Source organism: Rhizobium bangladeshense, assembly GCF_017357245.1.
Classification (GTDB): Bacteria; Pseudomonadota; Alphaproteobacteria; order Rhizobiales; family Rhizobiaceae; genus Rhizobium; species Rhizobium bangladeshense.
This window is the reverse complement of the sequence record NZ_CP071612.1, coordinates 179,076-235,213: the sequence shown is the minus strand read 5'-3', so window position 1 is coordinate 235,213 and position 56,138 is coordinate 179,076. Positions and strand designations below refer to the sequence as shown.

Below are 56,138 nucleotides of genomic sequence, written 5' to 3'. Positions count from 1 at the left end.
CATGCAGCCGACTGGCGATCACCAAAATGTGCTGAAGATCAAGCCGCCGCTCTGCCTCAGCATCGAAAGCGCGGATTTCTTCGCCGACATGCTGGAAAAGGTGCTCCAAGAAGGCTGGTGATCCACGCTTTCGGGCTTTAACCAAATCGGTCATTTCGAGGCATTTCGAGTTTTACCGACGTAGCCCATTGCCGGAATCAGACGGACTTCCTATCTCTGCTGCGGCGATCGAGAGATTTTCGATTCTGTCATGCGAATTTTACGAAGAGCTGATATGTTTCTTTCCGTAAGCTCGGGCCATGGTGGAATTGTTTTTTTCGGATCGTCGATATTTTGACACGTTTAGGAATATGTTTCCGACAGGCTGTCCATTAATCTCTACTAAGTTAGTAGATATTGAAGACAACCATCACCGGCCCTGGGCTCTTCCGGGACCCTCGAGCGCAACGCCAACGAAAGGAACGAGACATGATAGACATCGATATTCTCGCCACTCTCCTTGGGCGATCTGTGCTTGGCAATGACCGTCCGGGCGCCCTCTCCCGCCCGAACTGTCGAATGTGACGTTCGTCCTCCTTTCAACGGTACCAGACAAGTCAATTCGCCATGGCTGCGCCTGTTGCGCGGCAGGAGTTCTATCTATGAAGAAGCAAGTTATCGAATATGCAGGCGTTCCCGTCGGCATCGTTATCCCCGACGAAGACCGGCTGAAGTTCATCGCCGTGAAATTCCACGTCCACGACCTCGACGAGCAGCGGTTCGGTTCGCCCGACGAGGTGCGGCTGGCCATTCACGACCTGATGACCCGCCGTCACCCGAAGCCGATTCATGCCTGACGCGGAAAGCCCCAGCGGCTTTTAGTGCACTTCCGATGTCCGACCGGTCCTGCCACACAGGGCCGGTCTTGTTTTTTTGAGGCAATTGCAGTCCTATCGGCGGCCCTTCGTGCATAAGGATCCGCCCTTGCCCGACCTTCTCAACCTGATCACCGATATCGAAGGCGTCTCCGTCGGCCATGCGACCGACCTCGCCTTAGGATCCGGTGTCACAGTCATCGTATTCGACGAGCCAGCCGTCGCATCCGGCACGGTGCTCGGCGGCGCACCGGGCGGACGCGACACCGGCCTGCTCGACCCGTCGATGACCGTCGGCGCCGTGGATGCCTTCGTGCTCTCCGGCGGCTCGGCTTTCGGCCTCGATGCCGCCGGCGGGGTGCAGGCGGGATTGCGCGAGAACGGCCGCGGCTTCGCCGTGGGCACCGCGCGCATACCGATCGTGCCGCAGGCGATCCTGATGGATCTGCTGAATGGTGGCGACAAGGATTGGGGTCTGCATTCGCCCTATCGCGACATGGGTTACGCCGCGATGAAGGCCGCGACGAAGGGCGCCTTCGCGCTCGGTACCGCCGGCGCGGGCACCGGAGCGACGACAGCCACTTTCAAGGGGGGGCTCGGCTCCGCCAGCGCCGTCAGCAGCGCCGGCCATCACGTCGCGGCGCTCGTCGCCGTCAATGCGCTCGGCTCCGCAACGATTGGTGACGGGCCGCATTTCTGGGCGGCACCCTTCGAGAAAGACGGAGAATTCGGCGGGCTCGGCCTGCCTGCGACGGCCGACCACAGGATGCGACTCAAGGGGATGACCACGCCGGCGACGACGATCGGCGCGGTAGTCACCGATGCGCAACTGACGAAGGCGGAGGCGCATCGGCTCTCACTTGCAGGTCATGACGGCCTTGCCCGGGCGCTGCTGCCGGCGCATCTGCCGCTCGACGGAGATACCATCTTTGCCGCTTCGACAGCCAAACATCCGAGAAGCGACATGGCAAGCCTGATGGAGCTTTGCCACCTAGCCGCTATCGTCATGGCGCGGGCGATCGCGCGCGGCGTCTACATGGCAAGCACCCTTCCGTCCGAGGGCGCGCAAGAGGCATGGCGAGACCGCTACCCGAACGCCGATTGATTGGATAGGGTCAAACCCGGACAGGTCGAACAGGCCGAATGGCGGAGAGACGTGAATGCAGATCCGGGCGCTGATGTATTTCGACGAGCTGGTGAGGACCAATTCCATGCGCCAGGCGGCCGAGAACCTCAATGTCGCGCCGACGGCGATCAGCCGGCAGATCGAGAACCTCGAATATCATTTCGGCGCGCCGCTGGTCGAACGCAGCGCCCGCGGCGTCAAGCTGACGGCGGCCGGCGAGCTTCTCGCTGCGCGCGCCGGCCGGACGCTGCGGGAACTCGATCACGTGCAGCAGCTGATCGAAGACCTGAAGGGACTGCAGCGCGGTCGTGTCAGCATCTATGCCAATGGCGCCACCGTCGCCAATCTCTTGGCGCCGGCGCTTGCCGAATTCAGCCTGAAATATCCGCAGCTGCGTTTCACCGTGACGATCACCAGCGCGCGGCAGGCGGTCGATGCCGTCAACAGCGCCGAAGCCGATATTGCGGTGACGCTGTTTGCGCCCGTCATATCAGGCACCAAGGTGCGGCTGCGCTCCGAGATCGCCTATGATTTCATTGTCACGCCGCAGCATCCGGCGGCCGCCCTTGCCGAAATCCCCATCCGGCAACTCGCCGATTACCCATTGGCGCTGCCGGATCAATCCTTCGGTTTCCGCCAGGCCTTCGATGCGCTGTTCGAGAAGGAGGGGCCTAGCCTCGATCCCGTCTTCGTCACCAGTTCGCTCGAAATGCTGAAGGAACTGGTGCTCAGCGGGGCTGCGGCGACGCTGCTGCCGGCGCTGACCGTCCGCCGCGAAATCGAAGCGGGCCAGCTCCTGGCCATTCCGCTTGCCGGCAAGACCGGCATCCGCACCCATGTCGATCTCTGCGTCGCGCCGGACCGGCAGCTGTCCTTCGCGGCGACGAAACTGCTCGACTTCATCGAGAGGTTCATGCGCGAGCGTACGAACGGCCGAGCCGGGACCAAAGACTGACGCTTCAAGCTTGCATTGCCCGCAAATATCAGGTGTAGCTTTTTCGGCTACGCCGAGCACACAAAATCGTCATTGTGTGTGCACTGCTGTGGTGCAATCTATTCGCAAAGGCCTTCGTCATCGACGCACGGCCAGACAAGGGAACCATGATGACCAAGCTTTCGTTTGCGCCTTCGCGTTTCGTCAGGCGGCTTTCCCTCGCTGCCGCGCTTTCGGCCGGTCTGGTGATGACGGTCATGACGCCGGCGGAAGCGGCGAAGACCACCCTCACCCTCGGCATGAGCGTCGAGCCGGCCGGCCTCGATCCGACGATCGCGGCCCCGGTCGCGATCGGCCAGGTCACCTGGCAGAATGTGTTCGAGGGGCTGGTGACGATCGACCAGGCCGGCAAGGTCCAGCCGCAGCTGGCGAAAAGCTGGGAGATCTCTCCCGATGGCCTGACATATACGTTCAAGCTGCAGACCGGCGTCAAATTCCACGACGGCGAGGCCTTCGATGCCGCGAGCGCCAAGTTTTCGCTCGACCGCGCCCGCGGGGCGGATTCGGTCAATCCGCAGAAGCGCTTCTTCGCCTCGATCGCCTCGATCGAGACGCCGGATGCCGAAACGCTGGTGCTGCATCTATCGGCGCCGACCGGCAGCCTGATCTACTGGCTCGGGTGGCCGGCCTCAGTGATGGTCGCGCCGAAGACGGCCGCCGAGGACAAGGTGACTCCGATCGGTACCGGTCCTTTCAAGTTCGCCAGTTGGACGAAGGGCGACAGGGTCGAACTTATCAGGAATAGCGACTACTGGAACAAGGATGCGGCTGCCAAGCTCGACAAGGTGACCTTCCGCTTCATCGCCGATCCGCAAGCGCAGGCGGCCGCGCTGAAATCCGGCGATCTCGATGCCTTTCCCGAATTTGCAGCCCCCGAGCTGATGACTTCCTTCGTCGGCGATGGGCGGCTCATCACCGAGATCGGCAATACCGAACTCAAGGTCGTTGCCGGCATGAACAATGCCAGGAAGCCCTTCGACGACAAGCGCGTGCGCCAGGCGCTTATGATGGCGATCGACCGCCAGACCGTGATCGACGGGGCGTGGTCCGGCCTCGGCACGCCAATCGGCAGCCACTACACTCCGAACGATCCGGGCTATAAGGACATGACAGGCGTCCTGCGCTACGATGTCGAAAAGGCGAAGGCGCTGCTTTCCGCAGCCGGCTACCCAAACGGCTTCACCTTCACAATCAAATCGCCGCAGATGGCATATGCGCCGCGCAGCGCCCAGGTGATGCAGGCGATGTTTGCGGAAATCGGCGTGACGATGAACATCGAACCGACGGAGTTTCCGGCGAAATGGGTGCAGGACGTCATGAAGGATCGAAACTTCGACATGACGATCGTTGCCCATGCCGAACCGCTCGACATCGACATCTACGCACGCGATCCCTATTATTTCAACTACAGAAATCCGGCCTTCGACGCGCTGATGAAGAAGGTCCAGGAGACGACCGATCCCGACGCGCAAAATGCGGTCTACGGCGAAGCGCAACAGATCCTCGCCGAGGACGTACCGGCGCTCTACCTCTTCGTCATGCCGAAACTCGGCGTCTGGGACAAAAAGCTGAAGGGGCTGTGGGAGAACGAGCCGATTCCGTCGAATGTGCTGTCGGGGGTTTATTGGGAGGAGTGAGCAAGCGGTGGGCTTAGTGGGCGCGGCGTGGGCTGGGAAAGAGCGAGATGAATTTCGTCTATGTAGTACACAGCCCTCTCCATCCTTCACCAAGTCAGCTCTGCTTGGACCGTAGTTGTTTGGTTCCCCTGGAAGATGCCATTTCTGACGCGGGCGCCGACTCTTTAAACGGATTTCTCCATCCGCCTCCGTCATGCTCGGCCTTGAGCCGAGCATCCACACCGCCCTCATCAACAGTAGTGGCATTGATCCTCGGCTCAACGCCGAGGATGACGGAGCGTGGGGTTGGTTTTCCAACCAAACTCACCGACGCATGGCGGAGCCGCCGCGCCACACCGAAAGCGTGGCACGCATGATCGCGCTTGTCCTTCGCCGCTTCCTCGGCCTCCTATTCACGCTTCTCATCGTCTCGCTGTTGATCTTTGCCGTTATGGATCTCCTACCAGGCGACCCCGCCTCGATCATGCTCGGCACCTCGACAAGCCCGGAAACCCTGTCGGCATTGCGTCACGAGCTTGGCCTCGACCAGCCGCTCATCCTGCGTTACGGACGATGGCTGGCCGGCGTCATGTCGGGCAATCTCGGCCAATCCTACACCTATGGCGTTCCCGTTGCGGGGCTGATCGCTGAGCGGCTGTCAGTGACCCTGCCGCTGGCGCTGATGGCGATCATGCTGTCGGTGGCGATTGCCCTGCCGGTCGGCGTGCTGGCCGCTTCGCGGCGCGGCAGTATCTTCGCCGTCATCGCAACGCTCTTCTCGCAGATCAGCATCGCCTTGCCCGCCTTCTGGGTGGCGCTGCTCTTGATCATTCTGTTTTCGACGATGCTCGGACTGATGCCGGCGGGCGGCTTTCCCGGATGGAACGAGGGATTTCTGCCGGCATTGCAGGCGCTTGTCATGCCGGCCGTGGCGCTGGCGATGCCGCAGGCGGGGGTGCTGACGCGCGTCGCACGTTCGGCCGTGCTTGAGACGATGCATGAGGATTTTGCCCGCACCGCGATGGCCAAGGGCCTGTCAAGCAGTGCGGTGCTGTGGCGGCATATCGTGCCGAACGCGCTGATCCCGATCCTTACAATGATCGGGCTGCAGTTCACCTTTCTCGTCGCCGGCGCGGTGCTGGTGGAGAACGTCTTCAACCTGCCCGGTCTCGGGCGCCTCGCCCTTCAGGCGCTCTCCCAGCGCGACATCATCGTGATGCAGGATGTCGTGCTGTTCTTCGCGGCTCTCGTTATTGTCATGAACTTCATCGTCGATCTCTCCTATCTGGCGATCGACCCCAGGATGAGAAAGGCTGTCTGAAGCGTGTCCCAGATCGCGCCCTTCGCCATCGCCGGCCGCCGAAGAGCTGCTGTATTTAGCCGGCGAATGAATCTCATCGCGGGCGCCGTCATCATCGGCCTGCTGGTGACGGTGGCGCTGCTGTCGCTCGTCTGGACGCCTTTACCACCGGCGAAGATGCAGATCGTCCATAAACTACAGCCGCCGCTTGCCTTCGGTCTGCTTGGAACGGATCAGTTCGGGCGCGACGTGCTGTCGATGCTGATGGTGGGATGCTGGAACTCACTCTCGGTCGCCATCACCGCGGTTGCGATCGGCGGGACGCTCGGCTCGATCGCCGGCATCTCCGCCGCAGCGATCCGCGGTCCATCCGAAGCGCTGCTGATGCGCATCTGCGACGTCATCTTCGCCCTGCCGCCGATCCTGTCGGCCATGATGCTCGGCGCCTTTCTCGGGCCGGGGCGGTTCACTGCGATCACAGCGATCGCCGTGTTCATGATTCCGGTCTTTGCCCGAGTGACGCTGGCAACCTCGCTGCAGGCTTGGAGCCGCGATTATGTGACGGCGGCGCGCGCGATCGGCAATACGCGCCTGACCATCTCGCTGCGCCATGTGCTGCCGAATATCATCAGCCAGATCATCGTGCATGGGACGATCCAGCTTGGGCTGGCGATCCTGACGGAAGCGGGTCTGAGTTTTCTGGGGCTAGGCATGGCGCCTCCGGCACCGACATGGGGCCGAATGCTTGCCGATGCGCAAACCTATCTGGCGCTAGCCCCCTGGCTTGCCGTCCTGCCCGGCCTTGCCATCGCGCTTGCCGTCCTCGGCTTCAACATGCTCGGTGACGGCTTGCGAGACCTTCTTGATCCACGCGAGGCGAGCCGCTGATGCCCTTCCGAAACGAAATGCCAATGGCCCAAATCGACCTTCCCATCCGCGAACTCAGACGACGCTTCGCCGATAAGAGCCTCTCGCCGCTCGAATACTGGCTCGCCCTCGAAGATCATATCGCCGCCTGGGAGCCGCAGATCTCCGCCCTCTATCTCTACGACCCGGAGGCGGCGCGCGCGCAGGCGAAAGCTTCCACGGAGCGCTGGGCGACGGAACAAACGCTCGGCGCGCTCGACGGCATCCCGGTCACGCTGAAAGAACTGATCGCGACGAAAGGCCAGCCGGTGCCGTTCGGCACCAGGGCGGTGGAACTGAAGCCAGCGGAGGCCGACGCGCCGGCTGCCGCGCGGCTGCGCGAGGACGGCGCGGTGATCTTCGCCAAGACCACCTGCCCCGATTACGGCATGCTCTCCTCCGGCCTGTCGAGCTTTCATCCCCTCAGTCGCAATCCCTGGGACGTGACTCAGAACCCCGGCGGATCGAGCGCGGGCGCCGCGGCGGCGGCAGCGGCCGGTTACGGGCCTTTGCATATCGGCACGGATATCGGCGGCTCGGTGCGGCTCCCCGCCGGCTGGACCGGTATCTTCGGCTTCAAGCCGAGCCACGGACGCATTCCAGCCGATCCCTATTATGTCGGGCGATGTCTCGGACCGATGACCCGCACCGTCGAAGACGCAGCTTTTTCGATGGCGACGCTGTCACGGCCCGACTGGCGCGACGGCACGAGCCTGCCGCCGAACGATTTCGACTGGATGGACCTCGATATCGACGTGTCGGGCATGAAAATCGGCCTGATGCTCGACGCCGGCTGCGGACTTGCGGTAGACGACGAGATCCGAGGCGCCATCGAAGCGGCGGCAAAATGTTTCGAGCGCGCCGGCGCGACCATCATCTCCGTTCAACCGGTGCTGACACGCGAGATGCTTGACGGGCTCGACACGTTCTGGCGCGCCCGCCTCTGGAGCGATATTGCAGGCATGGATGAAGAGCGGCGCGGAAGCATCCTGCCTTATATCAGCGACTGGGCGAGGACAGGCGCCGAGATAAGTGGGGTCGCTGCAGTCCGCGGCTTCAACCAGACGATCGAAATGCGCAGGAGCTGCGGACAGTTGTTCACCACGGTCGACGCCCTGCTTTCGCCGACCAACCCGATCATCTCCTATCCGGCCGAATGGGCATCGCCGACCAACGATCCGACAAGGCCGTTCGAACACATCGCTTTCACCGTGCCGTGGAACATGTCGGAGCAGCCGGCTGCCTCAATCAATTGCGGCTTCTCCCGGTCGGGCATGCCGATCGGGCTGCAGATCGTCGGGCCGCGCTTCGACGACATGCGGGTGCTCAGACTGTCGAAAGCCTTCGAGGATTGGACCGGCGGCGTGAGCGCCTGGCCACAGCGGCAGATCACTTAGAGCCTTTCCGCGTTAGATTGAAGCAATCTGCCGAAGCAGGTTTTCGTCAGGGCAAAGGCGATTGGCGAAGGGCATACCCCAGGTACGTTCGAGCCGATCGCCTTTGATCCTGACGGAAACAAGCCCCGCCCACCGGCCGCACCGCTTCGCCGAGGCGAAGCGACAAGTGCGTCCGGTGATTCTGGGGTCTTGCAGATTTGCCAGGCAAATCTGCGGGAGGTTGGCTGAAACGGGCCGGCTGATCGACCGGCCGACTCCGGTTCAGCCCACAGAATGATCAAGCTAACCCGGAAAGGTTCTAAACGGGCGGCGATAGCCGGTCGGTCGTTCGTACAGCACGCCGATGCGCTCGACGGCCGCCTCGAAATTTTCACGCGCCACCGTCATGCTGTGGCCGTTGGCGTGGAGAATGGTTTGGGGATCTTCAAAGATAGCGACATGGCCCTTCCAGAATACGAGGTCGCCGCGGCGGATTTCGGAGCGGTCGATCGGTTCGCCGAGGCCGGAGGCCTGCATATCGGTATCGCGCGGCGCCTGTCTGCCTGTCATCAGCATCGCCAACTGAATAAGGCCGGAGCAATCGATGCCGAGGCCGGAGCGGCCGCCCCAGAGATAGGGCGTCTCCAGGAAACGGGCGGCGATGCCGACATAATCGTCACCGTCGAGAGCGCCGATCGGCTGGACGTGTCTGGCGAAGATCGCCGTGCCGTCCGCCAGCACGACGTAGTGATTGCCGCGCGCTTCCGCATCGCCAGCGACATGAATGCGGCTTCCCATCGACAGGATAGCCCGGTGCGGTTTGCGCAGTTCCGGCTCCGGATAGAGGAAGGTGCGCTGTACGGTGACGATGTGGGTCGGCTCTGGCCCTCCTTGCGTGAGCGCCTCTGCCTCGAGATAGCCGACATAGCCGTCCGAGACGGCTTTCACCCAACACCAATCGTCGGCGCGATCATAAACGGTCACCTCCTCACCGAGGAGCAGTTCGGTATCGATGCCGCGTGCAAGCTCCGGTTCAGGCCGCAGAGCGACGACGGGAAGGGCAACGCGCGCCGGAGCGCCTTCCACGAAGCGAGACGCCTGCACCTTGCCCTCGAGCCCCGCTTCGGCGAGATCCGGCCTATAGGCATGCAGGCGGCGGTCGAGCATCGTCATTGTGTTCCTTTCAGATCGGCAGCCGGCGGCCCTGATCCCGGACAAGATCGCCGAGCTTCTCCAGGTAAAGCGCGCCACCGACTGTGCGTTTGATGATCACATTGCGCCGGTCTGCATCATCGCGCACGCGATCCACCAAGCCCATCTCACCCATCGTATCCAAGGCGCGGGTGATAACCGGCTTTGTGACGTTGAGCGTGGCGGCAAGCCCGCGCACCGTGTGGGGCGGCGGAACCAAGTAAATATGCAGCAGGATTGCCATCTGGCGCAATGTCAAATCGCGGTCGTCATGGCGAACCTGATCGAGCGCCACGCCATGCCAGAGCCCCAGCGCCTGCGAGGCGGTCAGTTCGATCGGCACGGCCCCTCCGGAAAATCGTTACGCTAGCGTTTCATTTTCCGGCAGTTGTGATGGACATGCAAGGGGTGGCAGGAACTGCCGCCCGGCAGGGTGAATAAAATTTTAACGATCGGCATGAGGCGCCCTTGGTGAAGCGGGCCCGCCCCGTTTGCATCCGTCAGCGCAGGCTCCCACGGATATGGTGAAAAAGCGCGCGGATCGCCTGTGCTTCGCCGCCACCCGGTGAATGCGGTCGTTCTGACGGAGCCCAGCCGTAAATGTCGAAATGCACCCAGCTTTTGGCCTTGCTGACGAAACGCTTGAGAAAAAGTGCGGCGGTGATCGACCCCGCCATGCCGCCGGCCGGCGCGTTGGTGAGGTCGGCAAATTTGGTGCGGATATCCTTTTCATAGCCGGCATAGAGCGGCAGGCGCCAGATTGGATCGTCGGTTTCCAGGCTCGCTTCGGTCAGCTCATGCGCCAGATTGGCGTCATCGGTAAAGAAGGGCGGAAGATCCGGACCGAGGGCAACGCGGGCAGCGCCTGTCAGCGTCGCCATGTCGATCAAGAGTTCAGGCTCCTCCTCGTCGGCATAGGCAAGCGCATCGGCCAGGATCAGGCGGCCTTCGGCGTCGGTATTGTCGATCTGGACGGTCAGGCCTTTGCGGCTGCGGTAGATGTCGCCGGGGCGGAAGGCATTAGAGGAGATCGCGTTTTCGACGACCGGGACGATGACGCGCAGATCGACCTTCAGCTTGGCGTCCATGATCATCAGGGCCAGCCCCATGACATTCGCCGCACCACCCATGTCCTTCTTCATCAGCAGCATCGATGCGGCAGGCTTGATATCGAGACCCCCGGTGTCGAAGCATACGCCCTTGCCGACGAGGGTCACCTTGCGATGGCCCTTTTTGCCCCAGCGCAGTTCGAGGAGACGCGGCGCGTCGGCGCTGGCGCGACCGACGGTATGGACGAGCGGGAAATTCTGCTTGAGCAGTTCGTCGCCCGTGATCACCGATATCTCCGCCTTGTAATGTCCGGCTAAGGCGCGGAAAGCGGCCTCAAGCTGGTCCGGCCCCATATCGTTCGTCGGCGTATTGATGAGGTCGCGGGCAAGAAAAACACCGGCCAGCTGACGCTTGATATCGGCGCCGTCGGCATCGCGGGGGATCATCAAGGTCGCTCTCGGCGATTTTTCCGATTTGTAGCGATCGAACCGGTAGCTGCCGAGTCCGAAACCGAGGGCCAGGCGATTTGCCGTCAGCGGCGCGGTCTCGATGTGCCATTCGCCGGCGGGCAGCGCGCGGGCCAGCCTGCCGGTGATGTAAGGCTGTTCGGACGGATTGGTGCCGAGGCCGTAAAGCGCGCCGCCGAGATGACCTTCGGCCGTCGGAATCAGCAACAGCGAGCCGCTTTCGGCCTTGTAGCCAGCCTTGCGAGCCCAATCGAGGGCGATCGGGTCGATCGTGCCGGTCTCGATATGGGCAGGCGTGACAGCAAAGATCGGCAGCGTGGAACCACCCTTCGTGTTGAAGGGAGTCGGTCTTTCGATGAACTGATAGGGGGCCATGATTGTCCTTCGGCAGTCGCCAGGAATCGTTCCTTAACGGTCTGTTAGGGTTAACAGACTATTGCTGGAGCGAAGATTGCGTCAAACCTTTCCCTGTTCCGCTTCGAGGTCAGGCGCCGATTTCGGAATCAGGAACGCATCATGCCTGCCTCGCTCACCGCCATATCGATAAATCGTATCCTGCAGGGCGCTGCGGCATCGCTGCTCGTCCTTGCGCTTGCCGGCTGCTCGACGACGCCCAAGGACCGGATGACGACAGGTTCGGTGCCAAAACTTGCCAAGCCGGTGGAACAGATGGATGCGACCGAGCTGCGCTCGGCGACGGACCGGGTCGGCGAAGCCTACGAAAAGAACCCGCGCGATCCCGTCAACGGCGTCAACTATGCCAACCTGCTGCGCATGAGCGGCCGCGACGCCCAGGCGCTCGCCGTCATGCAGCAGGTGGCGATCGCCAATCCGGGCGACCGCAATGTATTGGCAGCCTATGGCAAGGCGCAGGCGGCGGCCGGACAGTTCCAGCAGGCGCTCGACACGATCGGCCGAGCCCAGACACCGGATCGTCCCGACTGGAGGCTGATCTCGGCCGAAGGCGCGATCCTCGACCAGATGGGCCGGGCCAGCGAGGCCCGGCAGCGCTACCGCAGCGCGCTCGACATCCAGCCGAACGAACCTTCCATCCTTTCCAACCTCGGCATGTCCTACGTGCTGACCGGCGATCTGCGCACGGCCGAAACCTATCTGCGCTCTGCGGCAGGCCAACCGGCCGCCGACAGTCGCGTTCGGCAGAACCTTGCCCTCGTTGTCGGGCTGCAAGGGCGTTTTGCGGAAGCGGAACAGATCGCGCGGCGGGAACTTTCGCCACAGCAGGCGGATGCCAACGTCGCCTACCTCAGGGGCATGCTCTCACAGCAGAATTCCTGGCAGAAGCTCGCTGCCAAGGACAAGACGCCGGGCGCAGCGGACGGCAGCAACACCAACTGACCCGGTCGTTTGCCGGATGATCACGCCTTCTCCGGCTGATCTACCTGACGCTCAGGCCCGAAAGAATGAGCCGCAGACCAAGGCCGCCCATCACCGCACTTGCGGTCCGGTCGATCCAGCCCTTGGCATGGAGATAGAGCCGCCGCGGGTGGCGGGCCGAAAAGGCGAGCGCCACGATCGCATACCACCCCGCCTCCACTGCGAAAACACCGACCGGCAACGCGACGAGGAGATCGAGCGGCACCGTCCTCGGCAGAAGCGCCGCAAAAAGGCTCGCATAGACGATGATGGTTTTCGGGTTGCTGAGCTGCGTCAGCAATGCGGTCATGAAGCTGCGCATGGGCGCACGATGGCCATTGACGGCATCGGAAAGCTCGATCGGCTTTGCGGCGCCTCTCCAGATATTGACAGCGATGTAGAGGAGATAAGCCCCGCCCGCCACCTTGAGCAGCACATAGAGCCATTCGAACTGCGACAGCAACGCCGTCAGACCGGCGAGCGCCAGCCCGGCGAAAACGACGCCGCCGGCGCCCATGCCGAATGCGGCCGCAAGTCCATCCAGCCGTGAACGCGAGATGGCGATCCTGGAGACGACGACGAAGCTCGGACCGGGGCTCATCGCGCCGACGGCCAAGGCTGCCATGATGCTGATGAAAATGCCTGCAGAAGACATCGGAAACCTCTCTTTCGGGATCGGACTGCTCGGGAAAGCGGCGGTCACTTCCGCGCTGCCTGACCGCTCCATCCCGTTTAGCAGCTATGCCAGCGCCGGTCACGCGGGTCGAAGTAGGATTGAGCGGCATGCGCCTCCCTGCGGCTCAGAACCTATCAGCCACCTGGATGCCGGCCGGGCCGAGGATGACGGCGATCAGCACCGGCAGGAAGAACAGGATCATCGGCACCGTCAGCTTCGGCGGCAGGGCGGCCGCCTTCTTTTCCGCTTCGTTCATGCGTTCGTCGCGCCCTTCCTGGGCGAGGACGCGCAGCGCCTGTGCTACCGGCGTGCCGTAGCGATCCGCCTGGATCAGCGCCTGGGTCACCGAGCGCACGAGCTCGAGTTGCGTGCGCGCGGCGAGATTTTCGAGCGCCACGCGACGATCGGGCAGAAATGACAGTTCGGCCGTCGTCAGCACCATCTCCTCGGCAAGCGGCGGCGACTGCTCGCCGAGTTCTTCGGAGACGCGACGCATCGCCGCCTCCATCGAGATGCCGGACTCGACGCAGATCAGCATCAGGTCCAGCGCATCCGGCCAGGCGCGCTTGATCGAGTGCTGACGTTTGCTCATGCGGTTGGAGATATAGATATTCGGCGCATAGAAGCCGAGATAGGCGATACCGATGACTGCAAGCATGCGCATGGGCATGCCGCGATCAGCAAGGCCTCCGAGAGCGAAAACCCAGAAGGCGGCGAGCGCGAGGAAGAGAAAAGGCAGCAGGAAGCGCGCGACGAGAAAGGTATTCAGCGCGTTCTCCGAGCGAAAACCCGCAGCGCGCAGCTTATTGACCGTATTTGCGTCGACGAGCGCCTGGCGCAGGTTGAAGCGTTCGACGATCTGGCGGACCGAGCGGTTGTTCTGGTTCCTGAGCGAAGCCTTGCCGGCGCCGGGTTCCGCGTTCATGCGGGCGCGTTCGCGGGCGCGGATCTGCTCGCGCTCGGTCGAAACGGCCTTCATGCGCTTGTTGAGATCGCCGCGCTCGAAGAAGGGGACCGCGATCGTGTAAAAAGTCGCGAAGACCGCGATCGCGACAAAAACGGCGATCAGCATGCCTGGGTTGGTCAGCGTTGCGGCAAGATCCTGCGACATAGTGCTTCTCTCCCGCTAGATTTCGAAATTGACCATGTTGCGCATGACGAAGATGCCGATCGACATCCAGATCGCCGAGACGCCCATGATGAAATGGCCGCGCGGATCGGTGAAAAGGACCATCATGTAGTTCGGCGACGTGAGGTAGACGAGGGTCGCGACGATGAAGGGCAGAGCACCGATGATGACGGCAGACGCCTTGGCTTCCATCGAGAGCGCCGAGACCTTGGCCTTCATCTTCCTGCGCTCGCGCAGCACCTTGGAAAGGTTGCCGATCGCTTCGGAAAGATTGCCGCCAGCCTGAGACTGGATGGCGATGACAATCGCGAAGAAATTGACCTCCTGGAGCGGCATGTGCAGCGTCATGCGGGCGCAGGCATCGGGAATACTGAGGCCGACCTGCTGGGCCTCAATCACCCGCCGGAACTCGCTCTTGACCGGTTCCGTGCCCTCGGTCGCGATCAGCCGGATCGCGTCGTTGAGGGGCAAGCCCGATTTGATCGAGCGGGTGATGACATCGAGCGCATTTGGGAACTCGTTGAGGAACTTGTTCTGGCGGCGCTTGATGAGGAAACCAAGGATCCAACGCGGCAGACCGACTCCTGCGACAACCGCGATGCCGATCATGACCATCCAAGACGCGCCGATGATGAAAGCCATCAGCAGCAGCACCGAAGCGAAAATGGCGCTGAAGAGATAGAATTGCGTCAGCGTGACCGTCAGGCCGGCTTGCACCAGTCGCGATTTCATCGAAAGGGTCTTCTTGGCCTTTTCGTTCTGGCGCTTTTCGAGATCCTTCAGATTGTCCTGCACGGACTTGCGTCGCTTCGACATCTCCTGCACCCGATCGCGGGCGGCCTTGACCTTGACGCCGTCGACCTCGGCCGATTTGACACGGTTGATGCGGCTTGCCGATTTCTTGTCGGCCTCGATGCGGGAAAACAGCAGGGCATAGGCGACCGCCGCAGCGGAGACAGCGGCGAGGACGACGATTGCCAGGACTACCGGATCGAACCCGAACATCACCGCTATTCCTTGGTTTTCGATTCCATCGCGTCGAGGGCGGCGGCCAGGCGCTTTTCCTCGTTGAAGTAACGAGCCCGATCCCAGAAATGCGGCTTGCCCACGCCGGTCGACATGTGCCGGCCGATCAGCCGGCCGCCTGCATCCTCGCCTTCGATCTCATAGCGCATCAGGTCCTGGGTGATGATGACGTCGCCTTCCATGCCGATTACCTCGGTGATCTGGGTGATGCGGCGCGAGCCGTCGCGCAGGCGCGCCGCCTGGATGATGACGTCGACTGAGGTGGAGATGATCTCGCGCACCGTCTTTGCCGGCAGCGAAAAACCGCCCATGGCGATCATCGATTCGATACGGCTCAGGCATTCACGCGGGGTGTTGGCGTGGATCGTGCCCATCGAGCCGTCGTGGCCGGTGTTCATAGCCTGCAGCAGATCGAAAACTTCAGGTCCGCGCACTTCGCCGACGATGATGCGTTCGGGACGCATTCGCAGGCAGTTCTTGACGAGATCGCGCATGGTGATCTCGCCCTCGCCTTCGATATTCGGCGGACGCGTTTCGAGACGCACGACATGCGGCTGCTGCAGCTGCAGTTCGGCCGTGTCCTCACAGGTGATGACGCGCTCGTCCCGGTCGATATAGTTGGTCAGGCAGTTCAGGAGGGTCGTTTTGCCAGAGCCCGTGCCGCCCGAGATGATGACGTTGCAGCGCACGCGCCCGATGATCTGCAGCACGGTTGCGCCTTCCGGCGTGATCGCGCCGAAACGCACGAGCTGATCGAGCGTCAGCTTGTCCTTCTTGAACTTGCGGATGGTGAGCGCCGGCCCGTCGATCGACAGCGGCGGCGCGATGACGTTGACGCGTGAACCATCCGGCAGGCGCGCGTCACAGATCGGGCTCGATTCATCGACGCGGCGGCCGACCTGGCTGACGATGCGCTGGCAGATGGAGAGAAGCTGCGCATTGTCGCGAAAACGGATTTCCGATTCGATCGTCTTGCCGCCGACTTCGATGAAGGTCTGGCCGGCACCGTTGACCATGATGTCGGCGATGTCGTCGCGCGCCAGCAAGGGCTCCAGCGGACCGTAGCCCAGAACGTCATTGCAGATATCCTCGAGCAGTTCTTCCTGCTCGGAGATCGACATCGCAAAATTCTTGATGGTGATGATGTCATTGACGATGTCGCGGATTTCCTCGCGCGCGCTTTCACTGTCAAGCTTGGAAAGCTGCGAGAGATCGATCGTGTCGATCAGCGCGGAAAAGACCTGCTGCTTGGTATCGTAATATTCGTCGGTGCGAACCGGCCGCTTGCGCTGTGGCGTCTGCATCGGCGGCGGCGTCACCTGTTGACGCTGGGGCTCGCGCGAAGGTTCGACCAAAATGGAGGGAGAGGAAGCCACAGGCGAGGCGGCGGCCGGGGCCGGCGGCGGAGGAGCGATCGCGCCTCCCGCCTTTCCGAAACCTTCGTTTCCGCGTTTTCCAAACATGCCGCTTAATCCAATCTCTACGTTCTAACGGTCTACTTACGCTTCAGGAGGCCGAGCAGGCCGCCCTTCTTCGCCTTCTTGATGGCGACCCGGCCGGTGACGATGTGCGATATCTGCGAAAAGGTTTCGGCGGTCGGCGACTTCGGATCGACTTCCGAGATCATCCGACCGCTATTGGCGGCATTGCCGAAGAGGTTGATGTCAAAGGGAATGATCGCGATCGGATCGGTCTCCAACGGCTCACAGAAATCCGACGGTGATATCTCCGGCCGTTTCGGCATGCCGACCTGATTGAGGATGAGATGCGGCGGCTTGTCATTCGGTCGCATCTTGCGCAGCGCGTCCAGCATGTTTTTGGTGTTGCGCAGGTTGGCAAGGTCGGGAACCGCCGTGATGACGACTTCGTCGACGCTCGCCAGCACCGAGCGCGTCCATTCCGACCATGCATGCGGAACGTCAAGCACGGTGACAGGCGCGCTGCGCTGCAGGACGTCGAGCACCGGCTGGAAGGCCTGGCCGTCGAAATCATAGGCGCGATCGAGCAGCGAGGGTGCTGCAAGCAGGGAAAGGTGCTCGGAGCATTTCGTCAGCAGGCGGTCGAGGAAGACCTCGTCGAGCCGATCGGGCGCAAAGACCGCTTCGGCGATGCCTTGGGCCGGATCCTGATCGAAGTCGATGTTCGCCGTGCCATAGGGCAGGTCGAGATCGGCGAGGATCGTCTCGGTGGAGAAGAGGTTGGAAATGCCGAAAGCGCAATTATGCGCGATGGTCGAGGCGCCGGTGCCGCCTTTCGACCCGATGAAGGCGATGCTGCGCCCAAGCGGCTCGGCTTCCGGATCAACGAAGATCGAGGCCATCGCGGTCAGAATGTCGGGCATGGCGACCGGCTGAACCATATATTCGGAAATGCCGTTGCGGATAAGCTCGCGATAGAGCCCGATATCGTTGTAGTAGCCGACGATCACGACCTTCGTCGTCGGATCGCAGACAGCGGCGAGCGGCGCGAGTTCACCGAGCAGGCTCCCGGAATTGGCTTTGGTCTCGAGAATGATCAGGTTCGGCGTCGGTGCACCGGCAAACATGTTGGCAGCGGCCGCTATGCCGCCGCTGGTGATGCGCATGCTGACCTTCGCCAAACGCCGGTCATTGGCGCAGCGTTCCATGACATGCTGCAGCGCTTCGCTCTCACAAAAAGCGTGAACGGAAATGCGCGGCAGTGGCCGCATGTTTTCCAGATCCGCCATGCGCACCGCCTCCTCGGCGTGGCGAAGCTCGCTCGGATTTCTGATGTCGTATTCGATCGCGCTCATCGTCCCGTTCCGTCTCAGAATCCGCTGCTGCCGCTGTCTTCGATCGTCGTCGTCGTCGTCCGGTATTCCTGGATGGCGTTGTTGCGCCGCTGCGCGTCGATTGGGGTCATGCCGCGGGGCGCCACCAGATCTTCCGGATTGGCGATCTGGGCGGCAAGGTTGTTTTGCGAGGCGCAGCCGAAATTATAATAGTTCTGGTTGGCAAAATCGTTCGAGATATCCTTCGGCCACTGGCCGCATTGCGTGGTAACCGCGGTCGTACCGGTAAAGCTCAGCCGGATCGGCGCGGCATCGCCGGCACCGGCGGCGGCATAGGACGTATTTATGATCTTCGAGCTTGCGATCCCTCTTGTCGCCAGCTCGGCTCGCACCTGATTGCGCAGCTGATAGGCGGCCGCGGAATTGGGCGACCCTTCCGGCGACAGGACGTAAACCGGGCCCGAGGCGCGTGAAATATAGTTTGCGGCAAAGCCGCGGATGAGATCGCGCTGGGCGATGGTCAGGCGGCGATCGGTCGAGGCGACGGGTATATCCACCGTCTGCTCGGCCTCCGTTACGATGATTGGATGGCGGGCGCGGTAGTCGTCGGGTATCCCGCCTGTCGTCAGCTGGTCATGCGGACCGGCGCATCCGTAAAGGGTCGCTAGCGACATGATGGCGGTGGTAAAAAGGGCCCTGGAGTAACCGAGGCGGGGTTTCGTCGCATCCATATGGGCCATCGCCTGATCTCTGTTCTGTGCCATTGCTGCCGATCGTGCCCCGCTCATTTGTAGATGAACCCGATCGAGCCGTGGAACTGCGCGTCGGCGACGGGCGCCTCGCGGCGGCCGTAGACCTTGTTCACACGGTTGAGGAAAAAGGTTGCGCCGTCATTCTCAGGACTGAAATTGTCGTCCGGCCGGTTGAGCTGGTTACGCGCCACCGGGCGCACCAGATAGGGTGTAGCGATGATGACCAGTTCGGTTTCCTGACGTTCGAAACCCTTCTGGCGGAAGAGCGTGCCGAGCAGCGGGATCTTGGAGACTCCGGGTGTGCCGCCCATTGTTTGGGAGACATTGTCGCGGATGAGGCCGGCCAGAGCGATCGAGCCGCCCGAAGGCAGTTCAACCGAGGTCTCCGCCGAACGGCGTTGATAGGTGGCGTTGCCGCTGCCGGCCACCGGCTCCGAGACGTTCGTCTTGATTTCAAGAGCAATGCGTCCAGACGACAGCACGACCGGCTTGAAAGCAAGGTTGATACCGTAGTTGAAAGGAACAACGGTGACGTTGCCGTCATTGTCGGTCGTCGAATAAAGCTGCTGGCCGCCGGAATTGAAGGTCGCCGCCTGGCCCGATATCGCCGTCAACGTCGGCTCGGCGAGGGTCCTGACAACCTTGGCCTGTTCCAGCGCGTTCAAATAGGTGGAAATGTCGTATTTGCCGATAGAGCTCTTGAAGAGAGCCGCGAGGCCGCCACCGACGGTTGCCGTTGCGCCGTCGGCGTTAGGACTGCCGAGCTGGGCGACCGTCATGCCGGAGGAGTTGGAAACGAGATTGTCGAAACCAAGCTGCTTCAGGACCTCGCGGCGAACCTCGGCGATCGTCACCTTGAGGGTGACCTGGTCCTCACCCTGGATCTGCAGGAGGTTGACGACCTGCGAGGTCTGGCGTCCTTCGGCAAAGAGCGCAACCGAGCTGTCGCCGCCGGTGCCGGATGCCGTCTCAGTTCTCGTCGTTGCCTCGCCGCCCTTCAGAAAGACCTGCGCCAGATCAGCCGCCTGCGTGGCATCCTGCGGCGTGCGTACGGTGCCGGTCAGCACGATATTATCGGAGACGATTTCGACTTTGATGTCGGAGTCGGGAATGAAACGGCGGAGATTGGTTTCGAGGCCGGAGACGTCGCGTTCGATTTCGATGTCGAGATTGACGATCTCCTGCCCACCGGCGCCGAAGACAAAGATATTCGTCTGGCCGACCTTTTTGCCGAACAGGTAGATGCGCCGCGAAGTGCGGGTAACGGCATCGGCCATTGTCGGGTCGGAGACGAGGATATCATGGGCATCCTCCGGCAGATCAACGACGACCGCTTTGTTGAGCCCGAGCTTCAGCCGGCGATGGGCGTCGGGACCGGTTTGCGAGATGCGGATAAGGTTTTCAGCGGCACGCGCCTCATTTACAGTGAAAAGCGAACCGAAAGAGGCTGGCACCATGCCGGTCGCTCCGATCGCCAGCGAAAGACAGCCTGTCAGGAGAAGCTTGGCGCGCCGCATTGAATTGCCCATTTGCACGTCCCCTTACTCCGCCTTCGGCGCTGCGCCGGCATCCGTCACGATGGAGCCTGACTTAATGACCTGAATGATCGCGCTGCCGTTGTCGCCGCTCAGCAGATAGTCTGCCGCACTGGTATCCTGCTCCTGCGCATCGGCGACCGAGCGTAGCGCGAGCGACAGCCGGTCCGCCATCTGCTGGGCAACGGCGAGAACTTTCGTCTGGTCCGGGGTCAGCTCGAGTGTCGCGGTCGTGCCGACTACCGCTTTAGAGCCATCCTCATTTTCCTGAATCTGCTGGTCGATGGCGAGAACCCGGACATTGCTCAGCACGGTTTCGGTGATGAGCTTGTTCGCTTCGGCGCCCTTGCGCACCATGATGACATCGACGCGGTCGTTCGGCAGGATGAAACCGCCGGCGCCTGTTGCCACAGATATTTCCGTCGCCACCGCGCGCTTGCCGGCCGGCAAAAGCGACGAGAGAATGCGGCTGTTGGAATCGGCAACTTTTTCAGAGCGGATCGGCTCGCCTTCGAAGATCGGCAGACGCACGACGGCGCCCTGCAGCTCCTTGATAGCGTCCGGCTTGTCGGCTTCTGTGATGAAGCCTTGCACGACGCCGTCCTTCGGCCAGGCCATCCAACGCACCGACTCGTCGCCCAGTCTTGCGCCGACCGGCAGATTGCTGCTCGATACGAGGATATTGACGGTCGGTTCTTTCTCGATAACCGACTGGACCTCGGTGACGACGCGACCGCTGCCGGCCATACGCATTGCCAGGAGCCCGGCGAGGCCGGCTGCCACCACGGCGACAGCTAGAACTATAAGGCGGGCCGGTTTCATAAATCATTCCTCAGGGCACGATATGTTCGCCCTGCAGAATGCTCAGCAATTGGTATAATTATAGTTAATGGATTGCTTACATTTTAAGTTAACGGCCGTTTAAAATGTGGTTACTTCAGGCTTTCCAGCGCAGCGATGAAGAGCGGCGAGGACGGGAAGGCCATGAAGCCTCCGATAGCAATCGCAATCCCATACGGGATCTTCTTGGCAATGAGGACGGAGTTCGGCACCGGCAGACCGATCGCAAGAATGGAATCCGATTGCGCTCTCACCGCGAGGATGAGCAGGGTAAGGAAACCGCCGATGATGGCGACATCGGTCATCAGGAAAACCAGAGATTCATTCAGACCGAACCAAAGCGCTGTAGCGCTGAGCAGCTTGGCGTCTCCGCCGCCCATCACATTGAAGGCAAAAAGGGCGAAGCAAGCGCTGAAGACGATAGCGCCGGCGGCAAGATGCATGCTGATCGCCTGCAGGCCAAGACCAGACAGCGGCGCGACAACGAAGAAGGAGGCGGTGAGGATCAGTGAAATGCGGTTCGGGATCGTCATAGTGAACAAATCCGAGAACGCCGCCATGGCGAGGCAGAGTGGCAGTACTACGAAGACTGCGGCTGCGATCATGGGTACACCTGATCATAACAAGATGCGAAAGGCTCACGGCCGTTCAGCCTGTGAGCCCGCTCGATAGCTCTGCCGGAATTATCCGACGTTGCGCGTTAGCGCCTTGTCTTACTGGGACGCGGTGACCCCAGAGTTCATCTTGGTGCCCAGGTTGTTGAACGTAGTGCCGATCCTGTTGCCAAGGGTCGTGGCACCGGCGATAAGCGCTACGGAAATGAGGGCTGCGATCAGGCCGTATTCGATTGCGGTCGCGCCGGATTCATCTTTCAGAAAACGGCTAAAAAGCTTGGTCATGGGTACTCCTAACTCCAGTTGATGTTCAGCACGTCCGCCAACTGTTGCCGTTGATCGGATGAAGCGTAATCTAATGAATGGGCGTTTCCATCGGCTTAAGAAAAAGAGTTAACAGCCTGTGAAACCGGCCAGAGGCTCCCACAGGGTAAGCTTTAGCTTATTCATTTCGCTCAATATTTAATGATATTCAGAGGTTAACAGTGGGTTTTATCTGGAAATAGAACAGGCACCGCATCAAGCCGCAACATACATCGACCGGAGCCAGTGCCAAATCGGATCATCCCGCCTCACTGCGAAACAGCACACCGTGCTTAAGGCTTCATTCACCATTTTTTTCCATTCTATGCGCCTATTGCGCTGTGATCGTGAAAGAGGACCAAATGTCATCGAGCGGCAAAATCATCTTCTTTGCCGGCATGATCGCCGTTTCCGGTGTCTCGGGAGTTTCCTCGGCCGCAGACGATGACATGTTGCGCGTCTATATGGATCATGCGCGTGTCTTGAAGCTCGACCGCCCCGTCAGCAAGGTCATCGTCGGCAATGCCCGGGTCGCCGACGCGACCGTCGCCGATTCCAAGACGATCGTGTTGACAGGCCGCAGCTTCGGCACCACCAATCTCGTCCTTCTGGACGCCGACGGCAACGCAATTCTCGACGAGCGCATCCTTGTATCGATCGACGAGGGCAACACGGTGCGCGTCTACCGGCAGACCCAGCGCTCCGTGCTGTCGTGCACGCCGAACTGCGAGCAGCATGCACAGCAAGCGGCAGGCGGCACCACCTCACCCTGATCGCGCGGCCTTCATCTTCAGCTCTTCGTTAAAATCATCGTATCGGGCTGAAACGGAAAATCAACGAACGGACCCTAGTGTGGCAGCAGAGATGTCGCTCGGGTCCAGGCAATGACGGTAGTTGATCAGAAGACGGATAGGAAGCGCGGCTTCGCGCCGTTCCGCTTCTCCCAATTTCGCGCTGTAGCCCGCTCGCGCGACGGCGCAGCGGCGATCGAATTTGCCTTGCTCGCCATCCCGTACTTCCTCGTGATCTTCGCGATCCTCGAAACCTTCATCGCCTTCGCCGCCGAAGAACTCGTCTCCAATGCCGTCGATACGATGAGCCGCCGGATGCGCACCGGGCAGATCACCTATAATCTCGGCCGCACGACAGATATGAGCCAGACGGAATTCCGCCAGGCGTTTTGCAGCGAGATATCGATCCTGATCAAGTGCTCGACAAGCGAAGCCGCCACGCCGAGCAAGCTTTACATGGATGTGCAGACGTTCAGCTCCTTTTCGGCCATTCCGACGACGATCCCCAGAGTTTCGAGCGACCGATATGCCGACATCAACACTGCAGCCTTCAAATATACACCTGGCGGCGCCGGCACGATCAACATGCTGCGCGCCTACTATCGATGGGAAATCATCACGGATCTGGTGCGGCCCTATATTACGACGATCCGTCCGTCCGATGGTTCGATGCCGACGCAATATCTGATTATCGCAACCTCGGCCTTCCAGAACGAGCAGTATCCATAATGGCGTTGCGCAACCCGTTCACCAGACTGGTACTGACGGCTCGTCGGCTGGCGCGAGAGCGCAAGGGCGCTGGAGCGATCGAATTCGCGATCCTTTTTCCCGTGCTCGTCATGCTCTATATCGGCGCTTTCGAGATCACGATCGGCCTCAGCGTCAGCAAGCGCGCGACACGCGCCGCTGGTTCGATCGCCGACCTCGTCACCCAGCAGCAATCCGTCACGAAGAGCGCGCTCGCGCAGATGTCGTCGGTCGCGACATCGATCTTCGTGCCTTACAAAACGACATCGCTCACCCTGAAAATCACCGGGATTACCATTGACGCCGGCGCCAATGCGAAAGTGCTCTGGTCCTGGGCGCAGGACGGTACGGTGCCTTATGCCAAGAGCGCGACGGTGAGCAATGTGCCAACGGATATGAAGACGGCCAACAGCTTCCTCGTCCGGACCGAACTCAGCATCCCCTATACGATGTTCCTGTTCGCGCCGGACTTCATGCCGGACGGGATGCGCACGATTACCATCAGCCGCAGCTACTTCTACCGCCAACGGCAAGGCGACTCGATCCCCTGCGGCGACTGCTGACACCCTTCCCATCTCGAATTTGCCAAGCCAGGCGCGGCATTATATGCGTGGGCTTCAGCCTCCGGGTTCCGGAGGTCCGCGATCGGTCCTTTCGGGGGTAAAATGGCGCGCGCCTTTCTTTTCGTTCTCGATTCTTTCGGCGTCGGCGGGGCGCCGGATGCGGCGGCCTATGGCGATGAGGGCGCCAATACGCTCGGCCATATCGCCGAATTCTGCGCGGCCGGAGCCGGAGATCGTGCCGGGCTGCGCAGTGGGCCGCTTTCCTTGCCCAACATGTCGGAACTCGGGCTTCTGCACATCGCCCGTGCCGCCTGCGGCCAGTTTCCCGCCGGCGTGCCCCTGCCCGAAAAAGTCTACGGTATTTATGGTGCTGCCAGCGAAATCTCCCGCGGCAAGGATACGCCGTCCGGTCATTGGGAGATCGCGGGGACCCCCGTCAGTTTCGATTGGGGATATTTTCCGACGGAAGGCGACGCCTTTCCCCCGGGGCTTATCGAGGCATTATGCCGTGAGGGTGACATCCCCGGCATTCTCGGAAATTGCCACGCCTCAGGAACCGACATCATCGCCAGGTTCGGCGAGGAACATATCCGCACCGGCAAGCCGATCTGCTACACCTCTTCGGACTCGGTCTTCCAGGTCGCGGCGCACGAGGTGCATTTCGGCCTAGATCGGCTGCTCGCCTTCTGCCGCACAGCCCGAGCCCTTCTCGATTCCTACAATATCGGCCGCGTTATCGCCCGACCCTTCATCGGCCACTCGGCCTCCACCTTCCAGCGCACCGGTAATCGGCGCGACTTTTCCGTGCTGCCGCCGGAGCCGACGCTGCTCGACCGCCTCGTTGAGCACCGCCGGAATGTGCATGCTGTGGGGAAAATCGGCGACATCTTCGCCCACCAAGGCATTTCCAGGCTGATCAAGGCCAACGGCAACGAGGCGCTGATGGATGCGTCGCTGTCGGCAATCGACGAGGCCGAGGACGGCGATCTCGTCTTCACCAATTTCGTCGATTTCGACATGATCTACGGCCATCGCCGCGACGTGCCCGGTTATGCGGCAGCACTCGAAGCCTTCGATGCGCGTCTGGCCGAGGTTCACAAGAAGCTGAAACCTGGCGATCTCGTCGTGCTCACCGCCGACCATGGCTGCGACCCCACCTGGCGCGGCACGGATCATACGCGTGAGCGCGTGCCGATCATCGCCTACGGCCCCGGCATCCGGTCGCGTTCCATCGGCGTTCGCCGCACCTATGCCGACATCGGCGAAAGCATTGCGCGCCATCTCGGCATCCCGGCTGGAGCGCATGGAAGGAGTTTTCTGTGACATCGCATTTAAATAAGGTCGAGCTGCACTGCCATCTGGAGGGTGCGGCACCGCCTGCTTTGACCGCGGCGCAGGCGCGGAAATACGGCGTCGACATCAGCGGCGCGCTTCGCGAGGGCGCCTATGTCTGGCACGATTTCGCAAGTTTTCTGGAATGCTACGACAAGGTTTCCGAGGTCTACAGGACGGAGGAGGATTATGCGCTTCTGACCGAAACCTATCTCGAAGAACTTGCCGGCATCAATACGATCTACAGTGAGCTCATCGTGTCGCCCGATCACGGCAAGCGCATCGGGCTCGGTGCCGATGCCTATATATCAGGCGTCTGTGAGGGCATCCGGCGGGCCAAGGCCAAGAGCGGCATCGAGGCCCGGCTGATCGTCACCGGTGAACGGCATTTCGGTCCGGAGAGCGTGATCGGAGCGGCCGAATATGCGGCAAAGGCCGGCAACCCTTTGATAACAGGCTTCAATCTCGCCGGCGAGGAGCGCATGGGCCGCGTCGCCGATTATATCAGAGCCTTCGACATCGCCCGCGATGCCGGCCTGGGCTTGACCATCCATGCCGGCGAGGTCTGCGGCGCCTTCAGCGTTGCCGACGCGCTCGATGCCGTGCGTCCCGCACGCATCGGCCATGGCGTGCGCGCCATCGAGGATCTCGATCTGGTGAAGCGGCTTGCCGATCTCGGCACCGTGCTTGAAGTCTGTCCGGGCTCTAATATCGCACTCAGGGTCTTTCCCGATTTCGCCTCCCATCCACTGCGGCGGCTGAAGGAAGCCGGCGTGCGGGTGACGATCAACTCGGACGACCCACCGTTTTTCCATACGTCACTGAAGCGGGAATATGAACTTGCCGCCGATGCCTTCGGCTTCAGCGACACGGAGATCGACGCCATGAGTCGCACGGCGATCGAGGCAGCCTTCGTCGATGAAGAGACTCGCAAGGCACTGTTCGCCCGGCTTTGAAGATGAGTGTCTTTTTATGCATGCCGTTATCCCGGAACCGCTGCACACTTCCGGGCGACATGCATTGGGGAAGATCGGAGCAAATTTGCCACCGCTCTTGCGGTCGGGCCGATTTCCGTGAAAGAAACATTCGATAGAAAGAATGAAAGGCTTCCCCATGGACGGCGTCACGGTCATCGATCACCCGCTTGTGCAGCACAAGCTCACCATCATGCGACGCAAGGAGACATCGACGGGGAGTTTCCGGCGCCTGCTGCGCGAAATCTCCACGCTGCTCTGTTACGAGGTAACCCGCGATCTCGAATTGACGATGGCAACGATCGAGACGCCGCTGCAGACGATGGACTCGCCGATCCTCGAAGGCAAGAAGCTGGTCTTCGCCTCGATCCTGCGCGCCGGCAACGGGCTGCTCGAGGGCATGCTCGATCTCGTGCCGTCCGCCCGCGTCTCGCATATCGGCGTCTACCGCGATCACGAGACGCTGCAGCCGGTCGAGTATTACTTCAAGGCGCCGGAGGACGTAGCCGAGCGCCTGATTATCGTCGTCGACCCGATGCTGGCGACCGGCAATTCCTCGATCGCGGCAATCGACAAGCTCAAGGAGCGCGGCGCCCACAATATCCGCTTCCTCTGCCTGCTCGCCGCTCCGGAGGGCATCCGCAACTTCCGCGCGGCGCATCCCGATGTTCCGGTCTTCACCGCGGCGATCGACAGCCATCTCAACGAGAAGGGCTACATTATGCCGGGCCTCGGCGATGCCGGCGACCGCATGTACGGGACCAAATGATTTCAGCCTTCCTTTACCAATCGAAAGACTTTATGGCCGGACGGTTTGTTCCGGGCCTTTTTGCTCCCGATTTTAGCAAGTTATCAGGATTTTAGGCTTAGCAAGCTGGGAGCATGAGGCCCTGCATGAAGCAGGGTTTATACAGGAAGGATTTCTGTTTCATGCTCGCTCGTACTGTCATATTCGCCAGCATCGCCGCGGTGCTGGCCACACAGGTGCCTTCCTTCTTCGGAAGCGCAAGCCAGCAGCCTTCCGACGCTCCCTCCGCCAATTACGTCTCAACCGACACAAGCCGGCCCGTTGCACAGACGCCCGCCAATGGCGGCAATACGATCCGCCTGCAGGCGGATGCTCAAGGACACTATACCGGTAGCTTCAAGATCAACGGTAAGCCGGTGCCGGGGCTGATCGATACCGGCGCCACCTATGTCGCCCTCAACGAAGCACTCGCCCGCCGGCTCGGCTTCACGGCAAACCAGCTCGACTTCCGCTATAGTGTCAACACGGCGAACGGCCAGACGAAGGCCGCGCATGTGACCCTCGACCGTGTCGAAATCGGCAGCATCCGCGTCCGGAATGTCGAGGCCTTCGTCCTGAAGGATGACGCGCTGACGACCACGCTGATCGGCATGAGCTTCCTGCAGAAGCTTGCCTCCTATTCCGTCGCCGACCGCTCGCTCAGCCTCAAACAATAAAGCGCATCAGATCAGGCCTGCAATGACAGGGGCCAATTCGGGCTTGTCGTCAGCGATGCGGTAATGAGCGGCCAGGGCCGCAGCTGCTTCTTCCGCCGCGGCTTCGTCGGCAGCGTGAACGACGGCGATCGGGTTGCCCGCATTCACCCGGGTGCCAAGAGGCAGTAGGCCGGAGAAACCGACGCGATGATCGATGCGATCTGCCGGATGCCGGCGACCACCGCCGAGATCTATGACGCAGATGCCGATACCGCGAGCGTCGCAGTCGGCAAGCCAGCCCGACCTGGCGGCCCGGACTTCTTTTTCGACAGGCGCCCTGGCCAGGTATTTCTGCGGATTTTCGACGAGATCGGCCGGTCCGCCGAGCATGGAAACCATACGTCCGAAGACTTCGGCCGCCTGTCCCGACGACAGGGCTCGGCGCGCCATCCCATCGGCTTCATCAGAGGACGCGGCAATGCCCGATTTCACCAGCATCTCGGCGGCAAGGGCAAAAACCACGGTCTCGAGCCGAGTGCCAGTCTTCCTGCCCGCCAGGAAATCCAGGCAGTTGCGTATCTCGACGGCATTGCCGGCGCTATCGGCAAGCGGCTCATTCATAGCGGTGATCAAGGCGGAGGTCTTCACGCCGGCACCATTGGCAACCTGGACCAGGGATTGCGCCAGCATCTCCGCCTGACCTCGTTCAGCCATGAAGGCGCCGTTGCCGACCTTGACGTCGAGCACCAGCGTCTGGAGTCCGGCCGCGAGCTTCTTAGACAGGATCGAAGCGGTGATGAGCGGAATGGAATCGACGGTGGCGGTTACATCGCGCACGGCATAAAGCCTGCCGTCGGCGGGCGCCAAGGTCCCTGTCTGGCCGATAATGGCGCATCCCGCCTGCTTGACGGCCCTGTGGAAAAGGTCCGCATCGGGGGTGATCGTATAGCCGGGAATGGATTCGAGCTTGTCGAGCGTGCCGCCGGTATGGCCGAGGCCGCGCCCTGAGATCATCGGAACGGCGAGGCCGCAGGCCGCCGCGATCGGCGCCAACATCAGCGAGACATTGTCGCCGACGCCCCCGGTCGAATGTTTGTCGGCTATCGGGCGGTCGATATCGGCCCACTCCAGCCTATCTCCCGAGTCGGCCATCGCCAGCGTCAGGGCCACGATTTCCTCGCGGGACATGCCCTTGAACCAGACGGCCATGGCGAAGGCGCCGATCTGGCCTTCGGACAGCCGACCGGCGGCGAGCGCGGCGATGAAGGATCTGATATCGGCGGCGTCGAGTTCCTCGCCGTCGCGTTTACGTCGGATGATCTCCTGCGGAATCATCTCAGTAGCTCGACGCCGCAGCCTGCGCCGGCTGCGCTCCATTCAGGACCGCCAGTATGTCGTCGAGCAGGCCGGAAGCGCCGAAGCGAAAGGTCGAGGGCATCGCCCAGTCCGGCGCCATGATAGTTTCGGCAAGGCTCAGATAGAGCGCCGCATCGGCCACCGAGCCGATGCCGCCAGCCGGTTTGAAGCCGACCTTGCGCCCACTTTCACGAATGGCCCGGATCATGATGTCGGCGGCCTCGAGAGTCGCGTTGACGGCGACCTTGCCTGTGGACGTCTTGATGAAATCCGCGCAGGCTTCAATGGCGAGTTCGGAGGCACGGCGGATCAATGCCGCATCCTTCAACTCGCCGGTCTCGATGATCACCTTCAGCAGGACGGGACCGGCACATTCGGCGCGCACAGCCTTGACCATGTCGGTCACTGCCTCCTCATTGCCTGATATGAGCTTGCGGTAGGGAATGACCAGATCGATCTCATCGGCGCCATCGGCGATCGCCTCGCGGGTTTCAGCGGCGACGTCGGCCACTTCCATATCGCCTGCCGGGAAATTGACGACGGTTGCGATCCGCACGGCATGGCCGGCACCGAGAATATTACGGGCATGGGCGACGAAACGCGGCCAGATGCAGATCGCGGCGCTGTTGCCGTAAGGGGTCTGAGCGCGGGCGCAGAGCACGTCTATTTGCGCCTCAGTGCAATCATCCTTCAAATTGGTGAGGTCGAGAAGGGAAAGGGCGACCGCCGCCGTTTCCCGGATGGAATGGCTATTCATTTTCGCTTCCTCCAGCCGCAATCATTTCTTTCAATATGGCGGCAAGACGGGCGCCGCCGATGGGCGCCATGTCCTTGGTTTCCTCATGGCTGAGTTCATTGCCGGTCATGCCTGCCCCATAGTTGGTGATAACGGAGGCGGCGGCAACCCTGAGACCCAGCATTCTTGCAATGATAACCTCCGGCACAGTCGACATGCCGACGGCATCGGCGCCCAGGATGCGCGCCATGCGGATTTCGGCCGGCGTTTCGAAGCTTGGGCCGGAGAACCACATGTAGACGCCTTGTGCCAGCGCGATCTCGAGCTTAGCGGCCGCACTTTGCATCGCCGCGGCGAGGTCAGCGTCATAGGCATTGGTCATGCCGACGAAGCGATGGTCGCTCTCCTCGCCGATCAGCGGGTTCATGCCGGAATAGTTGATGTGATCAGTGATCTGCATCACCGAGCCCGGCGGCATGTCGTCGCGCAGCGATCCTGCCGAATTGGTCAAGATCAGCGCGTTGACGCCGAGCGCCTTCAGCACCTCGATCGGGAGGCGCATGGCATTGGCGTCACCCTTTTCATAATAATGCACGCGGCCGGAGAGCATGATGACGGGCTTTCCGCCGAGGCGGCCGGCAACGACCTCACCCGCGTGCCCGGAGACGGCGCTGACGGGAAAGCCCGGCAGATCGTGATAGGGAATACGGACGGCGCTCTCCAGCTGACCAACGAGGGAACCAAGGCCGGAGCCGAGTACGATTCCGTGGCGCGGCTTGATCGCACCCAGCAATGCGGCAAGCAGTTCGACCGTCGCCTTCATCCGAGTTCCGTCTCAAAACTGAAGGGAAGAAGCTCTTCCATCGTCATGGTCTTCTTCACGCCCGCCTCGTCGCAGAGGTAGATCTTCGTGTCCTTGGAGGCGAATTCGGAGATCTTCTGGCGGCAGCCGCCGCAGGGCGGGCAGAGCGGCAGCTTCTCGGCGATGACGGCCATTTCGACGATCTTCCGGGCGCCGCCCATGATCATGGCGCTGATCGCCGTCGGCTCGGCGCACCATCCTTGCGGGAAGGAGAGGTTTTCGATGTTGGCGCCCGTATAGATCTTGCCGTCGTCGGCGCGGATTGCCGCACCGACTGGGAACTTCGAATAGGGGGCGTGCGCAAAGGCCATGGCGCCGCGAGCGGCTTCGAACAGGTCGTGGGACATGATCAACGTTCCTTGGTATAGGGCACACCGCCGGCCTTCGGCGGAATTGCGACACCGATGAAGCCGGCAAGCAGGATGCAGGTCAGGATATAGGGCAGCGCCTGGAAGACCTGGACCGGCACTTCACCGACCAGCGGCACCTGCTTGCCCTGCATGAAGTTCGCCAAAGCATCGAGGAAGCCGAAGAGCAGGCAGGCGAACATGACCGGTACCGGCTTCCACTTGGCAAAGACCAGCGCCGCCAGCGCTATATAGCCCTTGCCGGCAGACATGTCCTTGATGAAGGCGGCGGACTGGGCGATCGCGAGATAGGTGCCGGCAAAGCCGCAGAGAATACCGGCGCACATCACCGCGCGATAGCGCAGCCAGGCGACCGAAATGCCTGCCGTATCGACCGCGCCCGGATTTTCGCCGACGGCGCGCAGCCTGAGGCCGAAGCGCGTGCGGTAAAGCACCCACCAAGAGAAGGGCACGGCGAGGAAAGCGAGATAGGTGAGTATGTTGTTGCCCGATATGACGTTGGCATAGAGCGGACCGACGATCGGTATGTCACGGACGGCATCGGCACCCGGCAGGATGATCGGCGCGAAGCGCGCCTCCGGCGGCAACTGCGGCGTGCGCCCGCCCTGGCCGAACCAGGCCTGGCCGAGCACGATGGTAATACCCGCGATAAAGAAGTTGATCGCGACACCCGATACGATCTGGTTGCCGCGATTGGTGATCGAGGCAAAGCCGTGCACAAGGCTCAGCGCCACCGAACAGACGATGCCGGCACCGAGCCCGAGCCAGGCCGAACCGGTGAGATAGGCCACGCAGGCGGCGGCGAAGGCCGATCCCAGCATCTTGCCTTCGAGGCCGATATCGAAAACACCCGCGCGCTCGGAAAACAGCCCGGCGAGCGCGGTAAAGATCAGCGGGATGGAGAGCCGAACCGTCGAGCTGAGGACATTGATGAAGATGTCGTAGTAATCCATCGTCCGCTCCTCAAGCCCGCACGAACTGTTGGTAGAGGTGCACCATCGCCGGCCGGAACATATATTCCAGTGCGCCGGCGAACAGGATGACCAGGCCCTGGATGACGAGGATCATTTCCCGGGTAATGTTCGGCATTTCGAAAGAGATCCAGTCCCCACCCTGATAGAGAGTGCCGAAGAGGATCGCTGCGAAAATGATCCCGAGCGGATGGTTCCGGCCCATCAGCGATACGGCGATGCCGACGAAGCCCGCGCCGCCGACGAACTCCACCTGCAGACGAGCGGATGAGCCCATGACGGGATTGAGTGCCATCATTCCGGCGAGCGCGCCGGACAGCAGCATGGCGATGATGACGGTGCGTGCGTAAGGAATACCGGCATACTCAGCCGCCGTCGAGCTCACGCCGAGTGTGCGCATCTCGAAGCCGAGCTTGGTGCGCCAGATGAGGATCCAGACAAACCAGGCGGCAAGAAGGGCGATGATGAAGGAGACGTTGAAGGGTGCGGCACCCAGCTTACTGCCGAAGATGCTCATCACCCAGCCAAGCTTCGGAAGCTGTCCCCCTCAAGGAATGTGCGGGTTTCCGGCGCCATCTTGCCCGGCACGATCAGCACGTGCACCAGCAGGTAGACCATGAGAGCGGCGGCAATGTAGTTGAACATGATTGTCGTAATGACGATGTGGCTACCGCGCTTGGCCTGCAGGAAAGCGGGAATGAAGGCCCAGGCTGCGCCAAAGATTCCGGCGCCGACGATGGCGATCGGCATCGTCACATACCAGGGCACATAATTGTCGAGCGCCAGGGCTACCAGTGCACAGCCGAGACCGCCGATATAGGCCTGGCCTTCGGAGCCGATGTTGAAGAGACCGGCATGAATGGCGACAGCCACGGAAAGGCCGGTGAAGATGAAGCTCGTCGCATAGTAGAGCGTGAAACCGACACCTTCGCCACTGCCAAAGGCGCCCTCGATCAGCAATGAAAGTGCGGCAAGCGGGCTCTCGCCGATCAGCCAGACGACGAAGCCGGAAATCAGGAAGGCAACGAGAAGATTCAGAAGCGGGATCAGGCCATAACTGATCCAATTTGGCAGCGGAACGGAAGCAGTGCTCATAAAGGCCTCACGCGGCAATGCCGGCCATCATCAGGCCGAGGGTCTGTTCACCGGCATCGGGCGTCTTCTCGCCGACGACGTGGCCGGCAAACATGACAAGGATACGGTCTGAAAGGGCGCGGATCTCGTCAAGTTCGACGGAGACGAGCAGGATCGCCTTGCCCGCATCGCGCATCTCGATGATCCGGCGGTGAATGAATTCGATGGCGCCGATATCGACACCGCGCGTCGGCTGGCCGATGATCAGCATCTTCGGATCGCGTTCGATCTCGCGGGCGACGACGATCTTCTGCTGATTGCCGCCAGAGAAATTCGCCGTCTTCAGCCGCGGATTCGGCGGGCGGATGTCGTATTTTTCAATCTTCTCCATCGCGTCCTTGCGGATCGCTTCGAGATCGAGCAGCGGGCCTTTGCTGTAGCCAGCACGACGGTGGTAGCCGAGCACCGAGTTTTCATACTCCTCGAATTTCAGCACCAGCCCCATGTGGTGGCGGTCTTCGGGAATATGGGCAAGGCCGAGATCGCGCAGGCGGGCGGGATCGGCCTTGTCGATCGTTTGGCCGTCGAGAAGAATCTCACCGGAGGTGGGCTTGCGGATGCCGGCAATAGCCTCCAGCAATTCGGACTGGCCGTTGCCGGCAACACCGGCAATGCCGACGATCTCGCCGGCGCGCACGTCGAAGGAGACGTTGTCGACCATGGTAACGCCGCGATTGTCCTTAACCGTAAGATTGCGCACGGCGAGCACGGCTGTCCCCGGATTGCCCTCCCCCTTCTGCACGCGCAGCAGCACGCGGCGGCCGACCATCAGCTCGGCAAGCTCCTCCACCGTCGTTTCCGCCGTCTTGCGGGTCGCGACCATCTCGCCGCGGCGCATGACGGAAACCGTATCGGTGATCGCCATGATCTCCCGCAGCTTATGGGTGATCAGAATGATCGTCTTGCCCTGGTCGCGCAGCACCTTGAGGATGCGGAAGAGGTGATCGGCTTCTGCCGGCGTCAGCACGCCCGTGGGTTCGTCGAGGATCAGGATTTCAGCGCCGCGGTACATGGCTTTGAGGATTTCGACGCGCTGCTGCAGGCCAACCGGAAGCTCTTCGATCAGCGCATCCGGATCGACCTCGAGGCCGTACTCCGTTTCCAGCCGCTTGAGCTCGGCGCGCGCCGATGCAACGCCTCGTGCCAGCAGCGAACCGCCTTCTGCGCCGAGCATGACATTCTCGAGCACGGTAAAATTATCAACCAGCATGAAATGTTGGTGCACCATGCCGATGCCGGCGGCGATCGCCGCCTGGCTGTCACGGATGGTGACGGGATTGCCGTTGACGCGGATCTCGCCGCTGTCGGCGTGATAAAAACCATAGATGATCGACATCAGCGTCGATTTGCCGGCGCCGTTTTCACCGATGATGCCGTGGATCGTCCCCTTGGCAACGGTGAGGTTGATGTCCTTGTTGGCATGGACGGCACCGAATTTCTTATCGATGCCGACAAGCTCGATAGCGGGCTTATCTGTCACTACAGGCTCCAAATAAGAAAAGGGCGCATGGCGAAAATCCCCTCCGCCATACGCCCGATCTCAATCGTCGATTACATCAGGGCGCGGGTCACTTCGGGCAAGCGTTGTCCGTGGTATAATCGTGAACCTTGACGGTTCCGGCAATGATATCGGCCTTGGCCTTATCGACGGCGGCCTGCATTTCCGGCGTAATCAACGACTTGTTGTTGTCGTCGATCGCGGCGCCGACACCGTCTTCCTTGACGCCGAGCGCCTGGACGCCTCCGGTGAACTTATCGTTCTTGGTGTCGGTGTAGGCGTTGTAGACGGCGAGGTCGACGCGCTTGACCATCGAGGTCAGGACCGAGCCCGGATGCAGATGGTTCTGGTTGGAGTCGACGCCGATCGACAGCTTCTTATTGTCGGCGGCAGTCTGCAGCACGCCGAGGCCTGTGGCGCCGGCTGCCGCGTAGATGACATCGGCGCCCTGGTCGATCTGGTTCTTGGTGAGCTCGCCGCCGCGAACCGGGTCATTCCAGGCCGCACCGGTGGTGCCGGTCATGTTCTGGAAAACCTGGATATCGGCCTTGGCGGCGCGCGCGCCCTGCTCATAGCCACATTCGAACTTGCGGATCAGCGGAATGTCCATGCCGCCGACGAAGCCGACCTTGCCGGTCTTGGATGCCATGCCAGCGAGAATACCGACGAGATAGGAGCCTTCTTCTTCCTTGTAGACGACTGAGCGGACGTTCGGCTTCTCGACCACGGAGTCGACGATGACGAACTTGGTGTCGGGGAATTCGGCTGCGACCTTCTCGATGGCCGAAGTCCAGGCGAAGGAAACGGCAACCACCGGATTGAAACCGCGGCTTGCGAAGTTGCGGATGGCCTGTTCGCCCTGCGTATCGCCAGTCGGCTCGAAGTCGCGATAGGCGATGCCGGTTTCGGCCTTGAACTTCTCGGCACCGTTATAGGCCGCTTCGTTGAAAGACTTATCGAACTTCCCGCCAGTGCCGTAAACCAGCGCCGGCTTGACATCGGCGGCGAGCGCCGTCGTCGACATGGCAGCCATGGCAAGAAGGGTGAGAAGGGATTTTTTCATGAGTTGCAGCCCTGTTGTTGCTATTTGTTTGGGGTCCTCCCGCAAGCCCTTTTCGGACATGTCTGCGGAACCACCGACCTCCCCCGGAGGCCTGGCTGCGCGCATCCTTGCATGGCTCACGGAAAAATTCACCAGAAATTTTTCGGCTGGTAAAGATTTGCAGCGATTGCCGAAAATCAGTTCTTCCCGGCTGATTTTTTGAACAGTTGCCCATCGCGGGTGCTGATTTTCCAGCCAATCCGCCGGCAGGTGCCAAGGACACGGGAGACCCCATGCGCAGCAGCTTTCGCCGCGCCGCGCCGGCTCAAGCAGAGTTCGCTATGCGATGAAGCGGCCCGATACCTGTGGCTTCTTATAACCGATCATCCAGAGAAGCAGCGCGACCGCCAGAAATACCGCGAAGGCTGGCTGGAGCATCAGCCAATGAAAGATGAAGGCGTAGAACCGCGGGTGGATATAGTAGGAAAGCGCGGATTGCAGCGACGTCAGCGTCTCGGGGCTCACATCCTGCCAGGCATCCGACATCGGCGTCATCACCACGGCGGAGGCGGCAACCGATTGGATCGAATCGATGGTCCCGGCAATAACGGCCGCCGCAAGCGCGACAAGACTCGCCAGACGCAACAGGAAACGCATCAATTCCTCCGACGCTTCGATATGCCGGGTAATTCCGGCGAACCCGCGCCATTCTCCACCTTGAGAAATACATAGTCATCGATGAGGTGAAGCACAATGGGATGGGCCGAGGGGAGTTTTATCGGAAGAAGTCAAAAAACTGTTAGATTTGGGTTGATCGGCAAAAATTCATCGGTATATATCGCGCCGTTCCGACGATTTGCTCCTATCCGGGCGCGAACGCCAAAGGACAGGTGGCCGAGTGGTTTAAGGCGCACGCCTGGAACGCGTGTGTACGTGAAAGCGTACCGAGGGTTCGAATCCCTCCCTGTCCGCCATTCACTTCTTGTCCAGCCCGGAGACATAGGTAACAAAACGTACCTAACACATGGATGACAACCTCGTGCCGAACGGGTTGTCGATGGTTTGCAAAGTCCTCTGCTCCAGGTCGATATATCCCAGATCATAATGCATGAAGCTGACGAGCCAAATACCGTCGTCGACTTCCTTGAGTCCCAGTTTCTGGCCGGCCAGCACCGTCGATATGTTGATCTTCTTGCGATAGATGCAGATGCGGCCGCAATTGGTGACCAGCGCCTCCCGATCATGGAAGGGGTAGTCGATCTCCGGCAGGCCCTGATAGAGGCGTGACGACGCGGCGTAGAGATCTGCCGGCACCTTCATGTTGAGCGCCTCGTGCGGCCGTTCCTGATTGAATTCGCTGACGAAAGCATCGAAGCGGGCCTGCTGCTGGAGGATGTTTTTGCCGGATGGTCTGGTCGCCTCTTTCTTCAGCGTCAGGTGCATGCGCTCATGCCGGCCGTTTTGTTGGGGACGGCCCGGCCTGATGCGCTCCAGCGTGATCCCGAGCCTCAGCCACCACACCGACAGTTTAGACAGATTGTAGAGCCCGTTTGGGCTGGCGAAAGGCAAGCCGTTGTCGCTTCTGATGGCGGCTGGCAAGCCGCGCTCGACAAACAGCCGACGGAAGGCGTAGGAGACAGCCGGTTCTCGCGTCGACTCAAAGGCTTCGCAGGCGAGAAGATAACGTGACGCCTGGTCGGTGACCGTCAATGGGTAACAGTATTGACCATTGCCAAGTTTGAACTCGCCCTTGAAGTCGGCACACCAAAGATCGTTCGGCAGTAATGCCAGTGACAAGGCTGTCCCTTCGGCTCGATGTCGCTGCCGCTTGCGGGCATGGGCGACCAGCCCGTGCCGGTCAAGAACGGCATGCACCGTACTCTTCGACGGCACGCGCACATCGCCGGCTAGGCGCTTCACCAAAAGCTCCCTGATCTTCCTGGCACCCCAATGCGGCTTGCTCTTCTTGCACGAGACAATCATCGCCTCGACCGGCTCAGGTAGCTGGTTGGCATAACGCACCGGCCGTCGAGACCGATCCGTCAGCGCCTCCAGGCCGTCGTCCTTATAGCGATTGAAGATTTTGTAGCCGGTCTTGCGCGAGATGCCGAATGCACGGCACACATCGCTCATCCCTTCGCCCTCTAGTAGACGGGCGACAAATCGTAGACGTTCCTCCATCACCGAAGTCTCTTTCCACGGCATCAACACCTCCCGCCAAAAAGCGAAAAGTGTTACCCATGTCTCCGGTACGAAACGTCACCTATCTCTCAAGTCGGGCATCTCTCCCGCATCTCCTACCCCAGTGCCAACCGAAGCTCGGGGCGCCCTAAGATTCCGGATTTTTTACCACGCTGCTTCACTGCGTCTTTGCACGTTTGGGTTTAGGTTCTGCCAAACCAAAAACAGAGGTAAAACAGGTGGAAGAACTTTCGGTTAAGTCGAAGATCATCAAATCCGTATATTTCAGCCAGGAAGACGGGCGGCTCAGGATTTGCTTCAAGAACGGCGAGGAGCGTCTGTTCGAGGGCGTGCCGTCTTCGGAAGCCCATGCGATGACGGCAGCGCCGTCTCCCGGGCATTATTATCTTGACCGGATCCGGACGCGGTTTCGCAGACTGGCCGCCTAAATTCGAGGGATCGCTTCGAATTGAGACGAGGCCAGTGGATATTTACCTCTGGTTAACTCTCGCCTTCATCACAATTGGATCGGCCCAAGCGGAAAGCGTCAATTTATCATTGCTGCCGCTTTCAGAGATTCGGTCAGCCGGGAGGCTCGGTGGCGGACCCCAGCCAGGAGCCGGGCCTCCCCGTCACGCTCCCAGTTTGGCAATGGCCCGGGCCTTGCCGCAATGGCCATGAAATAGCGAATTGGGGCTAATCCTGTGAAAAACCGGAATGATCACATCCGGACTCGACAATGCTTCATTAGCATGATTGCATAAACCCATGGAACGGGAGGGCCGGGGTGATGATGTTCGAGAATCTGCTTGAGATGCAGGAGCGCGGCGTGCGCGACCGTGCTCTTGGCCGCAGCCTGGCGGACAACCCGATGTCGAAGCCGGATGTTCTGCCGATCACCGATCTGCAGGAATGGTATTCGATGTACGACGCCTGGCGTTTCGGCTGGTCGATCGAGGATGCGATGGCCGGGCATATCGATCTACCCCGGGATGGCCGCGCTTCACCTCGTGCCTATACCAGGACCGTCTGATCGACCCGGTCCTCGGCGCCGAAGAATTTCAGGTAGCGTTCGACCTCCGCCGGATCGCCGGTCGCCTTCTGCGGGTTGTCTGAGAGTTTCACCGCGGGGCGACCATTAGCGTCGCTGACTTTGCAGACGACGGAAATCGGATTGAGGCCGGAGATTTCTGTCGGCGCGCAGCCGGCGAAATCGTTCGTCAGATTGGTGCCCCAGCCGAAGCTCATGCGCACGCGGCCTTCGAAATGCCGGTAGGTGTCGATAATGGCGTCGACATCGAGGCCGTCGGAGAAGATCAAGAGCTTCTGGCGCGGATCGCGGCCCATCTTCTTCCACCAGTCGATGATCTTTTCACCACCTTCGATCGGCGGCGCGCTGTCGGGACGAAAACCGGTCCAGTCGGCGACCCAGTCCGGGGCGTCGCGCAGAAAGGCTGCGGTGCCGAAGGCATCCGGAAGAACGATCAGCAGGTTGCCGCCATAGAGCTTGTTCCAGTCCCGCAGGATCTTGTAGGGGGCATTGCGGAGCTGCTCGTCGGTTTGGGCCAGGGCGGCGGCCACCATCGGCAGCTCGTGTGCATTGGTGCCGACGGCCTCAAGATCGGAATCCATCGCCAGCAATACGTTGCTGGTGCCGGTAAAGGCCGGACCGATGCCTTCCTTCAATGCCTCGACGCACCAGCGCTGCCAGAGGAAGCTGTGGCGCCGGCGGGTGCCGAAATCGGAGATGCGCAAGCCCGGCAGCTCTCTCAGCCGCTCGACCTTGGACCACATCTTCGCCTTGGCGCGGGCATAGAGCACATCAAGGGTGAAGGGACCGAGCGCCTTCATCGCCGAGCGCGAACGCAGCTCATTGACGATGGCGAGCGCCGGGATTTCCCACATCGTGGTCTCCTTCCACGGTCCATGGAAATCCAGGACATATTGCCCGTCCTTCTTCGACAGCTCGTATTCGGGAAGCTGGAAGTTGGAGAGCCAGGCAAGAAATTCCGGCTCAAAGATCTGTGCGCGGCCGTAGAAACTGTTACCCGCCAGCCAGATCATCTCCTTCTTGGAGAGCCTCAGCGTGCGCGCATGATCGAGCTGTTCGCGCAACGCGCCTTCGTCGATCTCCTCGGCCAGGCGCACACGCTTGGTGCGGTTGATCAGGGTGAAAGAGGCATTGACGTCAGGATAGAGCTTCCAGATCATCTGCAGCATCAGCAGCTTGTAGAAGTCGGTATCGATCAGGCTGCGGATGATCGGGTCGAGTTTCCAGGCGTGATTATAGACACGTCTCGCGATATCAGTCTTGGCCATGAGATTCCTGCCCCTGTCCACTCCGGTCAGGCGCTGCCAAGTTCCGGGCCGGCGCACGAAACCGGTTCGTGCGCCTTCTTATCGAAAAATCGGCGGGCAAAGTCCAGACAAAACATAAACATCCCGCCGCAGGTGGCGGCGGGATGCGGGAGATCATCTGTCGAACACTTACTGCGCCGGCGCCGCAGGTTGGGCCGGTGCAGCAGGCGCGGTATTGGGGGCGGGCGCCGTCTGCGGCGTCTCGGTTGGAACCGCATTTCCATTCTGCAGCGTCGGCGCGGGTGCTGCGTCCGATTGTTGCTGCTGGAGCTGCTGGCCGGGCTGCTGCGGCGCCACCTCGTCCGCCTCGCGATTGCCCCAGATCTCCACCGGGATCCAGACCACGAAAGCAAGGATCAGCGCCACGAGCAGCACGGTCAGAATACGATAACCCATGCGTCCCTGCTTTGCCTTCACCGGCGGGATCTGCTGCTCCTCATGAAGCTTGCCGTCGGATTTTTCCCAGCGCGTTTCAGTCTGATGAGCCATCATCGTCTCCTTCCGCTGCCTTGGCGGCCGACCGGGCCGCGAAGAACTTCGGAAAGAAAACGGGTGGCCGTCTGGAAGGTTCCGGGCTTAAACATGCCACGGCCTTTCAGAATAGCCAAACTGCTGCACGTTTTCGTCCGAATGCCGCTAATAGCCGACGGCGCGATCGATCACAAACTGCAGCGTCTCGCCGCGCTCAAAACGGGCGATCTGCGTCTCGACATGGCGGAACAGCGCGTTTTCTTCGGAGACTGCCGCGTCATGCGGGGTGATAAAGACGTTCTCCAACTCCCATAACGGGCTGTCGGCGGCGAGCGGCTCCACTTCAAAAACGTCGAGAGAAGCGCCGCCGAGCGTCCCCTCCCTGATGGCCGAGACGATGTCGCTCTCGATCTGGCTTTTGCCGCGACCGGCATTGATGAAGACCGGCCGTCCGAGCGCACCACCGCGAAGCTTCTTAAATAGCCCTCTATCATAAAAGCCGGTCGTCTCAGGCGTCAGCGGCAAGAGGCCGACAAGAATGTCGGTCCTGCCTAGAAATCTGTCCAATCCGCCCGCGTCGAATGTCTCGACGCCGTCGATTGACTTGCGGGTGCGCGACCAGCCGACGACGTCGAAACCCAACACTTTCAGCTTGGCCACCGCATCCTGGCCGAGAATTCCGAGACCCATGACGCCGACGGTCACCTCCGCCGCTTCCGGCGCGATCAATTTGGCCCATTCGCGCCGCCTCTGCTTGATGTCATGAGCATATTGCGCGCGCAGATGCATCAGGCACTGCATGACAACCCATTCGCTCATGCGGGTCGTCAGGCTGTGGTCGACGAAGCGAACTATCGGAACATCAGGCAGGCCATCCATGCCGATGATGTGATCGACGCCGGCACCGCCCGAGAAGATGACCTTGAGGTTTGGCGCCCGGCTGAAAAGGTCGCCATCAGGCTTCCAGAGAAGAGCATATTCGACAGCACGGAGATCACGCGCGGCATCGGCCGGATCGGCGAGATTGATGCTTCCGCGATCGGGAAAAGCCGTCTTCAGCGCATGGGCAATACCTTCGGGGTTGAATTTGAGATCGACGAGAACGGGAGAAGGTGCGGACATGATTTTCTTTACTGCTGCACGGCGGGCGTCGGCACCGCCTCGATGTTGAAAGCCGCCGCCATGAGTGCTTTGGTGTAATCGTCCTTCGGCGCACGGAAGATTTCCGATGACGGTCCCTGCTCTACCACCTTCCCAAAACGCATGACGATGACGTCATTGGCAAGCGCCTTCACCACCTTCAAATCGTGGCTGATAAAGAGATAGGCGAGATCGTGCTTCTTCTGCAGATCGCGCAGGAGATCGACCACCTGGGCCTGCACGCTCATATCGAGCGCGGATGTCGGCTCGTCGAGCATGACGAAACGCGGCTTCAGCACCATGGCGCGGGCAATCGCGATGCGCTGGCGCTGGCCGCCGGAGAATTCATGCGGATAACGCCAGCGGGTCAGCGGATCGAGGCCCACCTCCTCCAGCGCCCAGCAGACACGCTGGTCGCGCTCCTCGGCGCTCAAGGCGCGCTCATGCACCTTCAGCCCCTCGGCGATGATATCGCCAACCGACATGCGGGGGCTGAGCGAACCGTACGGATCCTGGAAGACGATCTGCAGCTGGTTGCGCAATGGCCGCATCTCGTTGAAAGAGTAACCGGCTATATCCCTGCCGACAAAGGCGATCCGTCCTTGCGAAGAGATGAGACGGGTGAGCGCCAGGCCGAGCGTTGTCTTGCCGGAACCGGATTCGCCGACGACGCCTAGCGTCTGCCCGGCCCGCAGCGAAAGATCGATGCCATCGACCGCCTTGACGTGATCGACGACGCGGCGCATCAGCCCCGCCTTGATCGGGAACCAGACGCGGATATCGGAGCCTTCCATCACCACCGGTTTCGACGGATCGCCAACCGGCGGCTCGCCGCGCGGTTCGGAGGCAAGGAGGTGACGGGTATATTCGTGCCTCGGATTGGCGAAAACCTCGGCGACCGTCCCGGTTTCGACGATCCGGCCTTTGGTCATGACGCAGACGCGATCGGCGAATTTGCGCACGATGCCGAGATCATGGGTGATGAACAGCAGCGACATGCCGTGCGCCGCCTTCAATTGCCGGAGAAGCTCAAGGATCTGCGCCTGCACGGTGACGTCGAGCGCGGTAGTCGGCTCGTCTGCGATCAGCAGTTCCGGCCGGTTGGCAAGCGCCATGGCGATCATGACGCGCTGGCGCTGACCGCCGGAGAGTTCGTGCGGATAGGCCTTCAACCGCTTCTCAGGCTCGCGGATGCCGACCTGGTTCAACAGTTCCAGCACGCGCTCGCGCGCCGCCTGGCCGGTGAGCCCCTGGTGCAAGGCGAGGATCTCGGCGATCTGCTTCTCGATCGTATGAAGCGGATTGAGCGAGGTCATCGGCTCCTGAAAGATCATGGTGATGTCGTTGCCGCGCACCTCGCGCAACGCCCTCTCCGGCGCCTTCAACAAGTCCTGCCCCTTGAACAGGATTTCGCCGGAGGGATGGCTTGCCGACGGATAAGGCAGAAGCCGCAGGATCGAATTGGCCGAGACCGACTTGCCGGAGCCGGATTCGCCGACGAGCGCCACGACCTCGCCCTTGGCGATATCGAAGGAGATGCGATCGACGGCGAGCGAGGTCTCGCCACCCTGATGGAAGGCAACCGAGAGATCGCGGACGGAGAGGAGCGGTTCTGTCATGTCACTCATTGAAACGTCTTCCTCGGATCGAAGGCGTCGCGCACGGCTTCGCCGATGAAGATCAAAAGGGAAAGCATGATCGACATGGTGAAGAAAGCCGTCAGGCCCAGCCAGGGCGCCTGGAGATTGGTCTTGCCCTGGGCGATCATCTCGCCGAGCGAAGGTGAGCCGGGCGGCATGCCGAAGCCGAGGAAATCGAGCGAGGTCAACGTCGTAATCGAGCCGGAGAGAATGAAGGGCAGGAAGGTGAGCGTCGCCACCATGGCGTTCGGCAGCAGATGGCGCCACATGATGGTGCGGTTGTTGACGCCGAGCGCGCGGGCAGCGCGGACATATTCGAAATTGCGGGCGCGCAGGAATTCGGCGCGCACGACGCCGACGAAGCCCACCCAGGAAAAGAGCAGCATGATGCCGAGCAGCACGAAAAAGCCGGGCGGCAGGATCGCAGCGATGATCAGCAAGATGTAAAGCACCGGCATCGACGACCAGATTTCGATCAAGCGCTGCAGCAAGAGGTCGGTCCAGCCGCCGAAATAGCCCTGCACGGCGCCTGCGGTGACGCCGATGACGGCCGAGCAGATGGTGAGCGCCAGGCCGAAGAGCACCGATATGCGGAAGCCGTAGATGACGCGCGCCAGCACGTCGCGGGCCTGGTCGTCGGTGCCGAGCCAGTTGAGATTGCCCAGCGTGCAGGCGGGATCATTCGCCCCTTGGGGATAACCGGAGCAACGCTCCTCCTTCGTCATCAGCCAGAAGGGGGCGGTCGGCGCCGAATGCGGGATGTTCGAATTAACCGAGCGGTAGGAATAACGGATCGGCGGCCAGATCATCCAGCCATTGGCATTGATCTCGTCCGATATCACCGAGGAACGGTAGTCGGTTTCGGCTAGAAAGCCGCCGAACTTCTCCTCGGGATAATCGATCAGTACGGGAAACAGGATCTCGCCCTTGTAGGAGGCGACGATCGGCCGGTCGTTGGCGAGGAATTCGGCAAACAGGCTTAGCACGAACAGCAGCAGGAAAAGCCACAGCGACCAGTAGCCGCGGCCGTTCGCCCGGAAATTCTTCCAGCGACGGATGTTGGTCGGCGACAGCAGCCCCTTGCGCGGCGGCTTGACGGGAGTTGCAGTGACGGGATTTGCGGCGGTGTCCATCAGACATCCCTCCGCTCGAAATCGATGCGCGGATCGATCCAGGTATAGATCAGGTCGGAAATCAAGCTGACGAACAGACCGAGCAGCGAGAAGATATAGAGTGTCGCGAAAACGATCGGATAATCCCGGTTGACGACTGAGAGATAGCCCAGGCGGCCGAGGCCATCGAGCGAGAAGATATTTTCGATCAGCAGCGACCCGGTGAAGAAGGCCGAGATGAAGGCGCCGGGAAAACCGGCAATGATGATCAGCATGGCATTGCGGAAAACGTGGCCGTAAAGCACCTGCCGCTCATTCAGGCCCTTGGCGCGGGCGGTCACGACATATTGCTTCTTGATCTCCTCGATGAAGGAATTCTTAGTCAAGAGCGTCGTCGTCGCGAAAGCGGCAAGCGAAAGCGAGATCAGTGGCAGGGTGAGGTGCCAGAAATAATCGAGCGGCTTCTGCCACCAGGCGAGCTGGTCGAAATTGTCCGAAACCAGGCCCCGCAGCGGAAACCAGTCGTAGAAGGAGCCACCGGCGAAAAGCACGATCAGCAGAATGCCGAAAAGAAAGCTCGGCACGGCATAACCGACGACGATGACGCCCGAGGTCCAGACATCGAAGGTCGACCCATCTTTCACCGCTTTGCGGATGCCGAGCGGGATGGAGATCGCATAGGAGAAAATCAGGATCCAGACGCCGAGCGAGATCGACACCGGCAGCTTCTCCTTGATGAGATCGAGCACGGAGGTGTTACGGAAGAAGCTCTCGCCGAAATCGAAGCGGATGTAATTCCACATCATCTCGCCAAAACGCGTCAGCGGCGGCTTGTCGAAGCCGAACTGTTTCTCGAGCTTGGCGATCAGTTCCGGATCGAGCCCCTGGGCACCACGATATCTCGAGCCTTCGTCCCCTCCTCCGTCGCCCATCAGGTCGCCGCCCCCGGAGAGGCGCTGATCGGCGCCATCGGCCTGGCCGGTCAATTGAGCGATCACCTGCTCGACCGGACCGCCGGGGGCGAATTGAACAACGATGAAGGAGATCGCCATGATGCCGATAATGGTCGGGATCATCAAAAGCAGGCGGCGAATGACATAGGCTCCCATCAGCCTTCAGCCTCCGGAAATCTTCTTCTTGTCTGCCTGCCGTCCAGTCTAATGCCGCTCAATCCGCCAGCCTTCCCTTGCCGGCCCTGCCGGCTTGTCGTGATTCGCTCGTGCCATTTGGAGCCCAGAGCCCCAGCATTGCAAGCCCGCTCATTTTGCCGAAGCCGACCACCAGACATCGGGGAAGCCGAGGCTATAGGCCGGGTATTCGGCGGGATGAGTGATCGTGTTCCAATAGACGATGTTCTGGGTACCGCGGTAGAACAGCGGGATGACGTAGTGGTTTGCAAGCAGGACCCTGTCCATCGCCTTGATCGCCGCGACCTGTTCATCGCGGTTCGGCGCGAAGATGATCATGCGGATGAGTTCGTCGATTGCCGGATTGGCGATGCCGGCATAATTCTGGGAGCCTTGCTGGTTCACCGAGCCGGATCCCCAATAGTCGGCCTGCTCGTTGCCGGGGTTCATCGACTGCGCCCAGACATTCCAGATCATATCGTAGTCGAAGCTGCGTTCGCGGTTGACAGCTTGCGATGCATCAACTGTCCGCACGCGCGCATCTATGCCGATTTTCTTGAGATTGTTGGCATAAGGCACCGCCCAGCGCTCCAACATGGGGCTCGACAACAGTATCTCAAAGCTCATCGGCTGGCCGGTCTTGGTACTGACCATGCGATTGCTCTTGATCTCCCAGCCAGCCTCTTTCAGCAGTGCAATCGCCTTGCGAAGGTTGTCGCGGCTTTTCTGCGGGTCACCGCCGACGGGATTGGTGTACGGTGTCATGAAGACCTCGGGCGGAACCCTGTCCTTCATGCCCTCCAGTATTTCCAGTTCACGCCCCTGTGGCAGCCCCGAAGAGGCAAGCTCGGTGTTCCAAAAATAGCTGTCGATGCGCTTGTAGCTGTTGAACGCAACCGTGCGGTTCAGCTCCTCGAAATCGAAACCGTAGTTCAGCGCTTCGCGGACTCGCTCGTCCTTAAACAGATCACGCCGCATATTGGGCACGAGAGCCTGCATGATTCCGGTGGAGCGCAGCGGGTTTGCAACCTCTTCCTTCTTGACGCGTCCTTCTTTCACTGCAGGGAAATCATATCCCGTCGCCCAGCGGGCAGCTGTGGTTTCCTGCCAAAAGTCGCTGTTGCCGGCGCGAAAGGCTTCAAACTCGACGTCCCGATCACCGAAATAGGTGTAGATGACGTTGCGGAAATTGTTCTGGCCGACATTCACATTGAGATCCTTGCCCCAATAGTCGTCACGCAGTTCATAACGGATTGTCGCTCCGGGCGAGAAGGACGCAATCTTATAAGGTCCGGACCCCATTACGGGCTCGAGCGTCGTCTTTGAAATATCGCGGGGCTTGCCGTCCGGTCCCTGGCCCTCCCACCAATGTTTCGGCACGACAACCAACTGGCCGAGAATATTCGGAAGCTCGCGGTTGTTCTTCTCGTCGAAAGTGAAGGTGATGTCACGATCGCCGGTTTTTTCGGCCTTTACCACGTGCCGATAATAGTTCGCGGTGACGGGATTGAGCTCCTTGGTCTTATCCAGGCTGAAGATGACATCCTCGGGCGTGACCGGTTGCCCGTCGGCCCACTTTGCCTCCGCGCGCAGGCGAAAGGTCGCACTCGAGACATCGGCGGGGAAAGACAGTCCTTCGGCAAGCAGTCCGTATGAGACAAGCAGCTCGTCATCGGCCGGTTTCATCAGCGTGTCGTAAACGAGCGCCAAGCCAACTGCCGTCTGGCCCTTGGCAAGCACCGGATTGAAGGTGTCGAAGGCCCCACTAGCGGAAAGGCGCAAATCTCCGCCCTTGGGGGCGTTGGGATTGACGTAATCGAAATGAGCAAAGCCAGGCTTATATTTCATCTCGCTGATGACCGAGCTCCCGATCTGAAACGGCTGCTCTTCACCTATTGCCGCGAAAGGCGTCAAAGCACCCGCAAGTGACAGAAACAGACCGATTTTCGACCAAAAAGCCGCCATTCCCACTTCCCCTGAATATTGATGGATTCGACAATACGAGAAATAGGGGCGAAAAACAGGAAAGAGTTTGGTTTTTGCCGGGCTCGCGAATTTTTGAACCGGCCCGTACCTGACAAAGGGCAGCTTCGGCGGCGCTGCGGCGATCCGCCACCGGCTCCTCCCGCGCCCGTCCGTCAAATCATCGATTCACCAAAATCGCTTTTCACGATAGATTCGAACGCAAATCACTTCGGCATCGACTTAAGGGAACAGCATGGCTCTCGGCTTCGCCCAGGCTTTCAGAACATTCGGCAGACTAACGCTTGCCGGCGCGATCGGCGCAGGCCTCGCCGCCGGCGACGTCGGCGCACAGCAGAAGACGCCAAGCCCAGGCAGCGCCAAGGCTCTATTTGCAGGCGCCAGCCTGCCGACGCAGGGGCCGGCGCTGCCGATCGGCTTCTATGCAAAGGGCTGCATGACCGGCGCGGTGGCGCTGCCGACCGACGGGCCGACCTGGCAGGCGATGCGGCTTTCACGCAACCGCCGCTGGGGCAACCCGGCGATGATCGCGCTCTTGGAACGGTTTTCGCAGGACGCGGTCAAATATGCCGGCTGGCCTGGCATTCTCGTCGGCGATATCGCGCAGCCGCGCGGCGGGCCGATGCTCAACGGCCATTCCTCGCACCAGATCGGCCTCGATGCCGATATCTGGTTCACCCCGATGCCGGCGCGCCGCATGACGCCCCAGGAGCGCGAGGACCTGCCATTCACCAGCATGCTGCAGAAGGACAAATTCCTCACCGTCAACCCCAAGGTATGGAGCCAATCGCGCGCGCGGCTTTTGATGCTGGCGGCAAGCTATCCCGAAGTGGAGCGCATCTTCGTCAATCCGGCGATCAAGAAGAAGATGTGTGACACCTGGACGGGCGACCGCACCAACCTTGGCAAGCTCCGGCCGATATACGGCCATGACTCGCATTTCCACATCCGCATCAAATGCCCGCCCGGCGCTGCCGGATGCACGCCGCAAGCCCCGGTCCCCGCCGGAGACGGCTGCGACAAGTCGCTCGCCTATTGGTTCACGCCGGCGCCCTGGGCGCCGCCGAAACCACCCAAGCCCGGCGCCAAGCCGCCGAAGCCGCCGCGTGAGATGATGGTCTCCGATCTGCCGAAGGCCTGCGCCGCGGTTCTCGATGCCGCTTCCGTCGCTTCGATGCAAGCCGCCACCTATGGCGGGCCCTCCGCCGCAAGCGCGTTCGCCGCCGCTCCGGCGGCCGCGTCGGCTGACGATAGCGATGACGCATTGCCGGATGTCGGCCCGGTCCCGAACGACAAGCCGGCGCTCCAATGAAGTGGCCGACGCTCTGTCTTTCAAATCGCAAATTCTTGGTATAAAGCGATCAAATCGATTGAATTGTTGGGGCGGAGATTCACTTCATGGCCGGCAGCAAATGCCTTGCGCTGATCGCGCATGACCAGAAGAAGGACGACATGGCGGCATTCGCCCGCGCCAATCAGGACCTTCTCTCGCGCTGGAAGATCGTCGCGACGGGCACGACCGGCGGCCGGGTGCTTGACGCCGCTCCCGATCTCGACGTCACCAGGCTCAAAAGCGGTCCGCTCGGTGGCGATCAGCAGATCGGCGCGCTGATTTCGACCGGTGAGGTCGACGCCCTGATCTTCTTCGTCGACCCGCTGACCCCGATGCCGCATGATGTCGACGTGAAGGCACTGATGCGGTTGGCGATCGTCTACGACATTCCGATGGCGCTCAACCACGCGACCGCTATAAAGCTCCTTCCCACACTCGAAGCCTGATCAGCACGGAACCGGCCATGCCAAAACCGAACCACAGCACCGCTCCGCTGCCTTTCCCGATCCTGATCGGCGATATCGGCGGCACTAATGCCCGCTTCTCCATCCTGACCGACGCCTATGCCGAGCCGAAGCAGTTTCCAAATGTGCGCACGGCGGATTTTTCCACGATCGACGAAGCGATCCAGAGGGGCGTGCTCGACAAGACGGCGGTGCAGCCGCGTTCGGCCATCCTCGCCGTCGCCGGTCCGATCAACGACGACGAGATTCCTCTGACAAATTGCGATTGGGTAGTCCGGCCTAAGACGATGATCGGCGGCCTCGGCATAGAGGATGTGCTCGTCGTCAACGATTTCGAGGCGCAGGCGCTGGCAATCGCCGCCCTATCCGATGAGAACCGTGAGCGCATCGGCAATGCCACCGGCGACATGATCGCCTCGCGCGTCGTTCTCGGACCCGGCACCGGCCTCGGCGTCGGCGGGCTCGTGCATGCCCAGCAGAGCTGGATCCCGGTTCCCGGCGAAGGCGGTCATGTCGATCTCGGGCCGCGCAGCAAACGCGATTATGAAATCTTTCCGCATATCGAGACGATCGAAGGCCGCGTTTCGGCCGAACAGATCCTCTGCGGGCGCGGCCTCGTCAATCTCTATAACGCCATCTGCGTCGTCGACGGCATCCAGCCGACGATGAAGGATCCCGCCGACATCACCTCGCATGCGCTTGCCGACAGCGACAAGGCGGCCGTTGAGACCGTCTCGCTGTTTGCCACCTATCTCGGCCGCGTGGCGGGCGACATGGCGATGGTGTTCATGGCGCGCGGCGGCGTCTATCTCTCCGGCGGCATCTCACAAAAGATCCTCCCGGCGCTGAAGAAGCCGGAATTCCGCATCGCCTTCGAAGACAAGGCGCCGCATACAGCGCTGCTTCGCACCATTCCCACCTATGTGGTGACGCATCCGCTGGCAGCCCTTGCCGGGCTTTCCGCCTATGCCCGAATGCCGGCGAATTTCGGCGTATCGACGGAAGGCCGCCGCTGGCGGCGTTGACCCCGCGCCCAAGGCAGGCAGAGCGTGCTGGCCCGCCCAGTCGGACGCGCGGCGCTCTAGCCAAACCAATCCTAACTCTTTATAGAGCCGGCAAAAGCGCGTGCCGCATCCATGGCGCGCCGGCACAGGACAGGAAAGCTCATTTTTGGAAGCCGCGGAAAGCAGAAAGCAGAGCGTCAACAGCGATACCGTGACCGGCATCCTGAAGCGCATCATCGCTGAAAACGGCCGCGACCATCTCTGGGGTTATGTCTTTGCGATCGCCTGCCTCGTGGTCGTGGCGCTTTCGACGGCGTTCACTGCATGGATCATGCGGGCGATCATCGACGAGGCCTTCGCCAACCGCCGCGCCGACGTCGTCTGGATCATCTGTCTTTCGATCTTCGTTGCCTTCGTGTTGCGCGGTTTTGCCAGCTACGGCCAGGCCGTGGCGCTTTCCAAGGTCGGCAACAATATCGTCGCCCGATATCAGCGCCGCCTCTATGCGCATCTGATGACGCTTTCTGTCGGCTTTTTCAGTGAGGCACGGTCGGCCCATATCGCCGCGCAGGTGAGCCAGAACGTCAGCGGCATCCGCGACGTGCTCAATCTGACGATCACCTCGACGGTGCGCGACCTCCTGACCTTCGTTTCGCTGATCGGCGTGATGGTCCTTCAGGACCCGCTGCTCAGCCTGGCCGTGTTCATCATGGCGCCGCCGCTGCTCTATGCGCTGCGTTATGTTTCCAAGCGGCTTCGCTCGGCAACCCGCGAGGCCGTGCATCTGAACAGCCACGTGCTGGGGGCGATGCAGGAGACGATCCAGGGTATTGCCATCGTCAAAGCCTTCACGATGGAAGAGGAGCTGGAGAACAAGGTCAACAAGCTCATCACGGCCGCCGAGAACCGGGCGAACCGGATTGCCCGGCTTTCCGAACGCACTTCGCCGCTGACGGAGAGCTTTGCGGGCTTTGCCGTCGCCAGCGTGCTTGCCTATGCCGCCTATCGCTCGATCTATTACAATGTGGCCCCGGGCGCCTTCTTCTCCTTCGTGACGGCGCTGCTGCTTGCCTATGACCCGGCCCGCCGCCTTGCCCGCCTGCAGGTGCAGATGGAACGCGCCGTCGTCAATGCGCGGATGATCTACGAACTGCTCGACATGGAGCCGCGCCAGCGCGACCTCCCGGATGCCCGGCCGCTGACGGTGACGCAGGCGCGCATCGAATTCCGCAATGTTTCCTTCGCCTACGGCAATGAAAGCGTGCTGAACAACGTCAGCTTCGTCGCCGAGGGCGGAGCGACCACGGCGCTCGTCGGCCCCTCGGGCGCTGGCAAATCCACCGTCATCAGCCTCATTCCGCGCTTCTACGATCCGCGTGAAGGCGAGATCCTGATCGACGGACAGGATATCGCCCACATCACCAAGAAGTCGCTGCGCCAGCAGCTCGCCTATGTCTCGCAGCAGCCCTACCTGTTCGAGGGTACGATCCGCGACAACATCCGCTACGGCCGGCCGGAAGCGACCGATGCCGAGGTGGAAGAGGCGGCTCGGCTCGCCTATGCGCATGATTTCATCTCGGCCCAGCCACAGGGTTACGATACGCCGGTCGGTGAAAACGGCGTGACGCTTTCGGGCGGCCAGCGTCAGCGGCTTTCCATCGCGCGCGCACTGGTGCGCAAGGCGCCGATCCTGCTCCTCGACGAAGCGACGTCGGCCCTCGACACCGAATCCGAGGCCGCCGTGCAGAAGGCGCTCGACGAGGCGATGACGGGGCGCACCGTCGTCGTCATTGCCCACCGGCTGTCGACCGTGGTGCGCGCCGACAAGATCGTCGTCATGCAGCAGGGCCGGGTCGTCGAGGAAGGCAATCACGAGGCGCTTGCGAAGGTCAGTGACGGTCTTTACGCTCGCCTCAACAACCTGCAGAGGCCTTCGGCCTCCGATTCAAACTAACTTGGTGAGACGGACATGAGCGATGCTGCGATGAAACTAGTGGTGGTTGGCGCGGCGGGACGCATGGGACAGACGCTGATCCGGCTCGTCCATTCGATCGACGGCGTGACATTGCACGCTGCCGTCGAGCGTGTCGGCTCGCCCTTCGTCGGCAAGGATGCTGGCGAGATGGCGGGCCTCGGCCCGACCGGAGTCATGATCGGCGACGACCCGCTCCAGGCATTTCTCCATGCCGAAGGCGTGCTCGACTTCACCTCGCCTGCCGCAAGCGTGGAATTCGCCGGCCTCGCCGCGCAGGCCCGTATCGTTCATGTCGTCGGCACGACGGGCTGCTCGACCGAGGACAACGCGAAGATCGCCGCCGCGGCACGCCATGCCCGCATCGTCAAGTCGGGCAATATGAGCCTTGGCGTCAATCTGCTCAGCGTCCTGGTCGAACAGGCGGCGCGGGCGCTCGATCCTGTTGATTGGGACATCGAGATCCTGGAAATGCATCACAAGCACAAAGTCGACGCCCCTTCCGGCACTGCACTTCTTTTCGGCGAAGCGGCGGCCAGGGGCCGCAATGTCGATCTCGCCTCGAAATCGGTCAGGGTGCGCGATGGACATACCGGCGCCCGGGAGGCGGGTACGATCGGTTTTGCGACGCTGCGCGGCGGCTCCGTCATCGGCGAGCATTCCGTGCTTTTCGCCGGCGAAGGCGAAATCGTCAGCCTGTCGCACAGTGCGGCCGACCGTTCGATCTTCGCACGCGGTGCCATCAAGGCGGCGCTCTGGGCGCGCGACAAGAAGCCGGGGCTCTATTCCATGCTCGACGTGCTCGGGCTTTCTTCCCAATAAGGATATTACGGAGGCATATTCATGAGCGGTACCCTCGTCCTCGTTCGTCACGGCCAGAGCGACTGGAACTTGAAGAATCTCTTCACCGGCTGGAAGGATCCCGATCTGACCGAGCTCGGCATCCAGGAAGCCAATGCGGGCGGCGCCGCACTTGCCGAATACGGGATCAAATTCGACATCGCCTTTACCTCGGCTCTGGTTCGCGCGCAGCACACGCTGAAGCTCATTCTCGACAAGGTCGGTCAACCTGACCTCGAGACGATCCGCGACCAGGCGTTGAACGAGCGTGACTACGGCGACCTCTCCGGCCTCAACAAGGATGATGCGCGCGCCAAATGGGGCGAGGAACAGGTGCATATCTGGCGCCGTTCCTACGACGTGCCGCCGCCCGGCGGCGAGAGCCTGCGCGACACCGGCGCGCGCGTCTGGCCTTACTACCTCACGGAAATCCTGCCGCGCGTGCTGCGCGGCGAGAAGGTGCTGGTTGCCGCGCATGGCAATTCGCTGCGTTCGCTCGTCATGGTGCTCGACAAGCTCAGCAAAGAAGGCGTGCTTGCCCTCAACCTCGCGACCGGCGTTCCCATGGTCTACAAGCTGAATGCGGATTCCACCGTCGCTTCCAAGGAAGTGCTGGGCGATATGTCCGGCGCGCATTGAATTCAAGTAGGCGTGCCACCGGAGCCGGTCGGCACGCCAAGCCTCAATTCTCGATGGTGAACTGCACCCGATCAGCCGCAAACCGGCTAATGGAATATTGCACCGGCACGCCATCAAGATCGGTGTTCATCGCCTTGGCGATCAGAAGGATCGCGCCAGGGGTGAGCTCTAGGTCAGCCAGATCGGCAGTAGCAGCATGCGCCGCCGTTACCTCGGTTGTCGCCCGGACGTAGTCCACCAGCCCGAGTTCGGCGAAAGCCTTGGTGATCGATTCGTGATTTCGGTAGGCCTCGCCGATCCCGGCGAAACGTTCGGCGGGAAACCAGCTCGTCGCCCTTGAAACCGGCCGCTTGTCGGCCTCGCGCAGCGTTTCAAGCCGGATCACCTCTGCTCCCGGCTTCAGGCCAAGCCAGCGAGCGACCTCGGCGCTCGCCTCCTCCTTTGCCTCCTCGAGCAGAAGTCCTCGCATCTCGCGCGCCTGATCGCCGATACCGGCGGTAAAGCGGGTGCGCCGCGTGATCGGGAAGTTGAAGCGCTCCTTGCGCTCGATCAGCGTGCCGCGACCTTGCACCGCACGCACGATCCCCTCTTGCGCCAGCGCCGCCAGAGCGCTGCGCACCGTATGCCGGTTGACGCCGAACTGCAGCGCCAGCCCGGTTTCTGGCGGCACCATTCCAGTTTCGTCATAGGCGCCGGCGCTGATCGCCTCCCGTATCCGGTCGGCAATCTGACGCCAAAGCGCCACACCCGTTTGCCTTTGCACCTGCTTCAATCCCGCCATTCCACCCTGCCCTGCCACTTCATTCCCACTGCTTGGATCAAAGCGTTACAGAGTCGCCTGCGCAGCGAAAAGATGCGTTACGCCTGAGATGTCACACCCTTGTCACGACTTCGATCTAAGCCTAGAAATATCTTGTATAGTTGTCTATATCAATAGATATTTCCGGGAAGATGGCGATGATATCAGCGGAGAATAGGGACGCTGCGTCACAGAGGGTGTCGGCGCGCAAACGCGCCGCCGATCTGCTGGCGCGCGCAAAACGAAGCGAGCTCTCGGCGGTCTGGGATGCGTTGCCGGAAAAGCCTCAGGTGCAGCCGGTGCGCGGACCCGAAACCGGCCTGGTGATGGTGCGCGGGCGCATCGGTGGCGGCGGAGCCGCCTTCAATCTTGGGGAAGTGACGGTGACGCGTGCTTCGGTCCGGCTCGACTCCGGATCGGTCGGGCATGCGCAGGCGCTCGGCACCGACCGGGAAAAGGCCCGTCTTGCGGCGATGTTCGACGCGCTCTGGCAGCAGGAGGCGACCAGGGAATTTGTGGAACAGGCCCTGCTTCTGCCGATCGAGGAACGGATAGCCGCTGCCGAACGCCGTAAGGCGGATGAGACGGCGGCAACCCGCGTCGACTTTTTCACTATGGTGCGGGGTGACGACTGATGGGTCTGAAGATAGAAGCCCTGATCGGCGGCTTTGCCGCCCCGGTGTTCCACGCCCAGAGCGTTTTCAAGATGCTGATGGACGGCATGGCCCGTCCCGGCACGATCCAGACCGTTGAGCCCGATATCGCTCCGCCCGGGCCGTTCGGCATCGCCGCCGGCGCGATCGCGCTGACACTTTGCGACCATGACACGCCGGTCTGGCTTTCGCAGGGATTGGCCAAATCGGCTGTGCCGGAATGGCTCGGCTTCCACACTGGCGCTCCGCTGACGAGCGAAAAGGCCGAGGCGCGCTTCGCTTTCACGGAAGCCGGTACCGCGCTTTCCTCCTTCGGCGTCTTTGCATCGGGCACGCAGGAATATCCCGACCGTTCGACGACCATTATCATCGAACTCGCCGAGCTGGAGGGCGGGCGCAGATTGGCACTGATCGGCCCCGGCATCCAGAGCGAGACTGAGATCGCGCCCAGGGGGCTGCCCGAGACCTTTCTGCCGCTTTGGACGGACAATCGTGCGCTCTTTCCGCGCGGCATCGACATCGTGCTGACATCGGGCAAACGCTTCCTCTGTCTGCCGCGCACCACCAAGATCACAGCAACGGAGATCTGAGCTCATGTATGTTGCCGTCAAGGGTGGCGAGGCCGCCATTGCCAATGCCCACCGCCTGCTTGCCGACCGCCGCCGCGGCGACCGTTCTCTGCCGGCGATCGGCATCGACCAGATCGTGGCGCAGTTGGGCCTCG

Annotated in this window: 57 protein-coding genes, 1 tRNA gene and 1 pseudogene (2 of these 59 cut by a window edge); 28 read left to right on the top strand and 31 right to left on the bottom strand. The window is 61.3% G+C overall.

The genetic code is table 11. The features are described from left to right. The 8 genes from J2J98_RS01130 to J2J98_RS01095 all read left to right on the top strand — a co-directional run. Positions 1-121 carry the final stretch of an aminotransferase gene (locus J2J98_RS01130; protein WP_207602124.1) on the top strand. Its footprint begins 2,819 nt before the window's first position, so only the last 121 of its 2,940 coding nucleotides appear in the window; its start codon lies off the left edge, out of view; it ends in the stop codon at positions 119-121. Between the two features lie 520 nt (positions 122-641). Continuing rightward, a complete protein-coding gene (locus J2J98_RS01125; protein WP_064707634.1) occupies positions 642-836 on the top strand; it encodes a hypothetical protein in 195 nt (64 codons plus the stop codon). A 127-nt stretch (positions 837-963) separates the two neighbouring features. Beyond that, the gene (locus tag J2J98_RS01120; protein ID WP_207602123.1) at positions 964-1,959 is read left to right on the top strand and encodes a P1 family peptidase; all 996 of its coding nucleotides are present in this window, start codon (positions 964-966) and stop codon (positions 1,957-1,959) included. A 55-nt stretch (positions 1,960-2,014) separates the two neighbouring features. Further along, on the top strand, positions 2,015-2,935 hold the full coding sequence (locus tag J2J98_RS01115; RefSeq protein WP_207602122.1) for a LysR family transcriptional regulator: 921 nt from the start codon (positions 2,015-2,017) through the stop codon (positions 2,933-2,935). A 149-nt stretch (positions 2,936-3,084) separates the two neighbouring features. Further along, on the top strand, positions 3,085-4,611 hold the full coding sequence (locus J2J98_RS01110) for an ABC transporter substrate-binding protein (protein ID WP_207603060.1): 1,527 nt from the start codon (positions 3,085-3,087) through the stop codon (positions 4,609-4,611). Positions 4,612-4,963: 352 nt separating this feature from the next. Beyond that, on the top strand, positions 4,964-5,911 hold the full coding sequence (locus J2J98_RS01105) for an ABC transporter permease (protein ID WP_207602121.1): 948 nt from the start codon (positions 4,964-4,966) through the stop codon (positions 5,909-5,911). A 3-nt stretch (positions 5,912-5,914) separates the two neighbouring features. Then, positions 5,915-6,778 (top strand): ABC transporter permease, encoded by an 864-nt coding sequence (locus J2J98_RS01100; RefSeq protein WP_207602120.1) that lies wholly within the window; start codon positions 5,915-5,917, stop codon positions 6,776-6,778. A 23-nt stretch (positions 6,779-6,801) separates the two neighbouring features. Continuing rightward, the gene (locus J2J98_RS01095; protein WP_207602119.1) at positions 6,802-8,193 is read left to right on the top strand and encodes an amidase; all 1,392 of its coding nucleotides are present in this window, start codon (positions 6,802-6,804) and stop codon (positions 8,191-8,193) included. Between the two features lie 282 nt (positions 8,194-8,475). Here the strand turns inward: J2J98_RS01095 and J2J98_RS01090 are convergent, their stop codons facing one another. The 3 genes from J2J98_RS01090 to J2J98_RS01080 all read right to left on the bottom strand — a co-directional run bounded on the left by J2J98_RS01090 (position 8,476) and on the right by J2J98_RS01080 (position 11,255). Then, positions 8,476-9,345 carry a C40 family peptidase gene (locus tag J2J98_RS01090; RefSeq protein WP_138394393.1) on the bottom strand — a complete coding sequence of 290 codons (870 nt, stop codon included), beginning with the start codon at positions 9,343-9,345 and terminating at the stop codon, positions 8,476-8,478. A gap of 10 nt (positions 9,346-9,355) precedes the next feature. Further along, the gene (locus tag J2J98_RS01085) at positions 9,356-9,706 is read right to left on the bottom strand and encodes a MarR family transcriptional regulator (RefSeq protein WP_011423607.1); all 351 of its coding nucleotides are present in this window, start codon (positions 9,704-9,706) and stop codon (positions 9,356-9,358) included. A 157-nt stretch (positions 9,707-9,863) separates the two neighbouring features. Continuing rightward, entirely contained in the window at positions 9,864-11,255 is a 1,392-nt protein-coding gene (locus J2J98_RS01080; protein ID WP_138394394.1) for a leucyl aminopeptidase family protein, read from the bottom strand. 141 nt (positions 11,256-11,396) lie between these two features. Here J2J98_RS01080 and J2J98_RS01075 point away from each other — a divergent pair, with 141 nt between their 5' ends. Beyond that, positions 11,397-12,236: a tetratricopeptide repeat protein gene (locus tag J2J98_RS01075; protein WP_064707628.1), complete on the top strand. Its 840-nt coding sequence runs from the start codon at positions 11,397-11,399 to the stop codon at positions 12,234-12,236. Between the two features lie 40 nt (positions 12,237-12,276). On the opposite strand, the gene J2J98_RS01070 is transcribed toward J2J98_RS01075, so the two are convergent. The 10 genes from J2J98_RS01070 to J2J98_RS01025 form a co-directional block, all read right to left on the bottom strand. After that, positions 12,277-12,909: a LysE family translocator gene (locus J2J98_RS01070; RefSeq protein ID WP_207602118.1), complete on the bottom strand. Its 633-nt coding sequence runs from the start codon at positions 12,907-12,909 to the stop codon at positions 12,277-12,279. A 145-nt stretch (positions 12,910-13,054) separates the two neighbouring features. Continuing rightward, the gene (locus J2J98_RS01065; RefSeq protein ID WP_207602117.1) at positions 13,055-14,041 is read right to left on the bottom strand and encodes a type II secretion system F family protein; all 987 of its coding nucleotides are present in this window, start codon (positions 14,039-14,041) and stop codon (positions 13,055-13,057) included. A 15-nt stretch (positions 14,042-14,056) separates the two neighbouring features. Beyond that, positions 14,057-15,064, bottom strand: coding sequence for a type II secretion system F family protein (locus J2J98_RS01060; protein WP_207602116.1), 1,008 nt, complete (start codon positions 15,062-15,064; stop codon positions 14,057-14,059). A gap of 5 nt (positions 15,065-15,069) precedes the next feature. Continuing rightward, positions 15,070-16,548 carry a TadA family conjugal transfer-associated ATPase gene (locus J2J98_RS01055; RefSeq protein WP_207602115.1) on the bottom strand — a complete coding sequence of 493 codons (1,479 nt, stop codon included), beginning with the start codon at positions 16,546-16,548 and terminating at the stop codon, positions 15,070-15,072. Between the two features lie 32 nt (positions 16,549-16,580). After that, entirely contained in the window at positions 16,581-17,858 is a 1,278-nt protein-coding gene (locus tag J2J98_RS01050) for a CpaE/TadZ family protein (protein WP_207602114.1), read from the bottom strand. 14 nt (positions 17,859-17,872) lie between these two features. Beyond that, on the bottom strand, positions 17,873-18,625 hold the full coding sequence (locus J2J98_RS01045) for a CpaD family pilus assembly protein (RefSeq protein WP_207602113.1): 753 nt from the start codon (positions 18,623-18,625) through the stop codon (positions 17,873-17,875). After that, on the bottom strand, positions 18,622-20,118 hold the full coding sequence (locus J2J98_RS01040; RefSeq protein WP_207602112.1) for a type II and III secretion system protein family protein: 1,497 nt from the start codon (positions 20,116-20,118) through the stop codon (positions 18,622-18,624). The genes J2J98_RS01045 and J2J98_RS01040 overlap by 4 nt, the downstream gene beginning before the upstream one ends. A 12-nt stretch (positions 20,119-20,130) precedes the next feature. Further along, the gene (gene cpaB, locus J2J98_RS01035) at positions 20,131-20,946 is read right to left on the bottom strand and encodes a Flp pilus assembly protein CpaB (protein ID WP_207602111.1); all 816 of its coding nucleotides are present in this window, start codon (positions 20,944-20,946) and stop codon (positions 20,131-20,133) included. A 110-nt stretch (positions 20,947-21,056) separates the two neighbouring features. Beyond that, a complete protein-coding gene (locus J2J98_RS01030) occupies positions 21,057-21,569 on the bottom strand; it encodes an A24 family peptidase (protein ID WP_207602110.1) in 513 nt (170 codons plus the stop codon). Between the two features lie 108 nt (positions 21,570-21,677). After that, positions 21,678-21,863: a Flp family type IVb pilin gene (locus J2J98_RS01025; RefSeq protein WP_207602109.1), complete on the bottom strand. Its 186-nt coding sequence runs from the start codon at positions 21,861-21,863 to the stop codon at positions 21,678-21,680. A 380-nt stretch (positions 21,864-22,243) separates the two neighbouring features. Here J2J98_RS01025 and J2J98_RS01020 point away from each other — a divergent pair, with 380 nt between their 5' ends. The 7 genes from J2J98_RS01020 to J2J98_RS00990 all read left to right on the top strand — a co-directional run bounded on the left by J2J98_RS01020 (position 22,244) and on the right by J2J98_RS00990 (position 27,752). Further along, complete coding sequence (locus tag J2J98_RS01020; RefSeq protein ID WP_207602108.1) at positions 22,244-22,654, top strand: pilus assembly protein N-terminal domain-containing protein; 411 nt, start codon at positions 22,244-22,246, stop codon at positions 22,652-22,654. Between the two features lie 111 nt (positions 22,655-22,765). Beyond that, positions 22,766-23,401, top strand: a complete 636-nt coding sequence (locus J2J98_RS01015) for a TadE/TadG family type IV pilus assembly protein (protein ID WP_207602107.1) — start codon at positions 22,766-22,768, stop codon at positions 23,399-23,401. Continuing rightward, the gene (locus J2J98_RS01010) at positions 23,401-23,982 is read left to right on the top strand and encodes a TadE/TadG family type IV pilus assembly protein (RefSeq protein ID WP_064711836.1); all 582 of its coding nucleotides are present in this window, start codon (positions 23,401-23,403) and stop codon (positions 23,980-23,982) included. Before J2J98_RS01015 ends, J2J98_RS01010 begins: the two co-directional genes overlap by 1 nt. Before the next feature lie 102 nt (positions 23,983-24,084). Then, positions 24,085-25,305: a phosphopentomutase gene (locus tag J2J98_RS01005; protein WP_064707615.1), complete on the top strand. Its 1,221-nt coding sequence runs from the start codon at positions 24,085-24,087 to the stop codon at positions 25,303-25,305. Continuing rightward, positions 25,302-26,270: an adenosine deaminase gene (locus J2J98_RS01000; RefSeq protein WP_207602106.1), complete on the top strand. Its 969-nt coding sequence runs from the start codon at positions 25,302-25,304 to the stop codon at positions 26,268-26,270. Before J2J98_RS01005 ends, J2J98_RS01000 begins: the two co-directional genes overlap by 4 nt. 157 nt (positions 26,271-26,427) lie before the next feature. Further along, a complete protein-coding gene (upp, locus tag J2J98_RS00995; RefSeq protein WP_020920114.1) occupies positions 26,428-27,057 on the top strand; it encodes a uracil phosphoribosyltransferase in 630 nt (209 codons plus the stop codon). Positions 27,058-27,182: 125 nt separating this feature from the next. After that, complete coding sequence (locus tag J2J98_RS00990; protein ID WP_064707613.1) at positions 27,183-27,752, top strand: retropepsin-like aspartic protease family protein; 570 nt, start codon at positions 27,183-27,185, stop codon at positions 27,750-27,752. A gap of 6 nt (positions 27,753-27,758) precedes the next feature. On the opposite strand, the gene deoA is transcribed toward J2J98_RS00990, so the two are convergent. From deoA to J2J98_RS00945, 9 genes and pseudogenes are all read right to left on the bottom strand, one after another. After that, positions 27,759-29,066, bottom strand: a complete 1,308-nt coding sequence (deoA, locus tag J2J98_RS00985) for a thymidine phosphorylase (protein ID WP_207602105.1) — start codon at positions 29,064-29,066, stop codon at positions 27,759-27,761. 1 nt (position 29,067) lies between these two features. After that, on the bottom strand, positions 29,068-29,844 hold the full coding sequence (gene deoC, locus J2J98_RS00980; protein ID WP_207602104.1) for a deoxyribose-phosphate aldolase: 777 nt from the start codon (positions 29,842-29,844) through the stop codon (positions 29,068-29,070). Then, entirely contained in the window at positions 29,837-30,646 is an 810-nt protein-coding gene (locus tag J2J98_RS00975) for a purine-nucleoside phosphorylase (RefSeq protein WP_207602103.1), read from the bottom strand. The genes deoC and J2J98_RS00975 overlap by 8 nt, the downstream gene beginning before the upstream one ends. Next, positions 30,643-31,032 carry a cytidine deaminase gene (locus J2J98_RS00970; protein WP_207602102.1) on the bottom strand — a complete coding sequence of 130 codons (390 nt, stop codon included), beginning with the start codon at positions 31,030-31,032 and terminating at the stop codon, positions 30,643-30,645. Before J2J98_RS00970 ends, J2J98_RS00975 begins: the two co-directional genes overlap by 4 nt. A 2-nt stretch (positions 31,033-31,034) precedes the next feature. Continuing rightward, the gene (locus tag J2J98_RS00965) at positions 31,035-32,006 is read right to left on the bottom strand and encodes an ABC transporter permease (protein ID WP_064707608.1); all 972 of its coding nucleotides are present in this window, start codon (positions 32,004-32,006) and stop codon (positions 31,035-31,037) included. A gap of 10 nt (positions 32,007-32,016) precedes the next feature. Further along, positions 32,017-33,119 (bottom strand): annotated as a pseudogene (locus tag J2J98_RS00960) (ABC transporter permease). A gap of 7 nt (positions 33,120-33,126) precedes the next feature. Next, the gene (locus tag J2J98_RS00955; RefSeq protein ID WP_138394410.1) at positions 33,127-34,638 is read right to left on the bottom strand and encodes an ABC transporter ATP-binding protein; all 1,512 of its coding nucleotides are present in this window, start codon (positions 34,636-34,638) and stop codon (positions 33,127-33,129) included. Between the two features lie 88 nt (positions 34,639-34,726). Beyond that, positions 34,727-35,719 carry a BMP family lipoprotein gene (locus tag J2J98_RS00950; RefSeq protein WP_064707605.1) on the bottom strand — a complete coding sequence of 331 codons (993 nt, stop codon included), beginning with the start codon at positions 35,717-35,719 and terminating at the stop codon, positions 34,727-34,729. Positions 35,720-36,037: 318 nt separating this feature from the next. After that, entirely contained in the window at positions 36,038-36,355 is a 318-nt protein-coding gene (locus J2J98_RS00945; RefSeq protein ID WP_207602101.1) for a hypothetical protein, read from the bottom strand. 227 nt (positions 36,356-36,582) lie between these two features. Here J2J98_RS00945 and J2J98_RS00940 point away from each other — a divergent pair. Beyond that, positions 36,583-36,672, top strand: a tRNA-Ser gene (locus J2J98_RS00940). Positions 36,673-36,715: 43 nt separating this feature from the next. Here the strand turns inward: J2J98_RS00940 and J2J98_RS00935 are convergent. Further along, a complete protein-coding gene (locus J2J98_RS00935) occupies positions 36,716-37,903 on the bottom strand; it encodes an integrase core domain-containing protein (RefSeq protein ID WP_207602100.1) in 1,188 nt (395 codons plus the stop codon). 215 nt (positions 37,904-38,118) lie between these two features. On the opposite strand from J2J98_RS00935, the gene J2J98_RS00930 reads away from it, so the two are divergent. Next, complete coding sequence (locus J2J98_RS00930; RefSeq protein ID WP_064681543.1) at positions 38,119-38,328, top strand: KTSC domain-containing protein; 210 nt, start codon at positions 38,119-38,121, stop codon at positions 38,326-38,328. Positions 38,329-38,672: 344 nt separating this feature from the next. Beyond that, on the top strand, positions 38,673-38,912 hold the full coding sequence (locus tag J2J98_RS00925) for a CrpP-related protein (RefSeq protein WP_064707865.1): 240 nt from the start codon (positions 38,673-38,675) through the stop codon (positions 38,910-38,912). Here the strand turns inward: J2J98_RS00925 and pncB are convergent. The 7 genes from pncB to J2J98_RS00890 form a co-directional block, all read right to left on the bottom strand. Further along, positions 38,894-40,198, bottom strand: coding sequence for a nicotinate phosphoribosyltransferase (gene pncB, locus J2J98_RS00920; protein WP_064707603.1), 1,305 nt, complete (start codon positions 40,196-40,198; stop codon positions 38,894-38,896). The genes J2J98_RS00925 and pncB overlap by 19 nt on opposite strands. A gap of 168 nt (positions 40,199-40,366) precedes the next feature. Continuing rightward, the gene (locus J2J98_RS00915; protein WP_082928061.1) at positions 40,367-40,729 is read right to left on the bottom strand and encodes a hypothetical protein; all 363 of its coding nucleotides are present in this window, start codon (positions 40,727-40,729) and stop codon (positions 40,367-40,369) included. A 144-nt stretch (positions 40,730-40,873) separates the two neighbouring features. After that, on the bottom strand, positions 40,874-41,830 hold the full coding sequence (locus J2J98_RS00910) for a 2-hydroxyacid dehydrogenase (RefSeq protein ID WP_207602099.1): 957 nt from the start codon (positions 41,828-41,830) through the stop codon (positions 40,874-40,876). An 8-nt stretch (positions 41,831-41,838) separates the two neighbouring features. After that, a complete protein-coding gene (locus tag J2J98_RS00905) occupies positions 41,839-43,476 on the bottom strand; it encodes an ABC transporter ATP-binding protein (RefSeq protein ID WP_064711845.1) in 1,638 nt (545 codons plus the stop codon). Beyond that, entirely contained in the window at positions 43,473-44,621 is a 1,149-nt protein-coding gene (locus J2J98_RS00900) for an ABC transporter permease (RefSeq protein WP_064711846.1), read from the bottom strand. Before J2J98_RS00900 ends, J2J98_RS00905 begins: the two co-directional genes overlap by 4 nt. Next, complete coding sequence (locus J2J98_RS00895) at positions 44,621-45,709, bottom strand: microcin C ABC transporter permease YejB (protein ID WP_138394413.1); 1,089 nt, start codon at positions 45,707-45,709, stop codon at positions 44,621-44,623. Before J2J98_RS00895 ends, J2J98_RS00900 begins: the two co-directional genes overlap by 1 nt. A gap of 150 nt (positions 45,710-45,859) precedes the next feature. Further along, positions 45,860-47,692 carry an extracellular solute-binding protein gene (locus J2J98_RS00890; RefSeq protein WP_207602098.1) on the bottom strand — a complete coding sequence of 611 codons (1,833 nt, stop codon included), beginning with the start codon at positions 47,690-47,692 and terminating at the stop codon, positions 45,860-45,862. A gap of 253 nt (positions 47,693-47,945) precedes the next feature. On the opposite strand from J2J98_RS00890, the gene mepA reads away from it, so the two are divergent. The 6 genes from mepA to J2J98_RS00860 all read left to right on the top strand — a co-directional run bounded on the left by mepA (position 47,946) and on the right by J2J98_RS00860 (position 53,962). Next, positions 47,946-49,022: a penicillin-insensitive murein endopeptidase gene (mepA, locus tag J2J98_RS00885; RefSeq protein WP_207602097.1), complete on the top strand. Its 1,077-nt coding sequence runs from the start codon at positions 47,946-47,948 to the stop codon at positions 49,020-49,022. Between the two features lie 86 nt (positions 49,023-49,108). Further along, positions 49,109-49,489, top strand: a complete 381-nt coding sequence (locus tag J2J98_RS00880; protein WP_064707596.1) for a methylglyoxal synthase — start codon at positions 49,109-49,111, stop codon at positions 49,487-49,489. Between the two features lie 17 nt (positions 49,490-49,506). After that, the gene (locus J2J98_RS00875) at positions 49,507-50,532 is read left to right on the top strand and encodes a glucokinase (protein ID WP_207602096.1); all 1,026 of its coding nucleotides are present in this window, start codon (positions 49,507-49,509) and stop codon (positions 50,530-50,532) included. Between the two features lie 145 nt (positions 50,533-50,677). Next, positions 50,678-52,465, top strand: coding sequence for an ABC transporter ATP-binding protein (locus J2J98_RS00870; RefSeq protein WP_207602095.1), 1,788 nt, complete (start codon positions 50,678-50,680; stop codon positions 52,463-52,465). Between the two features lie 15 nt (positions 52,466-52,480). Next, positions 52,481-53,305, top strand: a complete 825-nt coding sequence (gene dapB / locus J2J98_RS00865) for a 4-hydroxy-tetrahydrodipicolinate reductase (protein ID WP_064707593.1) — start codon at positions 52,481-52,483, stop codon at positions 53,303-53,305. Between the two features lie 21 nt (positions 53,306-53,326). Then, a complete protein-coding gene (locus J2J98_RS00860; protein WP_207602094.1) occupies positions 53,327-53,962 on the top strand; it encodes a 2,3-bisphosphoglycerate-dependent phosphoglycerate mutase in 636 nt (211 codons plus the stop codon). Between the two features lie 43 nt (positions 53,963-54,005). Here the strand turns inward: J2J98_RS00860 and phnF are convergent, their stop codons facing one another. Further along, complete coding sequence (gene phnF, locus J2J98_RS00855) at positions 54,006-54,743, bottom strand: phosphonate metabolism transcriptional regulator PhnF (protein ID WP_207602093.1); 738 nt, start codon at positions 54,741-54,743, stop codon at positions 54,006-54,008. 176 nt (positions 54,744-54,919) lie between these two features. On the opposite strand from phnF, the gene phnG reads away from it, so the two are divergent. The 3 genes in view from phnG to J2J98_RS00840 are tightly spaced (at most 4 nt apart) and all read left to right on the top strand, a layout consistent with a single transcriptional unit that may run on beyond the window. Beyond that, entirely contained in the window at positions 54,920-55,396 is a 477-nt protein-coding gene (gene phnG / locus J2J98_RS00850; protein ID WP_207602092.1) for a phosphonate C-P lyase system protein PhnG, read from the top strand. Further along, complete coding sequence (phnH, locus tag J2J98_RS00845; RefSeq protein WP_207602091.1) at positions 55,396-56,004, top strand: phosphonate C-P lyase system protein PhnH; 609 nt, start codon at positions 55,396-55,398, stop codon at positions 56,002-56,004. The genes phnG and phnH overlap by 1 nt, the downstream gene beginning before the upstream one ends. Before the next feature lie 4 nt (positions 56,005-56,008). Next, a protein-coding gene (locus tag J2J98_RS00840) for a carbon-phosphorus lyase complex subunit (protein ID WP_207602090.1) crosses the window boundary here: on the top strand, positions 56,009-56,138 show its 5' portion. The gene runs 977 nt beyond the window's last position; 130 of the gene's 1,107 nt are visible here — the first part of the coding sequence; the start codon lies at positions 56,009-56,011; the stop codon falls past the right edge of the window.

What these genes read in the sequence shown, in the direction of transcription:
- mepA (WP_207602097.1), top strand. Translation starts at nt 47,946, where the DNA reads ATGGCTCTCGGCTTCGCCCAGGCTTTCAGAACATTCGGCAGACTAACG.
- J2J98_RS00935 (WP_207602100.1), bottom strand. Translation starts at nt 37,903, where the DNA reads ATGCCGTGGAAAGAGACTTCGGTGATGGAGGAACGTCTACGATTTGTC.
- deoC (WP_207602104.1), bottom strand. Translation starts at nt 29,844, where the DNA reads ATGAATAGCCATTCCATCCGGGAAACGGCGGCGGTCGCCCTTTCCCTT.
- J2J98_RS01020 (WP_207602108.1), top strand. Translation starts at nt 22,244, where the DNA reads ATGTCATCGAGCGGCAAAATCATCTTCTTTGCCGGCATGATCGCCGTT.
- J2J98_RS00900 (WP_064711846.1), bottom strand. Translation starts at nt 44,621, where the DNA reads ATGGACACCGCCGCAAATCCCGTCACTGCAACTCCCGTCAAGCCGCCG.
- J2J98_RS01125 (WP_064707634.1), top strand. Translation starts at nt 642, where the DNA reads ATGAAGAAGCAAGTTATCGAATATGCAGGCGTTCCCGTCGGCATCGTT.
- phnG (WP_207602092.1), top strand. Translation starts at nt 54,920, where the DNA reads ATGATATCAGCGGAGAATAGGGACGCTGCGTCACAGAGGGTGTCGGCG.
- J2J98_RS01040 (WP_207602112.1), bottom strand. Translation starts at nt 20,118, where the DNA reads ATGGGCAATTCAATGCGGCGCGCCAAGCTTCTCCTGACAGGCTGTCTT.
- J2J98_RS00890 (WP_207602098.1), bottom strand. Translation starts at nt 47,692, where the DNA reads ATGGCGGCTTTTTGGTCGAAAATCGGTCTGTTTCTGTCACTTGCGGGT.
- J2J98_RS01070 (WP_207602118.1), bottom strand. Translation starts at nt 12,909, where the DNA reads ATGTCTTCTGCAGGCATTTTCATCAGCATCATGGCAGCCTTGGCCGTC.
- upp (WP_020920114.1), top strand. Translation starts at nt 26,428, where the DNA reads ATGGACGGCGTCACGGTCATCGATCACCCGCTTGTGCAGCACAAGCTC.
- J2J98_RS01015 (WP_207602107.1), top strand. Translation starts at nt 22,766, where the DNA reads ATGACGGTAGTTGATCAGAAGACGGATAGGAAGCGCGGCTTCGCGCCG.
- J2J98_RS01110 (WP_207603060.1), top strand. Translation starts at nt 3,085, where the DNA reads ATGACCAAGCTTTCGTTTGCGCCTTCGCGTTTCGTCAGGCGGCTTTCC.
- J2J98_RS01065 (WP_207602117.1), bottom strand. Translation starts at nt 14,041, where the DNA reads ATGTCGCAGGATCTTGCCGCAACGCTGACCAACCCAGGCATGCTGATC.
- J2J98_RS01095 (WP_207602119.1), top strand. Translation starts at nt 6,802, where the DNA reads ATGGCCCAAATCGACCTTCCCATCCGCGAACTCAGACGACGCTTCGCC.
- J2J98_RS00915 (WP_082928061.1), bottom strand. Translation starts at nt 40,729, where the DNA reads ATGATGGCTCATCAGACTGAAACGCGCTGGGAAAAATCCGACGGCAAG.
- J2J98_RS00990 (WP_064707613.1), top strand. Translation starts at nt 27,183, where the DNA reads ATGAAGCAGGGTTTATACAGGAAGGATTTCTGTTTCATGCTCGCTCGT.
- J2J98_RS01050 (WP_207602114.1), bottom strand. Translation starts at nt 17,858, where the DNA reads ATGAGCGCGATCGAATACGACATCAGAAATCCGAGCGAGCTTCGCCAC.
- J2J98_RS00875 (WP_207602096.1), top strand. Translation starts at nt 49,507, where the DNA reads ATGCCAAAACCGAACCACAGCACCGCTCCGCTGCCTTTCCCGATCCTG.
- J2J98_RS01025 (WP_207602109.1), bottom strand. Translation starts at nt 21,863, where the DNA reads ATGACCAAGCTTTTTAGCCGTTTTCTGAAAGATGAATCCGGCGCGACC.
- J2J98_RS01010 (WP_064711836.1), top strand. Translation starts at nt 23,401, where the DNA reads ATGGCGTTGCGCAACCCGTTCACCAGACTGGTACTGACGGCTCGTCGG.
- J2J98_RS00965 (WP_064707608.1), bottom strand. Translation starts at nt 32,006, where the DNA reads ATGGATTACTACGACATCTTCATCAATGTCCTCAGCTCGACGGTTCGG.
- J2J98_RS01005 (WP_064707615.1), top strand. Translation starts at nt 24,085, where the DNA reads ATGGCGCGCGCCTTTCTTTTCGTTCTCGATTCTTTCGGCGTCGGCGGG.
- J2J98_RS00910 (WP_207602099.1), bottom strand. Translation starts at nt 41,830, where the DNA reads ATGTCCGCACCTTCTCCCGTTCTCGTCGATCTCAAATTCAACCCCGAA.
- pncB (WP_064707603.1), bottom strand. Translation starts at nt 40,198, where the DNA reads ATGGCCAAGACTGATATCGCGAGACGTGTCTATAATCACGCCTGGAAA.
- J2J98_RS00905 (WP_064711845.1), bottom strand. Translation starts at nt 43,476, where the DNA reads ATGAGTGACATGACAGAACCGCTCCTCTCCGTCCGCGATCTCTCGGTT.
- J2J98_RS00860 (WP_207602094.1), top strand. Translation starts at nt 53,327, where the DNA reads ATGAGCGGTACCCTCGTCCTCGTTCGTCACGGCCAGAGCGACTGGAAC.
- J2J98_RS00945 (WP_207602101.1), bottom strand. Translation starts at nt 36,355, where the DNA reads ATGCGTTTCCTGTTGCGTCTGGCGAGTCTTGTCGCGCTTGCGGCGGCC.
- J2J98_RS00950 (WP_064707605.1), bottom strand. Translation starts at nt 35,719, where the DNA reads ATGAAAAAATCCCTTCTCACCCTTCTTGCCATGGCTGCCATGTCGACG.
- J2J98_RS01105 (WP_207602121.1), top strand. Translation starts at nt 4,964, where the DNA reads ATGATCGCGCTTGTCCTTCGCCGCTTCCTCGGCCTCCTATTCACGCTT.
- J2J98_RS01045 (WP_207602113.1), bottom strand. Translation starts at nt 18,625, where the DNA reads ATGAGCGGGGCACGATCGGCAGCAATGGCACAGAACAGAGATCAGGCG.
- J2J98_RS00880 (WP_064707596.1), top strand. Translation starts at nt 49,109, where the DNA reads ATGGCCGGCAGCAAATGCCTTGCGCTGATCGCGCATGACCAGAAGAAG.
- cpaB (WP_207602111.1), bottom strand. Translation starts at nt 20,946, where the DNA reads ATGAAACCGGCCCGCCTTATAGTTCTAGCTGTCGCCGTGGTGGCAGCC.
- phnF (WP_207602093.1), bottom strand. Translation starts at nt 54,743, where the DNA reads ATGGCGGGATTGAAGCAGGTGCAAAGGCAAACGGGTGTGGCGCTTTGG.
- J2J98_RS01115 (WP_207602122.1), top strand. Translation starts at nt 2,015, where the DNA reads ATGCAGATCCGGGCGCTGATGTATTTCGACGAGCTGGTGAGGACCAAT.
- dapB (WP_064707593.1), top strand. Translation starts at nt 52,481, where the DNA reads ATGAGCGATGCTGCGATGAAACTAGTGGTGGTTGGCGCGGCGGGACGC.
- J2J98_RS01030 (WP_207602110.1), bottom strand. Translation starts at nt 21,569, where the DNA reads ATGATCGCAGCCGCAGTCTTCGTAGTACTGCCACTCTGCCTCGCCATG.
- J2J98_RS00970 (WP_207602102.1), bottom strand. Translation starts at nt 31,032, where the DNA reads ATGTCCCACGACCTGTTCGAAGCCGCTCGCGGCGCCATGGCCTTTGCG.
- J2J98_RS00895 (WP_138394413.1), bottom strand. Translation starts at nt 45,709, where the DNA reads ATGGGAGCCTATGTCATTCGCCGCCTGCTTTTGATGATCCCGACCATT.
- J2J98_RS01055 (WP_207602115.1), bottom strand. Translation starts at nt 16,548, where the DNA reads ATGTTTGGAAAACGCGGAAACGAAGGTTTCGGAAAGGCGGGAGGCGCG.
- J2J98_RS01075 (WP_064707628.1), top strand. Translation starts at nt 11,397, where the DNA reads ATGCCTGCCTCGCTCACCGCCATATCGATAAATCGTATCCTGCAGGGC.
- J2J98_RS00925 (WP_064707865.1), top strand. Translation starts at nt 38,673, where the DNA reads ATGTTCGAGAATCTGCTTGAGATGCAGGAGCGCGGCGTGCGCGACCGT.
- J2J98_RS00975 (WP_207602103.1), bottom strand. Translation starts at nt 30,646, where the DNA reads ATGAAGGCGACGGTCGAACTGCTTGCCGCATTGCTGGGTGCGATCAAG.
- J2J98_RS01080 (WP_138394394.1), bottom strand. Translation starts at nt 11,255, where the DNA reads ATGGCCCCCTATCAGTTCATCGAAAGACCGACTCCCTTCAACACGAAG.
- phnH (WP_207602091.1), top strand. Translation starts at nt 55,396, where the DNA reads ATGGGTCTGAAGATAGAAGCCCTGATCGGCGGCTTTGCCGCCCCGGTG.
- deoA (WP_207602105.1), bottom strand. Translation starts at nt 29,066, where the DNA reads ATGATTCCGCAGGAGATCATCCGACGTAAACGCGACGGCGAGGAACTC.
- J2J98_RS01090 (WP_138394393.1), bottom strand. Translation starts at nt 9,345, where the DNA reads ATGACGATGCTCGACCGCCGCCTGCATGCCTATAGGCCGGATCTCGCC.
- J2J98_RS01060 (WP_207602116.1), bottom strand. Translation starts at nt 15,064, where the DNA reads ATGTTCGGGTTCGATCCGGTAGTCCTGGCAATCGTCGTCCTCGCCGCT.